The sequence below is a fragment of the Streptomyces physcomitrii genome (assembly GCF_012273655.1).
GTDB lineage: Bacteria > Actinomycetota > Actinomycetes > Streptomycetales > Streptomycetaceae > Streptomyces > Streptomyces physcomitrii.
This window is the reverse complement of record NZ_JAAWWP010000001.1, coordinates 57,400-114,605: the sequence shown is the minus strand read 5'-3', so window position 1 is coordinate 114,605 and position 57,206 is coordinate 57,400. Positions and strand designations below refer to the sequence as shown.

Annotated in this window: 43 protein-coding genes, 1 tRNA gene and 3 pseudogenes; 10 read left to right on the top strand and 37 right to left on the bottom strand. The window is 73.5% G+C overall.

Annotation, left to right across the window (positions count from 1 at the left end; all coding sequences use genetic code 11):
• Positions 1 to 447 precede the first annotated feature (447 nt).
• A complete protein-coding gene (locus HFV08_RS00485) occupies positions 448 to 1,086 on the bottom strand; it encodes a DUF2017 domain-containing protein (protein WP_040249166.1) in 639 nt (212 codons plus the stop codon).
• 18 nt (positions 1,087 to 1,104) lie between these two features.
• Positions 1,105 to 1,395, bottom strand: a complete 291-nt coding sequence (gene clpS / locus HFV08_RS00480) for an ATP-dependent Clp protease adapter ClpS (protein ID WP_040249169.1) — start codon at positions 1,393 to 1,395, stop codon at positions 1,105 to 1,107.
• 180 nt (positions 1,396 to 1,575) lie between these two features.
• Here clpS and HFV08_RS00475 point away from each other — a divergent pair, with 180 nt between their 5' ends.
• Both HFV08_RS00475 and HFV08_RS00470 read left to right on the top strand, forming a co-directional pair.
• Positions 1,576 to 2,949, top strand: coding sequence for a nicotinate phosphoribosyltransferase (locus tag HFV08_RS00475; RefSeq protein WP_281373098.1), 1,374 nt, complete (start codon positions 1,576 to 1,578; stop codon positions 2,947 to 2,949).
• Between the two features lie 367 nt (positions 2,950 to 3,316).
• A complete protein-coding gene (locus HFV08_RS00470) occupies positions 3,317 to 3,901 on the top strand; it encodes an isochorismatase family protein (RefSeq protein WP_040249172.1) in 585 nt (194 codons plus the stop codon).
• Positions 3,902 to 4,011: 110 nt separating this feature from the next.
• Here HFV08_RS00470 and HFV08_RS00465 read toward each other — a convergent pair.
• Both HFV08_RS00465 and HFV08_RS00460 read right to left on the bottom strand, forming a co-directional pair.
• Positions 4,012 to 4,344, bottom strand: a pseudogene (locus tag HFV08_RS00465) (hypothetical protein); the annotation flags it as partial.
• Positions 4,345 to 4,730: 386 nt separating this feature from the next.
• Entirely contained in the window at positions 4,731 to 7,160 is a 2,430-nt protein-coding gene (locus HFV08_RS00460; protein WP_168534704.1) for an immune inhibitor A domain-containing protein, read from the bottom strand.
• A gap of 585 nt (positions 7,161 to 7,745) precedes the next feature.
• Between HFV08_RS00460 and HFV08_RS00455 the strand changes: the two genes are divergently transcribed.
• Entirely contained in the window at positions 7,746 to 8,021 is a 276-nt protein-coding gene (locus tag HFV08_RS00455) for a hypothetical protein (protein ID WP_168534703.1), read from the top strand.
• Positions 8,022 to 8,035: 14 nt separating this feature from the next.
• Here the strand turns inward: HFV08_RS00455 and HFV08_RS00450 are convergent, their stop codons facing one another.
• The gene (locus tag HFV08_RS00450; protein WP_168534702.1) at positions 8,036 to 8,794 is read right to left on the bottom strand and encodes an RDD family protein; all 759 of its coding nucleotides are present in this window, start codon (positions 8,792 to 8,794) and stop codon (positions 8,036 to 8,038) included.
• Between the two features lie 153 nt (positions 8,795 to 8,947).
• Positions 8,948 to 10,627 carry an RDD family protein gene (locus HFV08_RS00445; protein ID WP_168534701.1) on the bottom strand — a complete coding sequence of 560 codons (1,680 nt, stop codon included), beginning with the start codon at positions 10,625 to 10,627 and terminating at the stop codon, positions 8,948 to 8,950.
• A gap of 296 nt (positions 10,628 to 10,923) precedes the next feature.
• On the opposite strand from HFV08_RS00445, the gene HFV08_RS00440 reads away from it, so the two are divergent.
• Positions 10,924 to 11,406, top strand: coding sequence for an SsgA family sporulation/cell division regulator (locus HFV08_RS00440; protein WP_040249186.1), 483 nt, complete (start codon positions 10,924 to 10,926; stop codon positions 11,404 to 11,406).
• A 90-nt stretch (positions 11,407 to 11,496) separates the two neighbouring features.
• Here the strand turns inward: HFV08_RS00440 and HFV08_RS00435 are convergent, their stop codons facing one another.
• Entirely contained in the window at positions 11,497 to 12,867 is a 1,371-nt protein-coding gene (locus HFV08_RS00435; RefSeq protein WP_168534700.1) for an FAD-binding oxidoreductase, read from the bottom strand.
• A gap of 164 nt (positions 12,868 to 13,031) precedes the next feature.
• Positions 13,032 to 14,183, bottom strand: a complete 1,152-nt coding sequence (gene hppD / locus HFV08_RS00430; RefSeq protein WP_168534699.1) for a 4-hydroxyphenylpyruvate dioxygenase — start codon at positions 14,181 to 14,183, stop codon at positions 13,032 to 13,034.
• Positions 14,184 to 14,342: 159 nt separating this feature from the next.
• Between hppD and HFV08_RS00425 the strand changes: the two genes are divergently transcribed.
• The gene (locus tag HFV08_RS00425) at positions 14,343 to 14,813 is read left to right on the top strand and encodes an Lrp/AsnC family transcriptional regulator (protein ID WP_168534698.1); all 471 of its coding nucleotides are present in this window, start codon (positions 14,343 to 14,345) and stop codon (positions 14,811 to 14,813) included.
• A 125-nt stretch (positions 14,814 to 14,938) separates the two neighbouring features.
• On the opposite strand, the gene HFV08_RS00420 is transcribed toward HFV08_RS00425, so the two are convergent.
• The 4 genes from HFV08_RS00420 to HFV08_RS00405 form a co-directional block, all read right to left on the bottom strand.
• On the bottom strand, positions 14,939 to 15,727 hold the full coding sequence (locus HFV08_RS00420) for a S16 family serine protease (RefSeq protein WP_168534697.1): 789 nt from the start codon (positions 15,725 to 15,727) through the stop codon (positions 14,939 to 14,941).
• Between the two features lie 91 nt (positions 15,728 to 15,818).
• On the bottom strand, positions 15,819 to 16,460 hold the full coding sequence (locus tag HFV08_RS00415; protein WP_040249198.1) for an IclR family transcriptional regulator: 642 nt from the start codon (positions 16,458 to 16,460) through the stop codon (positions 15,819 to 15,821).
• 366 nt (positions 16,461 to 16,826) lie between these two features.
• Complete coding sequence (locus HFV08_RS00410) at positions 16,827 to 18,623, bottom strand: DEAD/DEAH box helicase (protein ID WP_168534696.1); 1,797 nt, start codon at positions 18,621 to 18,623, stop codon at positions 16,827 to 16,829.
• Positions 18,624 to 18,865: 242 nt separating this feature from the next.
• Positions 18,866 to 20,473, bottom strand: a complete 1,608-nt coding sequence (locus HFV08_RS00405; RefSeq protein WP_168534695.1) for an MFS transporter — start codon at positions 20,471 to 20,473, stop codon at positions 18,866 to 18,868.
• A 436-nt stretch (positions 20,474 to 20,909) separates the two neighbouring features.
• Here HFV08_RS00405 and HFV08_RS00400 point away from each other — a divergent pair.
• Positions 20,910 to 20,981: transfer RNA gene (locus HFV08_RS00400), tRNA-Cys, on the top strand.
• 783 nt (positions 20,982 to 21,764) lie between these two features.
• Here the strand turns inward: HFV08_RS00400 and HFV08_RS32245 are convergent.
• Both HFV08_RS32245 and HFV08_RS00390 read right to left on the bottom strand, forming a co-directional pair.
• Positions 21,765 to 22,019 carry an SDR family NAD(P)-dependent oxidoreductase gene (locus HFV08_RS32245; RefSeq protein WP_312885240.1) on the bottom strand — a complete coding sequence of 85 codons (255 nt, stop codon included), beginning with the start codon at positions 22,017 to 22,019 and terminating at the stop codon, positions 21,765 to 21,767.
• Positions 22,020 to 22,470: 451 nt separating this feature from the next.
• The gene (locus tag HFV08_RS00390) at positions 22,471 to 23,028 is read right to left on the bottom strand and encodes a TetR/AcrR family transcriptional regulator (protein WP_168534694.1); all 558 of its coding nucleotides are present in this window, start codon (positions 23,026 to 23,028) and stop codon (positions 22,471 to 22,473) included.
• Between the two features lie 378 nt (positions 23,029 to 23,406).
• On the opposite strand from HFV08_RS00390, the gene HFV08_RS00385 reads away from it, so the two are divergent.
• Positions 23,407 to 24,189 carry an ArsR/SmtB family transcription factor gene (locus HFV08_RS00385; RefSeq protein WP_246341414.1) on the top strand — a complete coding sequence of 261 codons (783 nt, stop codon included), beginning with the start codon at positions 23,407 to 23,409 and terminating at the stop codon, positions 24,187 to 24,189.
• Between the two features lie 88 nt (positions 24,190 to 24,277).
• Here the strand turns inward: HFV08_RS00385 and HFV08_RS00380 are convergent, their stop codons facing one another.
• The 4 genes and pseudogenes from HFV08_RS00380 to HFV08_RS31250 form a co-directional block, all read right to left on the bottom strand.
• Entirely contained in the window at positions 24,278 to 24,814 is a 537-nt protein-coding gene (locus HFV08_RS00380) for a peptidase inhibitor family I36 protein (protein ID WP_168534693.1), read from the bottom strand.
• Positions 24,815 to 25,219: 405 nt separating this feature from the next.
• On the bottom strand, positions 25,220 to 26,248 hold the full coding sequence (locus tag HFV08_RS00375; RefSeq protein ID WP_168534692.1) for a YdcF family protein: 1,029 nt from the start codon (positions 26,246 to 26,248) through the stop codon (positions 25,220 to 25,222).
• Positions 26,173 to 26,358 carry a hypothetical protein gene (locus tag HFV08_RS00370; protein WP_376770548.1) on the bottom strand — a complete coding sequence of 62 codons (186 nt, stop codon included), beginning with the start codon at positions 26,356 to 26,358 and terminating at the stop codon, positions 26,173 to 26,175. The genes HFV08_RS00375 and HFV08_RS00370 overlap by 76 nt, the downstream gene beginning before the upstream one ends.
• 161 nt (positions 26,359 to 26,519) lie before the next feature.
• Positions 26,520 to 26,771: pseudogene (locus HFV08_RS31250) on the bottom strand (pentapeptide repeat-containing protein); the annotation flags it as partial.
• Between the two features lie 19 nt (positions 26,772 to 26,790).
• Here HFV08_RS31250 and HFV08_RS00365 point away from each other — a divergent pair.
• Both HFV08_RS00365 and HFV08_RS00360 read left to right on the top strand, forming a co-directional pair.
• Positions 26,791 to 27,630: an oxidoreductase gene (locus HFV08_RS00365; protein ID WP_168534691.1), complete on the top strand. Its 840-nt coding sequence runs from the start codon at positions 26,791 to 26,793 to the stop codon at positions 27,628 to 27,630.
• Positions 27,631 to 27,972: 342 nt separating this feature from the next.
• A complete protein-coding gene (locus tag HFV08_RS00360; RefSeq protein WP_168534690.1) occupies positions 27,973 to 28,743 on the top strand; it encodes a hypothetical protein in 771 nt (256 codons plus the stop codon).
• A 52-nt stretch (positions 28,744 to 28,795) separates the two neighbouring features.
• On the opposite strand, the gene HFV08_RS00355 is transcribed toward HFV08_RS00360, so the two are convergent.
• The 8 genes and pseudogenes from HFV08_RS00355 to HFV08_RS00320 form a co-directional block, all read right to left on the bottom strand.
• A complete protein-coding gene (locus tag HFV08_RS00355) occupies positions 28,796 to 29,344 on the bottom strand; it encodes a ferritin-like domain-containing protein (protein ID WP_168535586.1) in 549 nt (182 codons plus the stop codon).
• A 182-nt stretch (positions 29,345 to 29,526) separates the two neighbouring features.
• Positions 29,527 to 30,348, bottom strand: coding sequence for an SUKH-4 family immunity protein (locus HFV08_RS31245; protein WP_246341413.1), 822 nt, complete (start codon positions 30,346 to 30,348; stop codon positions 29,527 to 29,529).
• Positions 30,349 to 30,525: 177 nt separating this feature from the next.
• A complete protein-coding gene (locus HFV08_RS00345) occupies positions 30,526 to 31,113 on the bottom strand; it encodes an AAA family ATPase (RefSeq protein ID WP_312885238.1) in 588 nt (195 codons plus the stop codon).
• 2 nt (positions 31,114 to 31,115) lie between these two features.
• Entirely contained in the window at positions 31,116 to 33,422 is a 2,307-nt protein-coding gene (locus HFV08_RS00340) for a xanthine dehydrogenase family protein molybdopterin-binding subunit (protein WP_168534689.1), read from the bottom strand.
• Positions 33,419 to 34,492: pseudogene (locus HFV08_RS32625) on the bottom strand ((2Fe-2S)-binding protein); the annotation flags it as partial. The gene HFV08_RS00340 and the pseudogene HFV08_RS32625, both read right to left, overlap by 4 nt.
• A gap of 2,972 nt (positions 34,493 to 37,464) precedes the next feature.
• Positions 37,465 to 38,358 (bottom strand): FAD binding domain-containing protein, encoded by an 894-nt coding sequence (locus tag HFV08_RS00330; RefSeq protein WP_168534688.1) that lies wholly within the window; start codon positions 38,356 to 38,358, stop codon positions 37,465 to 37,467.
• Positions 38,359 to 39,035: 677 nt separating this feature from the next.
• Positions 39,036 to 39,332 carry a DUF3039 domain-containing protein gene (locus HFV08_RS00325; protein WP_078844882.1) on the bottom strand — a complete coding sequence of 99 codons (297 nt, stop codon included), beginning with the start codon at positions 39,330 to 39,332 and terminating at the stop codon, positions 39,036 to 39,038.
• Between the two features lie 77 nt (positions 39,333 to 39,409).
• On the bottom strand, positions 39,410 to 39,982 hold the full coding sequence (locus HFV08_RS00320; RefSeq protein WP_168534687.1) for a YqgE/AlgH family protein: 573 nt from the start codon (positions 39,980 to 39,982) through the stop codon (positions 39,410 to 39,412).
• 241 nt (positions 39,983 to 40,223) lie between these two features.
• On the opposite strand from HFV08_RS00320, the gene murA reads away from it, so the two are divergent.
• On the top strand, positions 40,224 to 41,570 hold the full coding sequence (gene murA, locus HFV08_RS00315; RefSeq protein ID WP_040249232.1) for a UDP-N-acetylglucosamine 1-carboxyvinyltransferase: 1,347 nt from the start codon (positions 40,224 to 40,226) through the stop codon (positions 41,568 to 41,570).
• A 180-nt stretch (positions 41,571 to 41,750) separates the two neighbouring features.
• On the opposite strand, the gene HFV08_RS00310 is transcribed toward murA, so the two are convergent.
• From HFV08_RS00310 to HFV08_RS00255, 11 genes are all read right to left on the bottom strand, one after another.
• Positions 41,751 to 42,032 (bottom strand): HU family DNA-binding protein, encoded by a 282-nt coding sequence (locus HFV08_RS00310; RefSeq protein ID WP_040249235.1) that lies wholly within the window; start codon positions 42,030 to 42,032, stop codon positions 41,751 to 41,753.
• Positions 42,033 to 42,454: 422 nt separating this feature from the next.
• Entirely contained in the window at positions 42,455 to 43,885 is a 1,431-nt protein-coding gene (locus HFV08_RS00305; protein WP_168534686.1) for an NAD-dependent malic enzyme, read from the bottom strand.
• Positions 43,886 to 44,470: 585 nt separating this feature from the next.
• Entirely contained in the window at positions 44,471 to 46,798 is a 2,328-nt protein-coding gene (locus tag HFV08_RS00300) for a HelD family protein (RefSeq protein WP_312885325.1), read from the bottom strand.
• A 182-nt stretch (positions 46,799 to 46,980) separates the two neighbouring features.
• Positions 46,981 to 48,222 carry a zf-HC2 domain-containing protein gene (locus HFV08_RS32675; RefSeq protein ID WP_281373248.1) on the bottom strand — a complete coding sequence of 414 codons (1,242 nt, stop codon included), beginning with the start codon at positions 48,220 to 48,222 and terminating at the stop codon, positions 46,981 to 46,983.
• Between the two features lie 17 nt (positions 48,223 to 48,239).
• Complete coding sequence (locus tag HFV08_RS00285) at positions 48,240 to 48,803, bottom strand: sigma-70 family RNA polymerase sigma factor (protein WP_168534684.1); 564 nt, start codon at positions 48,801 to 48,803, stop codon at positions 48,240 to 48,242.
• 205 nt (positions 48,804 to 49,008) lie between these two features.
• Positions 49,009 to 49,608: a CGNR zinc finger domain-containing protein gene (locus HFV08_RS00280; RefSeq protein WP_168534683.1), complete on the bottom strand. Its 600-nt coding sequence runs from the start codon at positions 49,606 to 49,608 to the stop codon at positions 49,009 to 49,011.
• 133 nt (positions 49,609 to 49,741) lie between these two features.
• Positions 49,742 to 50,881, bottom strand: coding sequence for a uroporphyrinogen-III synthase (locus HFV08_RS00275; protein WP_168534682.1), 1,140 nt, complete (start codon positions 50,879 to 50,881; stop codon positions 49,742 to 49,744).
• 155 nt (positions 50,882 to 51,036) lie between these two features.
• The gene (locus HFV08_RS00270) at positions 51,037 to 52,425 is read right to left on the bottom strand and encodes a nitrate/nitrite transporter (protein WP_168534681.1); all 1,389 of its coding nucleotides are present in this window, start codon (positions 52,423 to 52,425) and stop codon (positions 51,037 to 51,039) included.
• Between the two features lie 114 nt (positions 52,426 to 52,539).
• A complete protein-coding gene (locus tag HFV08_RS00265; protein ID WP_168534680.1) occupies positions 52,540 to 53,970 on the bottom strand; it encodes an acyltransferase family protein in 1,431 nt (476 codons plus the stop codon).
• A complete protein-coding gene (locus tag HFV08_RS00260) occupies positions 53,967 to 56,141 on the bottom strand; it encodes a bifunctional polysaccharide deacetylase/glycosyltransferase family 2 protein (protein ID WP_168534679.1) in 2,175 nt (724 codons plus the stop codon). Before HFV08_RS00260 ends, HFV08_RS00265 begins: the two co-directional genes overlap by 4 nt.
• On the bottom strand, positions 56,138 to 56,839 hold the full coding sequence (locus tag HFV08_RS00255; protein WP_168534678.1) for a hypothetical protein: 702 nt from the start codon (positions 56,837 to 56,839) through the stop codon (positions 56,138 to 56,140). The genes HFV08_RS00260 and HFV08_RS00255 overlap by 4 nt, the downstream gene beginning before the upstream one ends.
• Between the last annotated feature and the right edge of the window lie 367 nt (positions 56,840 to 57,206).

Below are 57,206 nucleotides of genomic sequence, written 5' to 3'. Positions count from 1 at the left end.
CGAGCGCCTTTCTCCATGGCCGACCCGGGCCGATTCAAGGCCGCGGATCGGGTCCCGATCCCCCCGGATGCTGATGGAGTGCCTGCCGGGCGGTCGGCCCGGCGGGTGCGCCCCGGCGGTGACATGGGTGGCGTCCCGCCGGTGGTCGTGAAGATGTATCACGGCGTCCGGAGCGCCCGGAGCGGACACTTGTGGCACACCCCACAGGAAGAACCGGACAGAACTCGCATGCCACGGCGAAAGCCGCAGCGGGGGTGACGGGATCGTTATACGGAGTTGAGCGTCCGTTGAGCGAACGCCCGAGGAGGTGGCCCGCGGGGTCCGCCGCCCGCCGCGTACCGGCGCCGGGGACGTGAGCCCGGACACCGCGACGGCCGCCACGAGGGCGGCCGCGGGAGGCTGGGGCGCGGGAGGGCCGAGGCGCCGGAGGGCCGAGGCGCGGGGCGGTCAGGGCATCAGGGTGCCGACCAGGGTCTCCTGGAGTCCGCCGAGCCAGAGGTAGGCCATCACCATCGGCTTGCGCGGATCGCTGTCCGGGAGCCGGTAGAGGAGGTCGGTGTCCTCCTCGTCGGCGACGTCGAGGCGGGCGCCGATCGCGAGCCGCAGGTCGTTGAGGGAGCTGAGCCACTGCCGGGACTGCTCCGGGCTGAGTTCGAGCAGGGCCTCGGCCTCCTCGGCGCCGCCCTCGCGCTCCAGGCTCAGCGAGTCGAGGCTGCGGATCACCGCGAGCGCGTCCTCCCGCTTGCGGGCCCGCAGGTCGTTCTCGGTGAAGCGCCGGAACTCCGCGGAGTAGGCGCGCTGCTGCTCCTCGGCGGCCGGGTCGCCGCCCGCGCCCTCGGCCGCGCCGTCGGGTCCGCCGTAGGCGTCCGGGAAGAGGCGCCGGAGCACCGGGTCGGAGGGCGGTTCGCTCGGGCCCTCGGCGAACAGCTCGTCGAGCGGGTCGGCGGAGCCGGAGTCCTCACCGCCGGGCCCGGGGCCGACCAGCTCCAGGAGCTGGACGGAGAGCGAGCGGATGATCGAGATCTCGACCTCGTCGAGGGCGACGGCGGCGCCGCCCCCCGGGATCGCTTCGAAATGACCTGCCATGGACTTGAGTGACCCCGTCTACTTTCTGTCCTGCTGGAGGGTGGCCCACAGACCGTATCCGTGCAGTGCCTGCACGTCGCGCTCCATCTCCTCGCGGCTCCCGCTGGAGACCACGGCGCGGCCCTTGTGGTGCACGTCCAGCATGAGCTTGGTGGCCTTGTCCTTGGAGTAGCCGAAGTACGTCTGGAACACGTACGTCACGTAGCTCATCAGGTTGACCGGGTCGTTGTGCACGATCGTGACCCAGGGCAGGTCCGGCTCGGGCACGGCGAAAGTCTCCTCCGCCGCTTCGGTGCGTTCGGTTTCCATGGGAGCGGGAGCGGTCACACGGCCATGCTGCCACCTGAGGTGGCGTGGCGCACAAACGGACCCGAGAAATCGTCAGACTGACGAGATGGGGGTAGCATCCGGTCTGTCGAACGAAACCGGGCCCGTCCCGGTGACCCGGCAGGTGCCGGACGCCCGTGCGCATCGCGAGGAGAAGCAGACATGCACTCGGTGGATCAGGGGCTGGGAGCTGAGGAAGGGCGCGCGTCGGGCGCCCGCGGCGGCGGGCGGCGGGTGGGGGTCCCCTCCACGGCGCTCTTCACCGACCAGTACGAACTCACCATGCTGCAAGCCGCCCTCAAGTCCGGTACGGCACACCGCCGTTCGGTCTTCGAGGCGTTCACCCGGCGGCTGCCCGAGGGCCGCCGCTACGGGGTCCTCGCCGGGACCGGACGGGTCCTGGACGCGGTGGAGAACTTCCGCTTCGACGAGGACCAGCTCGCCTTCCTGCGCGAGAAGAAGATCGTGGACGGCGCCACCCTGGACTGGCTCGCCGCCTACCGCTTCGACGGCGACATCTGGGGCTACCCGGAGGGCGAGGTCTACTTCCCCGGCTCCCCCGTGCTGCGCGTGGAGGGCTCCTTCGCCGAGTGCGTGGTCCTGGAGACGGTGATCCTGTCGATCCTCAACCACGACTCGGCGATCGCCGCCGCGGCCTCCCGGATGTCCTCGGCCGCGGGCAGCCGCCCGCTGATCGAGATGGGCGCCCGCCGCACCCACGAGCTGGCCGCGGTCGCCGCCTCCCGCGCCGCCTACATCGGCGGCTTCACCAGCACCTCGGACCTGGCCGCGGGCTTCCGCTACGACATCCCCACGGTCGGCACCTCCGCGCACGCGTTCACGCTGCTGCACGACACCGAGCGGGACGCCTTCCGCGCCCAGGTCGACTCGCTGGGCCAGGGCACCACCCTGCTCGTGGACACCTACGACGTCGCCGAGGCGGTCCGCGCGGCCGTGGAGATCGCGGGGCCCGAGCTGGGCGCCGTCCGCATCGACTCCGGTGACCTGCTCCTGGTCGCCCACCGGGTGCGCCAGCAGCTGGACGAGCTGGGCGCCCGGAACACCCGCATCGTGGTCACCAGCGACCTGGACGAGTACGCCATCGCCTCGCTGGCCGCGGCCCCGGTGGACGCCTACGGGGTCGGCACCCAGCTGGTCACCGGCTCGGGGCACCCGACGTGCTCGATGGTCTACAAGCTGGTGGCCCGCGCCGAGTCCGCCGACCCGGCCGCCCCGCTGGTGCCGGTGGCGAAGAGGTCCACCGGCGGCAAGACCTCGATCGGCGGCCGCAAATGGGCCGCCCGCCGCCTGGACGCGCAGGGCGTCGCCGAGGCCGAGGTGATCGGCACCGGGAGCCTGCCCACCGAGTTGGCAGGGCGGGAACTCCTGGTCGAGCTGGTCAAGGGCGGCGAGGTGCTGGCCCGCGAGACCCTGGACACCGTGCGCGAGCGGCACGCGGCGGCCCGCGCCTCGCTGCCGCTCTCGGCCACCCAGCTCTCCCGCGGTGAGCCGGTGCTGCCCACCGAGTACCTCTGAGGCCGGGCGTGCTCCTGGGGACCCGGCGGGCGCCGGGGGCGCGGCGGGCCTCCGGGACCCGCTGTGCCTCCGGGACCCGGCGTACGTCAGGGATCCGGCGTACCTCCGGGGCCCGGCGTACCTCCGGGGCCAGGTGTGCGGCCGGGGCCCGGGACGCCCGGACCAGGACGTATCCGGGCGTCCCGGGGCGGGTCAGGGGCCCGGCGGGCGGGCATGAACACCGGGTGAGGGGGAATGCACACGCAGCACGAGCCGCTCGCGCATCCGACAGCCGGACACACCCTCCCGCTCCGCCCCCGCAGTCTCTACGCTCGGGTTCACCGGCCCCACCATTCGAAGAAGCCCGTACTGCCGAAGGACACCGACCATGCGCCGCGCCCTGATTGTCGTAGACGTGCAGAACGACTTCTGTGAAGGAGGCTCCCTCGCGGTCGCGGGCGGCGCCGACGTCGCCGCGGCGATCACCGAGCTGATCGGCCAGGCCCCGGCGGGCTACCGGCACGTGGTCGCCACCCGGGACAACCACATCGCGCCGGGCGACCACTTCTCGGACCGGCCCGACTTCCGGCGCAGCTGGCCCGCGCACTGCGTGGCCGGGACCGAGGGCGTCGGCTTCCACCCGAACTTCGCGCCCGCGGTGGCCTCCGGCGGCATCGACGCGGTCTTCGACAAGGGCGCCTACTCGGCCGCCTACAGCGGCTTCGAGGGCGCCGACGAGAACGGCACCCCGCTCGCCGAGTGGCTGCGGGCCCGCGAGATCACCGAGGTCGACGTGGTGGGCATCGCCACCGACCACTGCGTACGGGCGACCGCGCTCGACGCGGCCCGGGAGGGCTTCCGCACCCAGGTGCTGCTCGACCTGACCGCCGGGGTCGCCGAGGAGAGCACCGAGCAGGCGCTTCAGGAGATGCGCGAGGCGGGCGTGGAGCTGTCCGGGAAGCCGGTGGTCTGAGGCCAGGACGGGGGCAGCGCGCCGGGCTTCCTGCCGCCCGGGGCGGGGCCCGCCGGGGCCAGGTCCGCGGCGCGCAGTCCGTTCGCGGCCTCGGCGCCGGGCCAGTACCGGGGCGCGGGCAGCAGCGCCCGGATCGGGTGCCAGAGCTCGGCCGCACCGCCGGTGCTCGCCCGCCATATCAGCCCGTCGGGGTGGTGCAGCACCGCCGTGATCTCGTCCTCGGTGGGCGGTTCGGCGTTGCCGCTGAGGAAGACCGCGCGCAGCCCGAGGTTGCGCAGCCGGGTCAGGGCGCGGGCCCGGTTCACGGCGTGCACCAGGACGCGTACGGTGCCGTCCGCGCCGGTCCGGACGGCTCCGGAGGCGGGGCGGCCTGCCGGCCTGGGCAGGGTCAGCGCCACGACCATCCGCCCGTCGGGCAGCTTGCAGAAACCTCCTGCGGCCATGCCTGTCACACCCCCGTGAGACGTCTGTCGGTGGGAAACCTTGTCGGACGCAGCTAAGCACGACCCACGGCCGGCCACCAAGGGCCGCTCTTCGATCATGCGCTGACCTGCGAGAACACCGGCGGACTCGCGATCTTGCCGGAAGATCACCGTTCCGGGGCGGGATTTTCCTTGATCTTTCCGGGATTCCTCCGGCAGGGCGGACGCCGGTGATCCCGGCGGAAGGCCCCGCCCGGGCTCGGGCGCCCGTACCCGCACCCGGCGGCTCGGGCGCCCGTACACGCACGCGGCCTCCACGACCCGCGACGGGTCGTGGAGGCCGGGTCACCTGCGGTCCCGGGAGCGTCAACAGCCTCCCGCGGACCGTGTGGCCGTCGTGCTCGCGGTCACTTCTTCTTGGCCGGGCCGACCATCACGTCGACCGTGGAGCCGTCCTTGGCACCGCCGACCACGCTGATCTTCGTGTTGGTGTCCGGCACCTGCACGCTGGCGGTCGGGTTGGCCTTGTCCCAGTAGACCCCGGTGGAGTCGTTGAAGACCGGAACGCCCTTCTGGGCCTTGATCTTCAGCGGCACGCTGGCGTCGTGCAGGGTCAGCGCGTCCGTACGGGCCAGGGTGAACGAGGAGTCGAAGGTCTGGATCTTGTTCCCGACGACCTTGCCGTTCTTCCACTTGAGCGCCTTCGGGTGGGCGTCCACCGGAAGGATCAGGCCGCTGCCCGGGTGGGCGCTGGTGTTGTTGTCCTTCTGGGAGGTGTCCCACAGCCAGACCATCAGGCCGTTCTGGTACGGGTAGTGCTCCACCCAGTCCGGCTTCTTGTCACGGAAGCCGAAGTTGTACGGGCCGACCTTGAGGGTCTTGTCGTACGAGACGTACTGGCGGTTCTCGGCGAGGTAGTACTGCTCGTAGTCCTTGGTGTAGGACTCGCCGATGCGCGAGAAGCCCTTGCTGGTCCAGCCGTTGTCGTCGGCCTCGGCGTTGTCGCTGAACAGCGCCTCGCCATCGGCGTTGAGGACGATCTCGTCGGCGGTGAAGCCCTTGCCGCCCGCGCCGCCGTCGGTCTGGTAGCGGAAGCGGAGGTCGATCTTCTTGCCCGCGTAGGCGTCCAGCGGGAAGACCAGCTTCTGGTACTTCTTCGAGGCGTCGGTCAGGGCCGGGCGGTCCGCGCCGTCCTTCGGGAGGGCCTTGCCGTCGGCGGTGCCGTCCAGCGGGGTGTACTGCTTGCCGCCGTCGGTGGAGACCTCGGTGTAGAGGTAGTCGTACCCCTTCTCGATGTCCCACCAGCCGTTCAGGGTGAGTTCGGCCTTCTTCTTGCCGGTGAGGTCGACGCTGCGGGTCAGGGTGTTCTTGAGGTTGTCACCCTGGTCGCTCCACCACTGCTTGCTGCCCTCGGTGGGCTTGACCACCGTGGTGGTGACCTTCTTCTTCGGCAGGTCCACCACCAGCGCCTGCGGGTGCTTGGTGTTGTACTCCGAGACACCCAGCTCGTGCGCGGAGACGGTGGCCGCCTTGCCCTTGGCGTAGTTCAGCCAGCCCAGCTGCAGCTTGTCCCAGGCGGTCATGTCACCGGGCAGGTCGCCGATGGCGTCCTTGCCGGTGCCGAGCCAGGAGCCGGCCGACATCAGCGACCAGTAGCCGACCGAGTTGTCGCCGCCGCCGGAGGTGTCGTAGAGGTCCGGCAGACCGAGGTCGTGGCCGTACTCGTGGGCGAAGACGCCGAGTCCGCCGTTCTCCGGCTGCATCGTGTAGTCGCCGACCCAGATGCCGGTGTCGCCGATCTGGGTGCCGCCCGCCTTGTTGTCGCCGGGACCGGTGTGCCCGGCCTCGTCGCCGTAGGCGTACCAGCGGTGGGCCCACAGGGCGTGCTCGCCCTGGACGCCGCCGCCCGCGGACTCGTCCTCACCGGCGTGCACGATCTGGAAGTGGTCGATGTAGCCGTCGGGCTCGTTGAAGTTGCCGTCGCTGTCGAAGTCGTAGCGGTCCCAGGCGTCGTACTTGGCCAGGTCCGCCTTGATGTCGGCGTCGGACTTGCCCTGCTCCTTCTGGTCCGCGACCCAGGCGGTCACGCCGTCCTTGACGGTGTCCCAGACGTTGGGGCAGTTGGTGTCGCCGCAGTAGTTGGAGCCGTAACGGCCCTCGTTGTACGGGACCTTGACCCAGTCGGAGACCTCGCCCTCGACCGAGTAGCGGCCCGAGGAGGTCTTCTCGTAGTAGGTCTTCAGGGACTCCTTCTTCTTGCCCTTGGAGTCCTTGCCCTCGCCGAAGTACAGGTCCTGGAAGTGCTTCTGGTCGAAGTCCTTCTGCCAGGCGGTGCTGTTGTCCTTCTTGCGGTCGGGCTCGGCTATCTCGTTGTGCGCGGGGCCGGGGTCGCCGCCGTACTTCTCCACCGGGGGCTCCGGGCCGTCGCCGTCCGGGTCGAAGGTGGACTCCTTGTCGACCTTGTCGCCGAACTCGACCAGGATGGTGAAGATCTTGTCGGTCTTCTCGCGGCCCAGCTCGACGTACTTCTTGTCGTCGAGCTTGACGACCTGCGAGCCGCCGCGCTTGACGACCTTCCGGTCACCGGAGAGGACCTGCTCCAGGGCGGCCTTGCGCTGCGCCTCGGCCTTCTTGGTGAACGGCCCGGCGAGGTTGTGCTCGTGGGCGCCGTGGCCGTCCTTGTCCTGCGCGGCACCGGGGGCCGGGTCGTGCCGGTGCACTTCCTGGCCGTGGACCTCGCCGGCCTCGGCCGAGGTGGCGGCCGCGAAGCCGGCGGTGGCCGCCGCGAGCGCGACCGCGACCGCGGTGGCTCTGACGGTGTGTTTCCTGCTGATCACTTGAGGGTTCCTCCCCACGCGCCCGGCTGCGCGGCATCGGGGGGTCCAGGGTCAACGGACTACCGCGCGCGGTGATACGCGTCATAAGTGAGCGACATTCGACAGCAGTTTCGACGGAAAAAACAGATCTTGACTTGAACAGGCCAAGTGCACTATGCAGTCCCGAACCTCCGCTATACGGACAACTCCGTTCCTCTTCGGCCAGTTCACCGCCGGACCCGGCCCCGCCCGGCGCCCGATCCGCCTCCCGGCCGCCGGTCCGGTCCACCGGAACCCGTCCCGCCGTTCTCCTTCTCCGTACGGATCCGGCCTCCCGCGGACCTCCTCTCCCGGCATGCCGTCGGGCCCTGGGCGACCCCCAACGGGCGCGTCCCGCCGTCCACTTGGCGATACGGGTGAATCCGTGCGCCCCCCGTGCACCGCCGCCCGGGCGGCCGGAGGGCTTACCCGGCGGGGCGGCCGGGCATGCCCCAGCGAGAACGCCCCTCGGCCGCGGCCACCCGGACGAGTACCGCGCGCCACGGCCGGATCCGAGGGGGCCGCCGCTCCCGCATCCCCGAAGTGATCCCGAGGACGGACACCGCCATGGCCCGACCGAGTGCCGTGCAGATCCTGACCGGCTCCGCCACCGTCATCGCCGCGAACCTCGCGCTGCTGCTCGCGGGCGTGAGTGCGCCACCCGCCCTCGCCGGAGCCGCGGTCGGCTCGCTGCTGCTCGGCCTGTTCGTCGCGGTACGGCTGGCCGGACCGCGCCCCGCGCACCCGGCGGGGCGCCCGCGGCGGCAGGCCCCGGCCGAGCGGCCCTCGCCCGGGCGCCGGGCGCGGAGCACCGAGCGGGTACGGGAACCGGCCGGGCCCTGAGCCGGACCGCCCGCTCAGGCGGTGCTCACCACGACGGTCTTGGCCGCCTTGTCGTGCAGGCCCTGCTTGTAGGGCTTGTCGAAGAAGCTCCAGCCGCCGCAGATGATCGTCCACACACAGGCGCAGCAGAAGGCGAACGGCAGCCAGAGCACCGCGGCGCGCACCAGCGAGGTCTGCACCGAGGGCGTCGCCCCGTTGTCGAGGTTGGCCACCCGCTGCTTCATCAGCCGCTTGCCGAGGGTCTGCCCGGTCCTGGCGGTCAGGATGGTGTCGTAGCCGATGTAGAGGACCGCGGCGAGCAGCGACTGGCCGAAGGACTTGCCGTACTCGACCTTGTCCGGGTCGACCTCCCAGGCGCCGAAGCTGAAGATCCAGGAGAGCAGCGCGGTCACCGCGCCCACCAGGATCATGTCGATCAGCCGGGCGAGGACCCGCTTGCCGGAGTCGGCGAGCGGCGGCATCCCGGCGAGCGGATCGCCTCCGCCGTAGGGCCCGCCGGTCCCGCCGCCACCGCCGTAGGGGTCCCCTCCCCCGCCGCCGTAGGGACCGCCCCCACCGCCGCCGTATCCCCCGTCGTACGGGCCGCCGCCACCGGAGGGCGGCGGGCTGCCGTAGGGGGAACCGCCGCCGCTGCCGCCCGAGGGGGGCGGTGTGCTGAACGGGGTCCCGCCCTGGGGCGCGTCGTAGGGCGAACCGCCGCCGGAGGGCGGCTTCCTGAACGGGTCGTCTTCCGGCGGGCGGCCGGAGCCGGGGGGCGGCGGGTCAGTGCTCATGGCCCGAGTCGAACCTGAACGCCCGGCGGGCGCATCCGGCGCTCGGCCGTCCGGGCTACCGGCGGGGTGAGCCGGAGTACGCGACGACCGCCGCGGGCCGCCGGACCCGGCGGTGGACGGTGCCGGGACTCGTGGCCGGACTCGTGGCCGGACTCAGCCCGCCACGAAGGTGCGCGCCGCCTTGTCGTGCCAGCACTGCCGCCAGGGCCGGTCGAAGAGGCACCAGACCACGCCGACCACGCCGATCAGCAGCAGCCCGGGCACGGTGAACACCAGCCAGCGGCGCACCGCGGAGCCGAAGCCGGGCGGCTGGTGGGCCTCGATGTCGCGTACGTCGAGTCCGCAGAGCCGCTTGCCGAGGGTGCGGCCCCACTTGGCGGTCGGCAGCACCTCGAAGAGGAGACCGGCGAGCAGCAGCGCACCGAGGACGAGGGCGAGGCTGACCGAGGTGGTGCCGTCGAGCAGCCAGACGGTGACGGTCTCGCCGGAGAGCTTCGCCTCGTCGATCTTGTCGTCGATGTGGTCGGCGGCCCGGCTCCCGAGCGGCACCGCGACCAGCGCGGTCAGCCCGCCCACCACCACAGTGTCGATCAGCCGCGCCGCGAACCGCTTGCCGATCGCCGCCGGGCGCCCCGAGGCCTGCTCCTGGGCGGCGGCGAGGAAGGGGTCCTCGACCGGCGGCTTCCAGGGCACGACCGGGGGTTCCGCACCGCCGGGTCCGGCCACCCGGCCGGGGGCGGACGGCGCACCGGGGCCGCCCGCTCCACCAGGTCCGCCCGGTCCGCCGTGCCCCGCGGGACCCGGCTGCTGCGGCCAGCCCGAGGGCGCGGCGCCCGGGGTGCTCCCCGGGGCGGCCGGGTGCGGGAAGGCGGCGGGGGCGGCGCCCCAGTGCGGGGCGGTCGGGGTGCCCGGGCTCTCCTGGGCCGGGGGCCGCGGCATCCGGATCGCCATGGTGCCCTCGCCCGGGCGCTCGGCACGGCCCTCGCGGGCGGCGGCGCCGTCCCGGCCGGGGGTGCCCTCGCGGCCGGGGGTGCCCTGGTGGGCGGCGCCCCGGTCTTGGTGCGGGGCGCCGCCGCCCGTACCGGTGTCCTGCCCGGGGGCGGCGGGGGCCTGCCCCGGGGTGCCCCAGGCCTGACCGGCCGCCGGGGCCGAGCCGCCCCCGGCGGAGCCCGGTGCCCCGGCACCGCGGCCGGGGGTCTCGGGGCGCCGGAAGACCACGGTGCCCTCGACGGGCTTGCCCTGGCCGGAGGGTCCCGGCAGGGCGGGCCTGCGGGCGCCGGGGCCGAGGGCGCGCATGGTGACGGTGCCGTCGGCGGGGACGTCGCCGTCCTCGGCCGGGGCGGCGCCCGCGGGCGCGTCGTCGCGGGGCGCGGCGGGGCCGGGGACGCCGGGGCGTACCGCGCGCATGGTGACCGTGCCGTCCGGGCGCTCCTCGTCCCGGCCCGGCAGCGGCTGCCCGGTACCCGGGCTCCGGTCCTCGCTGGAGCCGGGGGCGCCGAACTGCCCGCCGGGCGGGGGCGACTGGGGGCCGGACGGTCCGGATCCCCAGCCGCCGGGGGCGCTCTGCTGCGGGAGGGCGGAGGTGGCGGGGCCGTTCTGCTGGCGTCCGGCGCTCGCGGGGTCCTCGTCGAAGAAGAGGGGGCCGGTCTCCTGCGCGGCGGGGTGGACGCCGGGGGGCGGGGGCAGCGGGGTGCCGTCGGTGGGCGCCGGGCGGCTCGTGCCGGGGACCCAGGAGACGCCGTCCCAGTACCGGACGTAGCCGGGAATGGACGGGTCCGGGTAGTAGCCCTCGCGGGGGCGGTCTTCGCCGGAGGCCGGGGTAGGGGCGCTCATGTCCGTCGTCCCGTATCTGCTCGGGGGTCTGCGTGAGGGTCCACATCTATCAGACCCGCGCGCGGCGGTGGGTCCCTGTGCGCGCGATGCCCTCTTTCCGGGCAACGGCCGTGTCCCCGGCGGCGGTTCGGGGCCCGCGCCCGGCCCCGCGGAGCGGCCCGCCCGGGTCGCCCCGGCGCCCGCCCGCGAACTTGCGAGAAAAAAAGTCAGGAACTCGCGTAATGCTCGTCCACCTGCGGTGTCTCTTCTGACGCGGGCTGCCGAACGGCGCCCTGCCGAGGAAAGGAAAGCACCCCATGCACACCGTGGTGGAACGAGAACTGGAGCTGTATCTGGTGCTGTCACCAGAGCGCAGCATCCCGGTGCCGGCCAGGTTCACCTACCGCAGCGACGACCCCTACGCCGTCCACATCACCTTCCACATCGGCTCGGAGAGCCCGGTGCACTGGACCTTCGCGAGAGAACTCCTGGTGGAAGGGGTGTTCCGGCCCTGCGGCCAGGGCGATGTCCGGGTGTGGCCGACGAAGTCACAGGGCCGCAGCGTGGTCCTGATGGCGCTCAGCTCCCCCGACGGCGACGCGCTCCTGGAAGCTCCGGCCGCCATCGTCTCCGCCTGGCTGGAGCGCACGCTCAGGGTGGTCCCGCCGGGCTCTGAGGCCGAGCGGCTCCGCATCGACGACGGCCTCGCCGAGCTGCTCGCCCCCACTGTGGCCGACGACCTGTGGCTGGGCCGCCCCCAGCTGGGATCGCCGTACGACGAGCCCCAGGACGGGGAGTGAGCCGCTGCACGGCGAGCGTTCACGGCAGGCGCGGCGAGCACGGCGGAGCCGGTACGGGCCCCTGGCAGTGGGCGGTCCACGGCTCCGCCGTCAGAAGAGCTTTCCGGGGTTGAGGAGGTTCAGCGGGTCGAAGGCCTGCTTGACGGCCCGCTGCATCTCCAGCCCCACCGGGCCCAGCTCCCGCGCCAGCCACTCCTTCTTCAGTACGCCGACACCGTGCTCCCCGGTGATGGTGCCGCCGAGTTCGAGGCCGAGGGCCATGATCTCGTCGAAGGACTCGCGGGCCCGCCGGGACTCCTCGGGGTCGGCCGCGTCGAAGCAGACGGTGGGGTGGGTGTTGCCGTCCCCGGCGTGCGCGACCACGCCGATGGTCAGCGCGTGCTTGCCCGCGATGGCCTCGACGCCCTCCATCAGGTCGCCGAGCCGGGAGCGCGGCACGCAGACGTCGTCGATCATCGTGGTGCCCTTGACCTGTTCCAGGGCGGTCAGCGAGAGGCGGCGCGCCTGGAGCAGCAGCTCCGACTCGGCCTGGTCCTCGGCCGGGACCACCTGGCTCGCCCCGCCCGCCTCGCACAGGGCGCCGACGGCGGCGAGGTCGGCCGCCGGGTCCGCGGTGTCGAAGGCGGCGATCAGCAGCGCCTCGGTGGACTCCGGGAGGCCCATCTGCGCGAAGGAGTTGACGGCCCGCACGGTCGTACGGTCCATGAGTTCGAGCATCGAGGGCACATGGCCGCCGCTCATGATCTCGCAGACGGCGGCGCCGGCGGCCCGTACCGAGTCGAACTCGGCGGCGAGGACCAGCTGCGGCGGCGGCGCGGGCCGCAGCGCGAGCACCGCCTTGACCACGATGCCGAGGCTGCCCTCGGAGCCGACGAAGAGCCGGGTCAGGTCGTATCCGGCGACGCCCTTGGCGGTGCGCCGACCGGTGCTCATCAGGCGCCCGTCGGCGAGGACGACCTCCAGGCCGAGCACGTACTCGGCGGTGACCCCGTACTTGACGCAGCACAGGCCGCCGGAGGCGGTGCCGATGTTGCCGCCGATGGTGCACATCTCCCAGCTGGAGGGGTCCGGCGGGTAGAAGAGGCCCTCGGCGAGGACGGCCTTGGAGAGGTCGGCGTTGATGACGCCCGGTTCCACGACCGCGATCCGGTCGACCGGGTTGACCTCCAGGATGCGGTCCATCTTCACCAGCGAGAGCGCGATGCAGTCCGCGCTGGTGTTGGCCGCCCCGGACAGGCCGCTGCGCGCGCCCTGCGGGACCACCGGCACCCGCAGCTCGGTGGCGGTGCGCATCACGTGCTGCACCTCTTCGGCGGTGCGCGGCAGGACCACCACGGCGGGTGGCTCCGCCGGGCAGAAGCTCGCCATGTCGTTCGCGTAGGAGGCCGTGATCGCGGGGTCGGTGACGACGGCCCCGTCGGGAAGTCCGGCACGGAGGCGGTCGACGAGAGTGCTGCTCATGATCACACCTTCGCACCCGGCACCGCCGCTGTGAAGCCATCGGCACGCCCCGCCTCGTACGGGGCGGAAACACCCCCTGCCCCGTACCGCCGCCCGGCACCGCCGCCCGCGGCGGACGGGCGGCCGGGCCGGGCGCCGGTCGTTCGGAGGGTGCCGCGCTCTGCTCAGAGGTTGCCGCGCTTCTCCTGCTCGCGCTCGATCGCCTCGAAGAGCGCCTTGAAGTTGCCCTTGCCGAAGCCCATCGAGCCGTGCCGCTCGATCATCTCGAAGAAGACGGTCGGGCGGTCCTGGACCGGCTTGGTGAAGATCTGCAGCAGGTAGCCGTCCTCGTCCCGGTCGACCAGGATCTTCAGCTCGCGCAGCGTCTCCACCGGCACCCGGGTCTCCCCGGCCCACTCGCCGAGGGTGTCGTAGTACGAGTCCGGGGTGTCGAGGAACTGCACACCGGCGGCGCGCATGGCCCGCACCGAGGAGACGATGTCGTTGGTGGCGAGCGCGATGTGCTGGACGCCGGCGCCGCCGTAGAACTCCAGGTACTCGTCGATCTGCGACTTCTTCTTGGCGATCGCGGGCTCGTTGATCGGGAACTTCACCTTGAGGGTGCCGTCCGCGACCACCTTGGACATCAGCGCGCTGTACTCGGTCGCGATGTCGTCGCCCACGAACTCCTTCATGTTCGTGAAGCCCATGACCTCGTTGTAGAAGCCGACCCACTCGTTCATCCGGCCGAGCTCGACGTTGCCCACGCAGTGGTCGATGGCCTGGAAGGTGCGCTTGGCCGGGCCCTCGACGATCGGCGCGGCGCTGACGAAGCCGGGCAGGTAGGGCCCGTCGTAGTCGCCGCGCTCGACCAGGGTGTGCCGGGTCTTGCCGTACGTCGCGATGGCGGCGAGCACCACGGTGCCGTGCTCGTCCTTGACCTCGTAGGGCTCGGTGAGGCCGGTGGCGCCGTGCTCGACGGCGTAGGCGTAGGCGGCGCGGGCGTCCGGCACCTGGATGGCGAGGTCGACCACGCCGTCCCCGTGCTCGGCCACGTGCGAGGCGAGGAACTCGCCCCACTCCGAGGAGGGTTTGACGACCGAGGTGAGGACGAACCGGGCCGAGCCGTTCTCCAGTACGTAACTCGCCGTCTCCCGGCTGCCGTTCTCGGGGCCGGAGTAGGCCACGAGCTTCATGCCGAAGGCGGTGGAGTAGTAGTGGGCGGCCTGCTTGGCGTTGCCGACGGCGAAGACGACCGCGTCCATGCCCTTCACCGGGAAGGGGTCAGCTCCGCCGGCGGTCGTGGGGGTGGGGTTGAGGTGCGCAGAAGTAGCCATGCCCGCAGGTTCCCGCCGTTCCACAAGGTGCGCAATAGTTTGCGTATCCACTGGGCAACCTGACCAGTGGCCCACCCGATCCGCCGGTCGATCTGTACAGGATGACCAGCGTCAGGGCGTGGCCGGACCAGACCGTATCTCCCTCGCATCGGAGGCCCCATGGCGATCGACCGGCTGGACGGCAGGCTGCTCGTCCTGCTCGCGCGCGAACCCCGGATAGGCGTTCTGGAGGCCTCCCGGCGCCTCGGTGTGGCCCGCGGCACCGTGCAGGCGCGGCTCGACCGGCTCCAGTCCAGCGGGGTGATCCGCGGCTTCGGGCCCGAGGTGGACCCGGCCGCGCTCGGCTATCCGGTGACCGCCTTCGCCACCCTGGAGATCAGCCAGGGCCAGGGCCCGGACGTACGGGCGCATCTGTCCTCGGTGCCCGAGGTCCTCGAACTGCACACCACCACCGGCAGCGGCGACATGCTCTGCCGCCTGGTCGCCCGCTCCAACGCGGACCTGCAGCGCGTCATCGACCGGGTGGTCGGCTTCCCCGGCATCGTCCGCGCCTCGACGGCGATCGTGATGGAGAACCCGGTGCCGCTGCGGATCATCCCGCTGGTGGAGCAGGCCGCGGCGGACGTCTGAGCGGGGCGGTGCGGCGGGTACGGGCGGGGCGGTGCGGCGGGTACGGGAGGGGGCGGACCGGGGGCGCGCGGCCTCAGCAGCCGGGCGGCGCGCACGGCTTCAGCAGCCGGGCAGCGCGCGCGGCCTCAGCAGCTCGGGACCTTCCGGCCCTGCTCCAGGGCGCGCAGCGACTTCACGGTGCCCTTGAGGTCGGTCACCGGGATGAGCCGGAGGCCCTCGGGGAGCTCCGCCTTCGCCTGGGAGCACTCGTCCTCGGGGACCAGGAAGACACTGGCCCCGTCCCGCCTGGCGGCCTGCGTCTTGAGCTCCACCCCGCCGACGGCGCCGACCCTGCCGTCCGCGTCGATGGTCCCCGTACCGGCGATGGTGCGCCCGCCGGTCAGGCCGCCGCCCGCGCCGTCGCCGTCCAGCTTGTCCACGATGCCGAGGGCGAAGAGGAGACCGGCGCTCGGGCCGCCGACGTCGGCCAGCTTCAGCCGCACGTCGAGGTCCTCGTCCGCGCGCCCGAGGTAGGAGAGCGCGGCCGCGGTGGCGCTGTCCTGGGACTCGGTCATGTCGTCGAGGTTGTGCCGCTCGATCTCCTCGGTGGTGTCGCCGCTCGGGTAGACCGAGTCGCGCGGCATCACCGCGCGGTCGGTGCGGAACCAGTTGTCGAGGACGTCGCCGAAGTCCACCTGGGCGTCCGGCCCGGTGGCCACGATCGTCGTCATCAGCAGCCTGCCCTCGGCCTTGCGGCTGGGCGCCCCCTTGATGGTGATCACCGGCTCGCCCTTGTTCCGGCCGAGCACGTCCGCGGTGGTGCCGGGCTGCGCCACGGCGAAGGGCAGCGGGGCGAGCAGGGCGGTCGCGAGCAGCGCCACGGCGGGCAGCGCGCAGACGGCCAGGGCCTTGGGGCGGGAGAGACGGGAGAGCACGGGATCAATCTAACGCGCGGGCCGGAGGCCTCGGCCACGGGTTCCGGGGCAGCGGTCCGGGGCGGCCGAGGGCCCGCCGCCCGGACCCGGTTCAGCGCAGCGCGTCCGCCACCTCGCGGGCGGCCTCCATCACCCGGGCCCCTATCCGCTCCGGTACGGACTCCGCCAGCATGACCACGCCGACGCTGCCCTCGACCCCGGTGACACCGACCAGCGGGGCCGCCGCTCCCGAGGCCCCGGCCTCCAACTCCCCGTGGGTGAGGGTGTATCCGGGGTCGGAGGGCAGGGCCTGGCGGGCGGCGAGTATGGCCCGGCCCGCGGCGCCGCGGTCCAGCGGGTGGCGGAAGCCGGTGCGGTAGGCGACGTGGTAGTCGGTCCAGGTCGGCTCGACGACGGCCACCGCGAGCGCCTCCGTGCCGTCGACCAGGGTCAGATGGGCGGTCGCGCCGATGTCCTCGGCCAGGGCGCGCAGCGCGGGCAGCGCGGCCTCCCGTACCAGCGGGTGGACCTGGCGGCCGAGCCGCAGCACGCCGAGGCCGACCCGGGCCCGGCCGCCGAGGTCGCGGCGGACCAGGGCGTGCTGCTCCAGGGTGGCGAGCAGGCGGTAGACCACCGTGCGGTTCACCTCGAGCCGGTGGGACAGCTCGGTGACGGTGAGCCCGTGATCGGTGTCGGCGAGCAGTTTGAGGACACGCAGTCCCCGGTCGAGCGTCTGGGAGGTCTCCGCGGTCACGACGCCCACTCCTTCGTAGGTGAGGGTCGACGGCCCCTGCGAGATTGACGTGCCTGTCCCAGGACGACGCGCGTGAGAGGCCGCCGGTGAGTGAGTGGGCGGTGCGATCCGGCCACTCGGAACCGGCTGCGCTCCGCGGCGGCGCTGCCACGGGGCGTATGCGTAGCGGGACAGTAGCGAGCGGAGTTCGTTGAGCGGAAGACTCCGTCCAGAATCCGGGCAGTCCCCGCATCCCTTTCGTCCCGTTACGCCGGTTCCGTACCGGGGGCAAGATCATGGCGGGCCGCACTCCTCCGCCCAGCGGACACCGGAGTGCGCTCAGCGCGGCCGGGCACCGGGCGCCCGGCACGGCCGATCCGGGTGCGCTCAGCGCATCCGGGTGGCCCACTCCCGCACCTTGTCGATGCGCTGGCGCAGCTGCCCGGCGGTGGCCTCGGCGCTCGGCGGTCCGCCGCAGACCCGGCGCAGCTCGGTGTGGATCACGCCGTGCGGCTTGCCGCTCTGGTGGACGTAGGCGCCGACCAGGGTGTTGAGCTGCTTGCGCAGTTCGAGCATCTCCTTGTGGGAGACCACCGGGCGCCGCTCGGCGGGCAGTTCGAGGAGGTCGGCCTCCTCGTCCGGCTTCCTGCGGCTGTGCGCGATCTGCCGCGCCTGCCGCTTCTGCAGCAGCAGCTGGACCTGGTCGGGTTCGAGCAGCCCCGGTATGCCGAGGTAGTCCTGCTCCTCCTCGCTGCCCGGGTGCGCCTGCATCCCGAACTCGGCGCCGTCGTAGAGGACCCGGTCGAAGACGGCGTCGGACTCCAGCGCCTCGAAGGGCAGCGTCTCCTCCTCGCCCGTGTCCTCGTCCTGCTCCCGGTTCGCCTCCTCCATCTCCTTCTCGGATTCGGCGTACGGGTCCTCCTCGCCCTCCTTCTTCGGCTTGTCCAGGACGTGGTCGCGCTCGACCTCCATCTCGCCCGCGAAGCCGAGCAGGTCCGGGATGGTGGGCAGGAAGACGGAGGCGGTCTCGCCCCGCCTGCGGGACCGTACGAAACGGCCCACCGCCTGGGCGAAGAAGAGCGGCGTGGAGATGGTGGTCGCGTACACCCCGACCGCGAGCCGCGGCACGTCCACCCCCTCGGACACCATGCGCACCGCGACCATCCAGCGCGCGTCCGGGTCCGCGGAGTCGCTGAACTCGTCGATCCGCTTCGAGGCCCCGGTGTCGTCGGAGAGCACCAGGGTGGGCTTCGTACCGGTGATCTCGCGCAGCAGCTTGGCGTAGGCGCGCGCCGAGTCCTGGTCGGAGGCGATCACCAGGCCGCCCGCGTCCGGGATGCCCTTGCGCACCTCGCCGAGCCGGAGGTCCGCCGCGCGCAGCACATTGGGCATCCAGTCGCCGCGCGGGTCGAGCGCGGTGCGCCAGGCCTGCGAGACGGCGTCCTTGGTCATCGGCTCGCCGAGCCGGGCCGCGATCTCGTCGCCCGCCTTGGTCCGCCAGCGCATGTTGCCGCTGTAGGAGAGGAAGATGACCGGCCGCACCACGCCGTCGCCGAGCGCGCTGCCGTATCCGTACGTGTAGTCGGCGGCGGAGCGCCGGATGCCGTCGTTGCCCTCCTCGTAGACCACGAAGGGGATCGGGTTGGTGTCCGAGCGGAAGGGCGTACCGGTCAGGGCAAGCCTGCGGGTGGCCGGCTCGAAGGCCTCCAGGCAGGCCTCGCCCCAGGACTTGGAGTCGCCGGCGTGGTGGATCTCGTCCAGGATCACCAGCGTCTTGCGCTGCTCGACGCGGTTGCGGTGCAGCATCGGCCGTACGCCGACACCCGCGTAGGTGACCGCGATGCCCTGGTACTCCTTGCTGAGCGGGCCCGCGCTGTACTCCGGGTCGAGCTTGATCCCGATCCGCGCGGCGGCCTCCGCCCACTGCTTCTTCAGGTGCTCGGTCGGCGCGACCACGGTCACCTGCTGGACCACGTGGTGGTGCAGCAGCCAGGAGGCCAGGGTGAGCGCGAAGGTCGTCTTGCCGGCGCCGGGCGTCGCCACCGCGAGGAAGTCCCGCGGCTGCTCCCCGAGATAGCGGTCCATCGCCGACTGCTGCCAGGCCCGGAGCTTGCCCGCCGTACCCCAGGGGGCGCGGCCGGGGAAGGCGGGCGACAGGTGCGAGGAATGCGTCGTGGTAGTCACGGTCTCCGGCAGTGGTTCGGCGGCCAGGGTCGTCTCTCCCGCGAACGGGACCGGGCCACCCTACCGGGGGCACCCGGGGCCCGGCTCCGGGAACACGGACGGGGCGGGCGGGTGCGACTCAGCTCACGTAGGGGCGGGCGGGCAACTGCCGGTCGCGGGGCGCCACTTCGGCGCCACCGGACGGACGCCCCCTTCCGCCGCGCCGCCGCAGTGTCCCCGTACGGAACCCCGTGGCGGCCCGCTCACCCGGCCGCCGCACTCCCGGTACCGGGCCCGCCCGCGGACTCGGCCACCCGCAGCCGCCCCGCGATCCACGCGCCCGCCAGCGCCACCACGGCCATCGGTACGAAGACCACCAGGAAGGCCCCGGGGTGGGAGGCGCTCGCGGCGGAGGTGACCTCGTGGGTGCCGCCGACCGCGCCGCCGCCGAGGGCCGCGAAGGCGGCGCCGCCCGCGGCGAGCAGGACGACGTTGGACAGGCCGTCGGAGATCTGCAGGGCGGCCGAATTGCTGCCCGCCTCCCGGGGAGTGGACAGCCTCAGCAGCAGCACACTGGTGGAGGAGATCACCAGGCCCATCCCGAAGCAGCCGAAGCCCCAGGCCACCGCGATGATCCAGACCGGCACCGCGTCCAGGAGCACGGTCGGCGCGGTCGCGATCGCCGCCGCCACGAGCAGCATCCCGAAGGCGATCAGCCGCTCCCGGTACGGCTCCACCCGCGGCCGGGACTGGACGAAGCTGCCGAGTGCCCAGGTGCCGCCGCCCAGCGCGAGGGAGACCCCGGCCATGGTCGGCGAGAGCCCGCGCTGGGTGACCAGCATCAGCGGGATGAAGGACTCCGCGGCGATGAAGGAGCCCGCCGCCACCCCGCGCAGCAGCACCACCGAGGGCAGCCCGCGCGCCGCCCGGTAGGTGCCGCGCGGCAGCAGCCCCCGTACCGCGGGCACCAGGAGCACGGCCCCGGCAGCCCCGGGCAGCACCGACCACCAGCTGAGATCCTGCGCCGCGTACTGCACGAGCCCCGCGCCCAGCGAGATCCCGAAGGCCAGCCGCAGCCGCCGGGCGGCCCGGCCCGGCTCCGCGGGCGCGCCCTCCCCGTGGTGCTCCGGCGGCCCCGAGGCGCGGCGGCGGATCTGCGGCAGCGCGAGCGCCATCGGCAGCAGCACGAGCACCGGGATGCCGAGGAACACCCAGCGCCAGCCCAGCCGTTCGGTCACGGTGCCCGCGGCGAGGGGGCCGACCACCGAGGGGACGACCCAGCTCGCCGCGAAGGCCGCCATGATCGAGGGCCGCAGCCGCTCCGGGTAGGCCCGCCCGACCAGGACGTACAGGGCGACGATCACCAGACCGCCGCCGAGCCCCTGCACCGCGCGGCCCACGATGAACACCCACATCGACCCGGCGGTACCCGAGAGCAGCAGCCCCGCGCCGAAGGCGGAGATCCCGGTGGCCAGCGGCCCGAGCGGCCCCTGCCGGTCCGCCCACTGCCCCGAGAGCACCATCCCGAGCAGGCTCGTCGTGAAGTACCCGGAGAAGGCGAAGGCGTAGAGCGAGACCCCGTCCAGCTCCCGGGCGGCCACCGGCATCGCGGTCCCCACCGCGGTCGCCTCGAAGGCGATGAGCAGCACGACGGAGACGATGCCGATGCTGAGCGCCCGGTAGGCACGGCTGAGGACTCCGGCTCGGGGGTCCTGCTCCCCGGATCCGCCCGGCGGCTCCTCCGTCTCCGTACCGCTGCCCGGGTCGCGGACCCCGTCGAAGGGGGGCGCGGTGCGGTCGGCGGTGCGCGGGGTCCTCGTCTGTTCCGGGGTGGGGGCGACATCGGCGTCGCGCGGTTCCAGGGCGGCCATGTCCGCCAGCGTAAGGGGCGTACAACCGGCTGACCCCTGTCGGAGGGTGGGAGAACGGTCGGCCTTTCGCCCTACACCGCGGGGCGGAGCGTACGGCTCCGGTGGGACCGCCCGGCGAGGAGCACATGGCTCCGGCGCACACCGGGCGCCCCGGGTTCGTGGATGCCGGGCGCCGGGTGTCCGTGGGCGCCGGGCGGCTCGGGGCCGTGAGCGCCGGGCGGCGGGTGTCTGTGGATGGCGGGCTCCTTGGGTCCGTGGGCGCCGGGCGCCGGATGTCCGTGAGCGCCGGGCGCCCCGGGTCCGTGAACGCGGTATGGCGTTCGTATTGCAGTCGGTCCGAAGCCCTTGAGCTCCCCGCCGACCGCTGCCTACCGTCGAGGCATCGCCTTCGCCGGGCGCCGCACCCTCGGGTCCGCGGCGGCCGAGCGGGGCGGATGGCCGTGTGCCCGAGTGGTTCAGGGGCTCGCCTGCAAAGCGAGTTACGTGGGTTCGATTCCCGCCACGGCCTCAACTGCCTTGACCAGGCACGCCGGAAGGGCGGCACCCCGTAGGCGGTGCCGCCCTTCCGACCGTCCGTCTCAGGTGCCGTTCCGTTGCCGTCTCAGTCGGCCGGAACGAGAGCGCCGGCCGCACCGTCCTCGCCCTCATCCGGCCGGCCGGTCCGTCCCGGGCTTCCGGATCGGCCCGTCCGCCTGCCTCGCGATGTCCGTCCGCACGGCGTCCACCCTGCGCTGGGCATCGGAGGGACATGACAACCCGCCACTCAACGGCCGCCATCCCCCCCCCACCCGGTGCCGCGTCCGGTGCCGCGAGGGCACACCGCCGAGCTGCCTCAGTGCGGTTTCGGAGCGTGCTCCCGTGCTGCGCGCGTACGCCCTCCCGCGGGCCCATGCGGCGTGGAAGCATGCCTGGCGTTACCTGGCCTTTCGGTAGGGGGTACGGAGTGGCATCTCAGTCCAGGTGCGGCGCGCGCACCAAAGCCGGCTCAGCGTGCCGGAACCTTGCGGTGATCGGTACTTCTCGTTGCGCCAAGCATCAAGGCCCCTGGTCGGCCTATGGAGTTGCGCAACGCAAGGAGAGGGAAGCCAAGGCGAAGAAAAGCAGGATCCGCAAGAAGCGGTAGGCGCGACCACGAGACCCTCGAAGCGGACCAACCGGCCGAGCAAGCTGCGCGGGTACGGTTCGATTCCCGCCACGGCCGCTCGTACGGGTGTGTCCGGTGGGCGGAGGGTTCCGCTCGCCGGGCGCACCCGTTTCCTGGCCCGCCGGACGCGGGAAGGCCCGAGCGGGTTCAGGAGTCCAGGCGCAGGGCCGCCAACGGGAAGCTCACCCCGGTCAGTTGCTCGGACATGTGCCACAGGCGCCGGGCGGCGCGGGTGTCCTGGGCCGCCTTGCTGCGGCCCGCGGGGGCCGGGTGGCCGCGGAACTCCTGGAAGCCGGAGGGGCCCGTGCAGCTCGCGCCGGGCGGCGGCTGGGTGGCCGCGCAGAGGGTCGGCAGCGCGCCCGTCTCGTCCCGCTGGGCGAGCAGCCGGTTGCCGACCGCCATGACCGCCTCCTCCATCCTGCTGGCGGTGTGGCCCCGGAGGTTGGTGGCGGACCAGCCGGGGTGGCCGCGTGCGCGGTGACGGGCGAGCCGGCGGTCTCCAGACGGCACTGGAGTTCGGGGGTGAAGAGCAGGTTCGCGAGCTTGGACCTGCCGTAGGTGCGCCACCTCTCGTACCCGAGCAGCTTGATCAGGGCGAAGGGGCCGAGGTGGTTCGTACCGACTGCATCTCGAAGCCGTCGGCGGCCCGCGGCGCGGAGGCCGCCCGGACGATGCCCGGGCAGGTGGAGGTGCGGCGGGTGGACCTCGCCCGGTGTCGCGCACCGCGAGCACCACCCGGGCTCCGGCGCGGGCCGCCTCCGGGGCGGTGACGTCGCCGTGGCGCTGTTGGCCCGGGTCACGACAACGGTGCGGCCCGTCGGGGCGGACAAGTTCGGCGAAGAGCCCGCCGGAATCAGGCAGCGGTGTCGAGCAAGGCCTGTGCCGCCCGGCGAGCGTGGAGCGCGGCGTCGGTGTCGCCGGTGAATGTGGCTATGGCCATCGCCCCGTCGAACAGCACCGCCAACTGCGCCCCGACCGCGTCCACGTCCCGTATGCCGGTCTTCGCCACCAGTTCGGTCAGCAGCTCACGCAGGGCTTGCTTGTGCGTCCGCACCGCAGTGACGACGATCGGTGCCGCGGCACCCGCTTCCCCGAACGCGCCGGCGAACACGCAGCCGTGGAAGCCCGGTTGGCGAAACCAGTCGTCCAGGAAGTCGAAGGGGCCGAGGGCCTTGGCCACCGGATCCTCGATCGCGTCGATCCGCTGTCTGATCGCCGCGCGAGCCGTCAGATCGCGGCGGGTGAGGCAGGCCGCCAGCAGCACGTCCTTGGACGGGAAGATCTCATAGAGCCGCTTCAGCGGCACCCTCGCCGTATCCCGGACGCGCCGCATCGTCACCACGTGGACGCCATGGGTGTAGAACAACTCATCGGCGACCGCGACCACATGATCGCGCACAGGGTCAGACATGGTCTGCCTCTCTCGTCCGAGACTCGTGTCCTGAGAGCGACTTCAGTATCTGCCTCACCCTCGCGCCGCCTTGAGAACCGCGGTTCTCGCCATTACGGTCCCAGTGTAGGGCAGTCACGCTCCGGCTCGTCAGACGGTCCGGGGCACGTGTACAGCACAGAAACGCCGTGGCGGACATCGGGGGAAGCCGTGCTGCGTATCCACTTCAGCGCCGGAGACTTGGCCCGCACCAGGATCGCCGAGCAACCGGACCCATTATGGGAAACCGTCCTGAGCCTGCACCAACTCCGCGAGAAGAGGCGGGAACCGGTACTCGACGGCTGGCGGCGCCGCAGGTGCGCTCGCGATGCCCGTGCCCTGCAGATACTGTCGCCGCTGATGCCGTCGCGTGGCTACTTCCCGGACTTCCTCACTCCCGCTGAGGCCTCGGGCGGGCTGGAGTGCGGGATCGACGCGGTGCTCGCCACTCCGCGCCGTCGACTGCGCACCGAACTCGGGCTGCTGTCGGCCCGCAACCCGCTGCCCCACTGGGCCCGGCAACTGGCCGACGGCGAAGCGAGCACCCTCCACCTCCTGGGCCGGGTCCTGCGCGAGTACCACGCCTCCGTTCTCGAGCCCGCCTGGCGGGACATCGCCTCCCGCATCGAGGGCGACCGGCGGCACCGGACCGAAACCCAGTGCCGCCTCGGCACCGAAGAGATGCTGCGTACCTTCGCGCCCGTGCTGCGCTGGCAGTCCCCGGTCCTGTCCGCCGACTACCCCGTCGAACGGGACGTGCACCTGCAGGGACGCGGACTGCTGCTCGTGCCCTCGTACTTCTGCCGCCACACGCCGGTGGCCCTCCTGGACGAGGCCCTGTGGCCGGTCCTGGTCTATCCGCTCGGCCACCAGGTGGGGGAGCCGGACCTGGAGAACGACGCCGGTGCTTCACTCGCCGACCTGGTGGGATCCAGCCGTGCCGCCGTCCTGGAGGTCGTCGGGGAGGGCAGCCGCGGGAACACTGGTCAACTCGCCCGGCGCGTGGGACTGCTGCTGTCCTCGACCAGTCAGCACCTCGCTGTGCTGCGTCATTCGGGACTGGTGGTCAGCACACGCGAAGGCAACAGTGTGCTGCATGAGGTGACGCCGCTCGGCGCCGCCCTGCTGCGCCGCCGCCTGTGACCGGCCCGGGCCGAACAACTTCGAGAACGCGCCGGTGCGCCACCGCGCGCTGATCGCACGGTGGCGCACCGGAGGGTCTTACAACCCCTCAGCCATAGATGCTGGAGGCGTCGTCGTTGTGGCCCAGTGTCGAAACCTTGGTGCCCTCGGAGTACCTCTGCTGCCAGCCTCCGCCGGCCTTCTTGTCCGCCAGATAGGCGTTGTCCGAACCCACCCAGTCGTTCTGGCGGTTCCACAGTGAGGTCGCCTTGTTGTCGAAGCTGTAGTTGGACAGGTTGTGCCAGTATTCGTCGCTGAACTTCAGCATCCGGCCCTTGTAGCCGGCGTCCTCCCAGAGGCATACCCAGCCCTTGGGGCAGCTGGCTCGTTCATCGCGAACGCTCTTGCCGATAGTCGTGTCGAGGTCGATGCACTTGGTCTCTCCGTTGGACACCGCGCATTCATCAGCGCCCTGCCAGTCCTTGCTGAGATCGATGGTCCGGCCGTCCAGTTCGGCCATCGAAGCGCGGGAATCCCTCGCGGAGAAGGGCCCCGGGACATCGGCTGAGGCGGGCTCCGCCCCTGCAGCCAGCACGGCCAGCACAGTGGTCGCCATTGCGGAGGTGAGCTTGAGAGCGAGTCGCATTCAGATCTCCCCGTGTGTGTTCCGTTGGCCGCGGAAGCGGCCGGGACTCATACGAATCTAGGGAGAAGCCAACAAGTCGGGAGGGTGTTTCAACGAGTAGTGAAACTGCGATCTCTCGCTTTCGTGACAGTGGTGGTGAGAGGCCAATTATATGGGTGTGTTGTTGCTGGCCAGTGGCTTTTTCGGGGTGTGGGGTCACTGTCACGAGGGCCGAAGATCGGGGTGGTGAGTGCTACCGGGGAGGACCATGTCCTATGGGGGACGGACTTGTCGGACTGGCTGGGGCGGGGTACAGGGAGTCGGATGTTCGGACGGGTTATGGGAGAGCGCGGAGCCACTTCGGGCCGGGGCACGGCGGTTGGCGGGGTGGCCGCCAGGGTGGTGCTGTCGGTAGCGCCTCGGCCTCTATGTGACGGCCCCCGGCGAGGGCCATCCCAGCCACCAGATGAAAAGGCCGCTCAGCACGACGAGCAGGAAGAGTGCGGCGTTCGTGCGGCGGTAGGCGACGAGGAGGGCCACGAACTCGCGGATCATGGCGCTCGGCCAGAAGTACGCGGCTGTCGGGGCGCCGATCACGTGGCCCCGGACGCCGGTGCGGCGGGCGGTGATCGCGGCGCGGAAGACGTGGTAGTTGTTCGTGACGATGACGCACCGGTAGTCCGGTTTCGCCCGCTCCATCAGGGCTTTGCTGAATGTCAGGTTCTCGTCCGTGGTCGTCGAGCGGTCCTCGCGTGCGATCAGGTCGGCGGGGAACCCCTGGGTGACCAGGTAGTCGGCCATCGCGTGGGACTCCGGCAGCTTCTCGTCGGGTCCTTGGCCTCCCGAGGTGAGCAGGACCGGGCGCCGGCCCTTCCGGGACAGCCTGGCGTGTTCCTTCCGGGCCCGGTCGAGGCGCCCGGCCAGCAGCGGGGGCACGGTGGTTCCGCCGATCAGCCCCGAGCCGAGGACCACCACGTAGTCCGCCCGGCGCCGGATACGCAGACGGCCGTACAGGCCGCCGTAGACGAGGAAGCAGAGGAACAGGAAGGCGACGTAGCCGGCGAGCGCCACCGCTGTCGCCGCTCCCACCAGGAGCGTGTGCGTGTGCAGCACCAGCGCGGTGATCAGCAGCGCGAGCAGGGCGACCAGGGCGATGCCCGCTGCCAGGGACAGCAGGTTCGCCGGGCTCCTGCCCTCCTTGCGCACCATGGTGATCCCGTTGGTGATGAGGAACCACGCCAGGGTGACGACACCCACGCCCGCGAGGGTCAGCAGCACGACGACCAGGTCGTGGCCGAACTGGGCTCGCTCGGAGGCGACTTGCAGGAGGAGCGCGATCACCGCGAAGACGGTGGACAGGCCCAGCAGGACCGCGTTGCTCACTCGGCGGCGGTCTCGCACCACACCGACACAGAACAGGAAAAGGCAGACGAACGACGGTACAAAGGCCACCATGCGCTGATCCTACGAGGCATGGCGCGATCTCGGCCGAGCGGGTGAGGGGTCGCCCAGACCACCCGGAAGCTCCCGCGCAGATCGGCGCCGCGCAGGTCCGCCCCCCGCAGGTCTGCCTTGCGGAAGTCGATCTGCCCAAGGATGTTCCCTGGACAGGCGGGCCGAAAGTCCGCCTCTCCCAGGACCGCCCCCGGAAGTTGGCGCCGTCCAGCGAGGACTCCCGCAGATAGGCTCCGCTCGGGTAAGCCCGTCGGAGGTCCGCGCCGAGCAAGGAGGTGTCGGACAACCGAGCCTCGGAAAGCGACGCGCCTTTCAGGTGTGCTCCGCTGAGGTCGGTTTCCGACAGGTCCGCGTCTGCCAGGTGGGCACCCTCAAGGCGGGCTCCAGGACCTCGCCCGGCCGGTCTGCAGCGGAGCCGCGAACCCGTGGACCCGCACGGCCGCCGCCCCGCTGCCCCGCTGCCCTGCTGCCCTGCTGACCCACCGACCCGCTGCACGGTTCTCCCACCGACCCATCTCCCCATCGACCCCGACGAGGTACCCATGTCCGCCAAGTCCGCTGTCCTGATCACCGGTTGCTCCTCCGGCATCGGGGAGTCCACCGCCCGGGCGTTCCTCGCCGCGGGCCATCCCGTCTACGCCACCGCCCGGCGGCCCGAGACCCTCGACGCGCTGGAGAAGGCGGGCGCGCGGGTCCTCGCGCTCGACGTCACCGAGGAGCGGTCGATGGCCGCGGCCGTGGCCGAAGTCGAGGCCGAGCACGGCGCGGTGGGCGTCCTCGTCAACAACGCCGGGTACGGCGAATACGGCCCGGTGGAGGAAGTTCCGCTGGAGCGCGTCCGGCGGCAGTTCGAGACCAATGTCTTCGGTGCCGTGCGGATGGCCCAGCTGGTGCTGCCCGGCATGCGCCGCGAGGGCGGCGGCAGCATCGTCACCATCGGTTCCATGGGCGGGCGCTTCACCTTCCCGGCCGGTGGCTTCTACCACGCCTCCAAGTACGCCCTGGAGTCCCTCACCGACGCTCTGCGCTTCGAGACGGCGCCCTTCGGCGTCCGGGTCAGCCTCATCGAACCCGGCCTGATCCGCACCGGCTTCGGCGGCACCGCCGCCGGCACGCTCGCCTCCGACCCCGGCCGCGCGACCGGCCCCTACGCCGCCCTGAACAAGGCCGCGGACAAGGCCATGACCGAGGGGTACGCCAACAGGACGCTGACGGCGGGGCCCGAGGCCGTCGCCCGCGCGGTGGTGAAGGCGGCCACCTCGGCCCGGCCCCGCCACCGCTACGTCATCACCCCTGCCGCCAGGGCGCTCATCCACCTGCGCCGCCTGGCAGGCAGCCGCGTCTTCGACGCCCTGCTGCGCCGCCAGTTCGCGACGGGCTGAGCGGCAACGGTCGCCGGGCACCGGTCACCGGAGGTCCGCCGGAGCGGGCCGTGCCCGGGGCCGTCACAAAGCCGAGGTCGGCACCCTTGAGCGGGCCGTCGTTCTGTCATGCGCATTCGACTCTTCCGTACGCATCCCGCCCCTCCTGCACATGCCCGGCTTTCTTGACCATGTGCCTCTGCGCGGAAAACCGCCGCATACCGCGCCAATGGAACGCCTACGCTGCTGCTCTGGCAGGACCGGCAATCGGCGCCTCCGGGGCGGCGGTTGCCCCTCCGCGGCGCTTCGGATTCGGTCCCGCGCGCGGATCTGATGAAGAGTCTGATGAAGAGGTGGTACGACATGGCTGGGCGCTATCTGGAGACGACCGCGATCGTGCGGATCACCCATGACCTCCTCCACTACCCGTCCGAGGTGTTCACCTTCGAGACGGGTCGGACCGAGCTGGAGGGTGAGGAGATCAGACGGGAACTGATCCGTATCGCCTCCCTGGACGACGAGGCGGAATTCCCGGAGAGCTACCAGGTATCCGGTCGGGAGAGCGAGACGAACTGGGGCGCCTCGGGCTCACTCGCCGAATACACCATCGACATCTCCGCGAACATCGTCGCCACGCTCGGGGCCGCGGGGATCAGCCTGCTGGTGCACCGGGCCTTCACCCGTATCCGAGGGGCATCCGGGCACCGCCATGACCCGCTCACCCCGGAGCAGGCCCGCGACCTGCTCGCGGAGCACCTTCTGCGCCACTACGGGGTCGCACGGGAACAGTTGACCGAGCAGGAGTCGGAACTCGCCTTGGCAGACGGACTGTTCACCTACCGCTTCCTCGCACCGGACGGAACCGAATACGGCGGCAGCGTGAGCGGCGACGACCCGCTGCGGGTCACCCGGGTCTGGCGCAGGTCCGAGGTTCCCGCCCTCCGCCCGGAGTACCGGGAGGCCTTCAGCGAAGGGGAGTCCGAGGCGGCCGAAGAGCTCGAAGAGCGTGAGGCAGCGGGAAGCGCCGGGGCGGAACAGGCTCCCGCTGTCAGTGGCGGTCAGGAAGGGAACAGTCCGGGCGGCGGCCCGGCGGGAAGCCTCCCGGACCGGGCCGCCCCCGAGAACGCGTCCTGACTCCCGCTCACCACGGGAGCACAGGCGCGCCCGCCCGCTGATCGTCACGGCGTCACAGGGCCGAGGTCTCCTTCGGAATGCGCTCCAGCAGCCCGCGCAGGTCGTCGGCGTGCTCCTCCTCCTGGGCGAGGAGGTCCTCGAAGACCCGGCGGGTGGTGGGGTCGTCCTCGCCGAGCCACTGGGCGATCTCGGTGTACGAGGCGACGGCGACCCGCTCCGCGATCAGGTCCTCCTTGATCATGTCGACGAGTCCGGCGCTGGCGTCGTACTGGGCGTGGGAACGGGAGGTGAGGGTGTCCGGGTTGAAGTCCGGTTCGCCGCCGAGCTGGCAGATCCGCTCGGCGAGGCGGTCGGCGTGCTCCTGCTCCTCCTTGGCGTGCTCCAGGAACTCGGCCGCCACCGGCTCGGAGTAGAGGCCGGAGGCGGTGTAGTAGTGGCGCTTGTAGCGGAGCGTGCAGACGATCTCGGTGGCGAGCGCCTCGTTGAGAACGCTGAGCACCCGTTCGATGTCGGCGCCGTAGGCGTCCGTGACCGGGCCCTTCTCGATCTCCTGGCGGGCGCGTTCGCGGATGGTCTTGATGTCGGTGAGGAATTCGGCCACGACGTTCTCCGTCTTCGTGGAAGGGGCCGGGGCGCCGCTCTCGACAGCGCGACGGCCGACCGTGCGGGGGAATCGCTTCATGCTGCACGCTCTGGTGCCCCGGATTTCGCCACCGAATCGCCACGGGGGCGGGAAGCACGCCAAAGGGGGTGCGGGCCGCGGGATTCCGCCCGGGCTGATGCTCAGGCCACCGCCGTAGCACTCTCCAACTGACGCAGCCACAGCGCGAAGGCCAGCGTGGAGACGTCCGCGTGCAGGGGTGTCAGCGCCCCCGTGTCCGGCCGCCAGGCGAGCAGGGCGCCGGTGCCGCCGTCGACGACGAGGTGTACGCCGCGCTCGTTCCCCGGGTCGGGGGACGAGCCGAGGCCGCGGTTGCCGGTGCCCCGGGCGCCGGGGCCGTGGGTGGCCAGGCGGCCGAGCCGGACCAGGGCGTCCGCCTGCGCGGGGAGGGCCGGGGAGGCGTACTCCTCGAAGTCCGGTTCGGCGTGGAACTGGGTCAGCGTGGGCAGCGGCAGCTCGGTGTCGAGGTGGAAGGGGTGGACGTCCTCGGGCAGGCCGAGGTCGCGCAGGAAGCGGCGGGTGGGCGCGTGCCGCAGGGCGGCGGGGAAGTCGACGTCCTCGAAGCGCATCACGCGCCCCGGCCCGAACTCCTCGGCGAGCAGCCGCTCCGGCAGGTCGAGTATGAGCCCCGCCCCGGAGGCGGACAGCCAGCCGCGCGCCCGGGTACGCGCGAACGCCCGGGTCAGGCAGGGCAGGAAGTCCTCCGAGGGCGCGGAACCGCCGATCCGGTCGCCGGCAGCCCCCGCGCCCGTCCCGCCGATGGCAGGCCCGGCGCCCGTCCCGTCAGCGGCAGACCCGGCACCTGTCCCGTCGGCGGCACGCGCGGCGCCGATCCCGCCGGTGGCAGGCCCCGCACCGATCCCCTCGCCGGCAGCCCCCGTACCCGTCGACGTGGCGCGCGTGCTCCGGGCCGGCTGTGTCGCGGCTGTCTCGCTCGTGCTCATCGTGCCCCCAGGACCGTGCTTCGGGATCCGGCCACCGAGCGGCCCGCTCCCATTGCCTGCACCGTACGAGCCCCCACTGACAATCCGCGCCGACCTGCGGCGATGCCCGCGCCGCCCGGTGGGCTCGCCCGACGGCCCGTACCGCTCACGTCCTGATCCCGCGCGGGGCCGGGCCGCTCACCGCACCCGCGCCCGCCCCAGCCCCGCCAGCACCGCGTCCACCGTCTCCGGGACCGTCGACTCCGAGGTGTCCAGCCAGAGTCCGAGCCGCGGGGTGGTCTCCCGCAGGCCGCGGTCGAGGGAGGCGACGGTCCAGGAGGTGTCCCCGGTGCCGTAGCCGGACTTGGCGCGTCCTGCCTCGCGGGCGGCCACCGCCTCGGGGCTCGGGGCGAGGACGACGACGTACAGCGGGCGGGTGCGGAACAGGTCGACGTAGGCGGTGAGGTGGGGGCCGAGGACGACGTCCTGGACGACGGCGGTGAAACCGGCGGCCGCGTAGGCGTCGGCGGTCGCCGCGGAGAGGCGGTGGCGCAGGCGGAGTTGGGCCTCGGCCTCGGGGCCCGCGCCGGGGGCGTACTCCTCGCGGCCGGAGACCACCATGCGGCGGAAGACGTCACCGCGGATGTGCGCGGCGCGGGGCAGCCGGGCGGCCAGCGCCTCGGCGACGGTCGACTTCCCGGCGGCCATGATGCCGGTCAGGACGAGGACGCCCTCGCAGGTCCCCGGAGCCGCCGCGCCACCGGAGGCCGGTCCGTCCGCCGCCACCCTCAGGAGGCCCCGGCGACCACCGCCGCCTGCGGCCGGATCGGCAGGCGGTTGACCGGGCGGCCGGTGGCGGTGCGGACGGCGGAGGCGATGGCGGCGGGGGCGGTGACCACCGGGACCGCGCTGACCGCCTTGGCGCCGAAGGGGGCGACGACATCGCGCTCCTCGACGAGCTTGACGATGCGGATCTCGGGGGCGTCCAGGGCGGTCGGCAGGGCGTAGCCGGTGAGGTCGGGGTGGCGGACGAGGCCGCGGGGGGTGCGCAGGTTCTCGGTGAGGGCCGCGCCGACGCCCTGGGTGACGCCCGCCTCGATACGGGCCATCAGCTGGGCGGGGTTGAGGATGCGGCCGACGTCCTGGGCGACGGCGAGTTCGACGACCCGTACCGAGCCGAGTTCGATGTCGACGTCCACCACCGCGCGGATCGCGCAGAAGGTGAGGCCGACGAAGGCGTCGCCCTGGCCGGACTCGTCGAGCGGCTCGGTGGGGTGCGGGCGGCACTGGGCGGTGGCCCAGAGTTCCTTGCCGTCCAGGGCCTCGGTGACGGTGGTGGAGAGCACGCCGTCGTAGGAGGTGATGCGGCCGTCGTTGATCTGCAGGAGTTCGGTGGACATGCCGAACTTGTGGGCCAGCGGCTGGAGGAGCTGGGTGCGGACCATCTTGGCGGCGCGTTCGACGGCGCCGCCGGAGACCCAGGTGTGGCGGCCGCGGCAGCCGGGGCCCGCGGGCGGCTGGTCGGTGTCGACCGGCGCCACGTGCACCTCGTCGACGCCGAGGACCTCCTGCACGATCTGCCGGGCGAGGGTGGCGAAGCCCTGGCCGGTCTCGACGGCCGCGCAGAGGACGGTGGCCACCCCGTCCTGGACCTTGACGGTGGCGGTGGAGACCTCGTCGGTGCCCTCGGCGCCGAGCATGTGGACCATGCCGAGTCCGTAGCCGACACCGCGGCGGACCGCGCCCGGCTCGCCCGCGCCCTCGGGGCCGCCGGGCAGCAGCCACTCGGTCTCGGGGCTGTCCTTGGGCAGCGGCGGCAGCGGGATCTCCCGTACCGCGGTGAGGAGTTCGGCGACCGGGGCGGGGCAGGTGACGGTCTGGCCGGTGGGCAGTTCGTCGCCGGTGGCGAGGACGTTGCGCATCCGCAGTTCGGCGGGGTCCAGGCCGAGCTTCCTGGCGAGCTTGTCCATCTGGGCCTCGTAGGCGGCGCAGACCTGGAGCGCGCCCTCGCCGCGCACATGCCCGGAGGGCGGGTTGTTGGTGCGCACCGCCCAGCCCTCGATGAAGGCGTGCGGGACGACATAGGGGCCGCAGGCGAAGGAGACGGCGGCGGCGAGCGCGTCCGAGGAGGTGTCGGCGTAGGCGCCGGAGTCGAGGAGGATCTGCGCCTCGACCTTGACCAGCTTGCCCTCGGCGTCGGCGTGGTGGCGGTAGCGCAGCAGCGTCGGATGCCGGTGGGCGTGGCCGAGGAAGGACTCCTCGCGGGTGGCGGTCAGCTTGACCGGGCAGCCGGTGCGCAGGGCGAGCAGGCCGAGCGGTAGCTGGAAGCCGGGGTCCTCGCGGTCGGCGGTCGCGCCGGGCACCCCGGTGACGACGACCTTGACCAGGTCCTCGTCGAGTCCGTAGCAGGCGGCGGCGAGCCGGCGGTCGCGGTGCGGGTCGGTGGAGGCGGTGTACAGCTCCACACCGCCGTCCGGCCGGGGCACCGCGAGGCCCGCCTCGGCGCCGATGGGCGCCGGGTCCTGGCGGCCGATCCGGTACAGGCCCTCGACCACGGTCTCGCCCGCCGCGTCCGGGTCGCCGTGGCGCAGCGGGATGTGCCGGATGACGTTGCCGTCGGGGTGCAGCGGCTCGGCGGCGAAGGTCTTCTCCGGGTCGGTGACCGGCTCGCCCACCTCGTACTCGACGGTGATCGCGGCCGCCGCCATCCGCGCGGTGTCCGGGTGGTCGGCGGCGACCGCGGCGATCGGCTCGCCGTGGTGGCGGACCTCGCCGGAGGCGAACACCGGCCGGTCGCCGCTGCGTCCGTAGGTGCCCCGCCCCGGTACGTCCTCATGCGTGATCACCGCGCGCACACCCGGCATCTCGCGGGCGTGCGCGGTGTCGATGGAGACGATCCGCGCGCGCGGATGCGGCGAACGCAGCACCGCCGCCCACAGCAGCCCCTCGGCCCACAGATCGGAGGCGTACGGGAAGGTGCCCTCGCTCTTGGCACGCGCCTCGGCGGAGGGGACCGGCGCGCCGAGCCCGTGCGGGGCGGCGCCCGCCTCGGGCAGCACGACGGCGATCGGCGCCGCGGGGGAATCCTTGCTCACGCCGTGCCTCCGCCGTTCTCCTCGCCGTATGCCCCGCGCCCGGACGGGCCCCCGTCGTACGTACGGTGCACCGGGTCGCCGTACGCGTCGAAGTGGGCCGAGACGTCACCGTACGGTTCCTGCGGGGCGCCGCCGTACGGGGCGCCGTCGCCGTAGGGGTCCTCCGTGCCGTCGGCGTACGGGTCCTGCGCGTCCTCGCCGTAGCCGCCGGGCGCCCGGCCGTCCTCGCCGTAGGGCTCCTGGGCGGAGGCGTCGGCGTAACCCTGGTGCGCCGAGGAGTGGATGCCGCCCCCGCCGGGTCCGGCCTGGTGCGGGATGCGCGGCTCGGCCTCGGCGGACTCGTCCTGCGCCCCGGACTGCCGCGCCGCCGCGCTGCCGCGTTCGGCGACCACCTCGCGTACCGCTTCGAGCACGCCCCGGTAGCCGGAGCAGCGGCAGAGGTTGCCGCAGAGCGCCTGGCGGGTCTCCAGCTCGCCGGGGGCGGGATTGCGCTGGAGCAGGTCGTGCACGGTCATCGCCATGCCGGGTACGCAGAAGCCGCACTGCACGGCACCGCACTTGGTCAACGCGCGCTGCACATCGGAGGGTTCGCCGTTCTCGCCGAGGCCCTCGACGGTGCGCACCTCGCTGCCCGCCGTGGTGGCCGCGGGCACCAGGCAGGAGGCGACGAGCCGCCCGTCCACCAGGACGTTGCAGGCCCCGCACTCCCCCTGCGAGCAGCCGTCCTTGGCCCCCGCGAGACCGAGCCGCTCGCGCAGCACGTAGAGCAGGGACTCGCCGATCCAGGCACCGGTCACCGGCCGGTCGGACCCGTTGACCCGCAGCACATACGAGCCGAGCGGATGCTCCTCCCGCGGCACTGCGGGCGCCACCGGCGCGGGCGCGGGCTCCCCGGCCCGCGCGGAGGGCACGGCTCCTGGCGGGAGGTCGGAGGGACGGGCGGCGGGGGGCGGGGCGTCGGAGGGGTCGGACGGCTGGGGGTGGGTGGGTTCCGCGTCAGGGGGCTGTACGTCGGTGGGCCGGCCGTCCGTGGGGTGGGCGCCGGGGGCGGGGGTGCCCTCGGCGGGGTCGGGGGTGCCCTCGGCGGGGGTGTGCTCGGCGGAGGGGCCGGTGCCGGGGGTGTCCGGGGTGGCGGTGGTCTCGGCCGGGGTGGGGCCGGGGATGCCGGGTGCCGCGGAGGTGCCGGGGGTGGACGCGGGGTCCGGACCGGCGGGAGCGGCGGCGGGGTGGTGGGCTTCGCCCGGGGTCGCCTCGGCCTCGGCTCCCGCTCCCGCTCCGGCTCCGGCTCCGGCTCCGGCTCCGGCTCCGGCTCCGGTCTGAGGGGCTGGGGCGGGGCGGGCGGTGTCAACGTCGTTGTGTTCGGGGGTGGTTGCCCGGGCCCCGCCGGTCGGGTCGGCCGGGGCGCGGGTGGTCCCGGGCCTGCCGGTCAGCGGGCGTCGGGGGCGGGGCTCGGCGGTACGGGACTCGGGAGTCCGGGCTTCGGGGATCCGGGCCTCGGGGGTCCCGGGATCGGCCGTCCCGGCGTCGGGGGAACCGGACTCGGGGATCCCGGAGTCGGCGCTCCCCGGAACTGCGGTCCCAGGAGCGGAAGTCCCGGCAGCGCGGGCTCCGGGAGCGCGGGTTCCGGGAGCGGTGATCCCCGACTCCTCAGTCCCCGGATCAGCGGTCCCCGGCTGCTCGATCCCGGGATCAGCGATCCCAGGCTCCTCGATCCCAGGAGCGGCAGTCCCAGCCTCAGCGGTCCCAGGACGAAGGGTCCCAGGGCGCGGGGTCCCGGCACCAGAGATCCCAGGATCAGCCGTCCCGGGTGCGCGCCTCCCGGCCTCGGGAGTGCCGGGCTCCGCCGGGTACTCCGGCCCCCTGGCCTGCCCCGGGTCCGGGTCCGTGCCCGTGTCCGCGTTCGCCGTACCGTCGCCGCTGCCCGCACCCCGGGCGTCCGTACCCGCGGTGCCCGCGCCGGTCGCCTCCCGGCCCGCCGTCTGTCCGGCTGCCCGGCGCGGCAGTTGTCCACGCCGGTCGCCCTGGGCACCCTGAGCATCCCGGGCACCCTGATCGGCCGGTTCGCCGCCGGCGCCGAAGGCACCCTCTTCCACGAAGTCCAGTCCGCCGACCGCCACCACGGGGCCGACGCCGCTGCCGAGGCGCCTGCGCGCGGGGGCGGGTGCCGCCGGCTCGTGAGCCGCGTCCGGGGCCGCGCCGCGCGGAGCGGCGGGACCACGACCGGAGGCCTCGGGGCTCCCGGCGCCGGGACCCTGCAGAGCGTGCCCCTGAGGCGTGCCGAGATCCCCCGGCGTACCAGGCGTGCCCGGCATGTCCGGGCCGCCCGGAGCCCGGCCCGGTCCTGCCGGTGCCTGACCTGCCCCGGCCGGGATCTCGCCGGTCCCCGCCGGGATCTCGCCTGTACCCGCCGCGTTCCCGCCCGGTCCCGCCGGTCCTTCGCCTCCCCGCTGCGGCCGCCCCCCGGCGCGCCCGCCCGGCCCGGCGCCGGGGCCGCCGAGGTGTCCGGGAGCCCCGGCCACCGCTCCCCCCGCGCCCGGACCCGCGTCCGTACCGGCAGTCGGTCCGGCCTCCGGGCCCGGAGCCCCGGAACGCCGCAGCGCCGCGAGCCCCCCGCCGAAACCGGCGCCGGCGCCGCGGTACTCCTCGCCCTCGCCCGGGCCGGAGTCCTCGTCCGGCTCGGGGTCCGTGCCGTCGTCCTCGGTGACCGGCCCGTCCGAGTACAGGTCGCCGGTCTCGAACTGCCCGGTGGCGGCGAAGCCTTCGGGGCCCGCGTACGGGCCGCCCGGGTGTCCCGGGCCGCGCCCGGCGTAGCCCTCGGGGTCCTCCCCCGCCGGGCCGTCCGGTGCCGCGAATCCGGGGTCCGCGGCGTCCTCGTAGCCGTCCAGGGCTCCGGCGCGGTAGTCGGCGGAGGCCGCGTAGTCCGCGTAACCGCGGTGGTCCTGGTGGTCGTCCCGGCGGTCCTGCCGGTCCTGGGAGCCCTGGTGCTCCTCGGCGGCGTCCGGGGATCCGGCCGCCGCGCCACCCTGCCAGGAAGTGCCCGCGGCGGCACCGGCCGCCCAGGGGGCGACGGCCCCGCCGGGCAGGGTGGCCGGGAGGGTGCCCTCCCACTGGGCGGCGAGGCTGGAGGTGGTGAACTCGCCCGAGTCGTCCGGCAGATCGCCCTCGGCGACCGGAATGGACCACTCGCCGGTGACATCGCTGTGCGGCTGCCCGTCGCCGTGCGGCTGCGGCACGGACGGGTCCTGGTACTGCTGCTCCCCGTACCGCGGGTCCTGGTACTGCGGGTCCTGGTACTGCGGGTCCTGGTACTGGGGATCCCCGAACCGCGGGTCCGGGTAGCGGGCGTCCCCGTACGGCGAATCCCCGGACTGCGGGTCCCCGTAAGCCTGATCCGCGTACCCCTGATCCCCGGACTGCGGATCCTGGTACTGCGGGTCCCGGTACTGCCCGTCCGCGAACCGCTGCTCCTGGAACCGCTGCTCCGGGAACTGCTGCTCCTGGGCGTACGGGTCCTGCGGATACGCCTCCGGGTACGCGCCCTGATAAGGGTCCTGGGCCGCGGGGTCCGGGTGGCCGCCGCGGTGGTCGGTGCCGTCCGCGAAGGTCCACTGGCCGGTGGCCGCGGGCTCGTAGACGAACTGGCCCTGCTGGGTGTGGAGCGGGTCCGGGGTGCCGTGCGGCGGGGTGGCGTGGCCGTGGGCGTCGCCGGGCTCCGGCCAGTGCACGGCCTCCGGCGGGGCCGACTGCGCCTGCGGGGGCCGGGGCCGGCCCTGCTCCCCGGCGGGCGGCCCGGGCGTCAGATGCGGCAGGGTCCAGGTGCCGGTGGCCGCGGGGTCGGTGGTGCCGCCGGCGGTCGGGGTGATCGTTATCTGCGGGGGGACGTAGCCGTGGCCGGGGGCGGCCAGCGGGCTGTCGCCGCTTCCCGCGTACTGGTCGAAGTTGTCCGGCAGCTGGACGAAGGCGGTGGCGCCGTCGTCGTACTCGCCCTGGGGCAGCGGCTCCCAGCCCCGGGGGGCGCCCTCGCCGCCCCGCTGTTCGTCGGTCACGACAGTGCCCTCCCCAGCGCTCGTCGGGCCAGCGCGGCGACGGTGCGCCGCAGGTGCAGTACGGCGGGCGGATGCTCGCTCACGGTGCCGTCCGGGGCGGGCTCGGGGTCCGGGATGCAGGCGGCGGCGACGTACTCGCCGAAGCCGCGCAGCGCCTCGGGGACCAGGGCGCGGCCGTTCTCCCAGTCGATCAGCGAGGCCACCCACTGCTCGGCCTCCAGGGGCCGCAGCGGCATCGGCGCCACCGCGCCGACCGCGCAGCGCACGCTCCGGCGCGCGGGGTCGAGCACGAGCCCCACCGAGGCGGTGGCCCGGCCGGGCCCGGTGCGCCCGGTGGCCTTGAGGAAGACCTGCGGGGCGTGCAGCAGCGGCACCCGGACGAAGCCGATCAGCTCGCCGGGGCCGAGCATCTCCATGCCCGCGAGCAGGTGCGAGACGGGGACCTCGCGGCGGGCGCCGCCGGGGCCCGCGATGATCAACGTGGCTTCCAGGGCGGCCAGTACGGGCAGCGAGTCCCCGGTGGGCGCCGCGCTCGCGATGTTGCCGCCGAGGGTCCCGGCGTTGCGGATCTGCGGGGGCCCGGCGGCGCGCGCGGCGGCGGCGAGGCCGGGGATCAGGGCGGCGAAGTCGGGGCGGCCCATGCGGGCGTGGGTGAGTCCGGCGCCGAGCAGGGCGTGCCCGTCCAGGTACTGCCAGCTGCGGATCTCGCTGATCCGGCCGAGGCCGACGAGCGCCGCGGGGCGCAGCTGCCCCGCGTTCACGGAGGCCATCAGGTCGGTACCGCCGGCCACCGGCACGGCTGCGGGCACGGCGGCGAGCGCCGCCACGGCCTCGTCCAGCGTGGCGGGCAGCTTCACCGGTTGCACTGCCTGCGGTGCCTGCGTCGTCAAAACCGGCTGTCCCTTCCGCGTCTCACCTGGTCCCACCCGTGGCCGTACGGTACGTGCTCACCGGAGGGACGTGGCAACTCTGGCACATCTTCCCCAGGGCCCGGAGCGGGGGTCCGTTAGGAGGCTTTTGCCCTCCTGAACACCCTTGACCGGATATCGCCGTTGCTCCTCGGCCAGTCCCCCGGCCGCCCGTTCCGCTCTCCTCCTCACCGCCTCCCCGGGCACCCCGCGGGCGCCGCCGCCCGGACGCGCGTCCTCGCCCGCCCCCGGCTGCCTCCACGGTGGCAGGCCCGCCGGGCGCGCGTTCCACGTCAGGGGGCGGCTCACACGTACGGGGGCGCCGGGTCGCTCGGACGTTTGAGGCGGGCCGGGGCGCGGTGCGCGCCCACAGCCGAGGGCACGCGACGGCCGGGACCTCCGCCGAGCGCGTGGCCGAGAACCAACTCCCCGAAAGCGCGGGAGACTTGGGATTCCGGGCCCCGGACTCCCCTGCCGGCGGCGGCTTTCGGCCGCCCGACGCGCCGAGACCGCGGCGTGTCCCCCTCGGCGGGGGAGCGCGCCGCGGTCTCGTGGGAACCGGGAAGCGGAGGAAACCCGCGGGCGGGCAGAGCAGTTGACGGACAGGCAGCGGCCGGGCCGCCGGGCGCACCGCGCGAGGCACGCCCGGCCCGGCGGGACTACTTCTTGTCCTTGCCGCCGCCCTTGCCCTTGTCGCCCTCGCCACCGGCGCCCATGGACTCGTAGATCTCCTTGCACATGGGACAGACGGGGTACTTCTTCGGGTCGCGGCCCGGGACCCACACCTTCCCGCAGAGCGCGACGACGGGGGTGCCGTCCATCGCGCTCGCCATGATCTTGTCCTTCTGGACGTAGTGGGCGAAGCGCTCGTGATCGCCGTCGCCGTGCGACACCTGCGGTGTCGGCTCGACCAGAGTTCCGGTTCCTGCCCCGCGCTCGGGCTCGAGAGTGCTCATAAGTTTCCAGTTTACTGAAGCCGCGCGGACGCGGGTCGCGGACCGTCCCGCCGCCTCGGCGCGGGGGACGGCGGGGGTCAGTTCATGGACGGGTCGTCCGGGTAGGTCGCCACCATGGCGAGCTGGCCGCGCTGGCGGCGCAGCACCTCGCGCCACAGCCGCTCCGGCACCGGGCAGGAGACATCGCCGGGTTCCGATTCGACGACGTACCAGGCGCCCTCGGTCAGTTCGTCCTCCAGCTGGCCCGGGCCCCAGCCCGCGTACCCGGCGAAGATCCGCAGCGAGCTGAGTTCCGGGGCGAGCAGCTCCGGCGGGGCCTCCAGGTCGACGAGGCCGATCGCCCCGTGCACCCGGCGCCAGCCGAGGATTCCGCTTTCCCCGGCGTTCTCGCCCGGTACGACGCCGACGCCCAGGGCGGCGTCCAGCGAGACGGGGCCGCCCTGGAAGACGACCGCGGGCTCGCCGGTGAGCCCGCCCCAGCCGGTGAGGACGGTCTCCACGTCCACGGGCGTCGGGCGGTTCAGGACCACGCCGAGCGAGCCCTCCTCGTCGTGGTCGAGGAGGAGCACCACCGCGCGGTCGAAATTCGGGTCCGTCAGGGCGGGGCTGGCCACGAGCAGCCGCCCTGTGAGAGAGGACACCTCGGTCATGCCAGACATGATCCCGCATCCGGGCCGCGCGCGGGACGCCCGCGGCGGCGCCCGCCGCCGCCCAGCTCAGCGGGGTGCCGCCGGCTCCCGGCGGCCGCGGCGAGGGACAGCGGCGCGTCCCGGCGCGCACCGCCGCGGAACCCCGGAAGCCCTTCCGCCGTCCACAGGCTTACGGAAGGGGGGCCCGGGGCCATTAGTCTTGGTCCCTTGCCCCTGCCCACCTCACCGGAACGCGAGATACATGACCGTCACCGGCATTGACGACGTACTCCTTGTCCACGGCGGTACCCCGCTGGAGGGCGAGATCCGGGTCCGCGGCGCGAAGAACCTCGTGCCGAAGGCCATGGTCGCGGCGCTGCTCGGCAGCGGCCCCAGCCGTCTGCGCAACGTCCCCGACATCCGGGACGTCCGTGTCGTCCGCGGGCTGCTCCAGCTGCACGGCGTCACGGTCCGCCCCGGCGAGGAGCCCGGCGAACTCGTCCTGGACCCCACGCACGTGGAGAGCGCGAACGTCGCCGACATCGACGCGCACGCCGGGTCCTCCCGCATTCCGATCCTGTTCTGCGGGCCGCTGCTGCACCGGCTCGGGCACGCCTTCATCCCCGGCCTCGGCGGCTGCGACATCGGCGGGCGCCCGATCGACTTCCACTTCGACGTGCTGCGGCAGTTCGGCGCCCGGATCGAGAAGCGCGCCGACGGCCAGTACCTGGAGGCCCCGCAGCGGCTGCGCGGCACCAAGATCGAGCTGCCCTACCCCTCGGTGGGCGCGACCGAGCAGGTGCTGCTCACCGCGGTGCTCGCCGAGGGCGTCACCGAGCTGTCCAACGCGGCCGTGGAGCCGGAGATCGAGGACCTCATCTGCGTACTGCAGAAGATGGGCGCGATCATCGCCATGGACACCGACCGGACCATCCGGATCACCGGTGTCGACTCGCTCGGCGGCTACAACCACCGCGCCCTCCCGGACCGCCTGGAGGCGGCCTCCTGGGCGTCCGCGGCGCTCGCCACCGAGGGCAACATCCTGGTCCGTGGCGCCCAGCAGCGCTCGATGATGACCTTCCTGAACACCTTCCGGAAGGTCGGCGGCGCCTTCGAGATCGACGACGAGGGCATCCGCTTCTGGCACCCGGGCGGCACCCTGAACGCCATCGCCCTGGAGACCGACGTACACCCCGGCTTCCAGACCGACTGGCAGCAGCCGCTGGTGGTCGCGCTCACCCAGGCGACCGGACTGTCCATCATCCACGAGACGGTGTACGAGTCCCGGCTCGGCTTCACCTCGGCGCTGAACCAGATGGGCGCGCACATCCAGCTCTACCGCGAGTGCCTCGGCGGCTCCGACTGCCGCTTCGGCCAGCGCAACTTCCTGCACTCCGCGGTGGTTTCGGGCCCGACCCGGCTCCAGGGCTCCGACCTGGTCATCCCCGACCTGCGCGGCGGCTTCTCGTATCTGATCGCCGCGCTCGCCGCCCAGGGCACCTCCCGGGTGCACGGCATCGACCTCATCAACCGCGGTTACGAGAACTTCATGGACAAGCTCCAGGAGCTCGGCGCCAAGGTCGAACTCCCGGGCAAGGCACTGGGCTGAGGGCACCCGGCGGGTCGGCTGCCCGCCAATGACGGCAGCCGAGCACGACGAAGGGGGCGGCCACCCGGTCCGGGTGGCCGCCCCCTTCGCCATGTCCTGCCGCTCGCGCCGGTCTTGACGTGCGCCGGGCGGCCGGTGGGCCGGGCGCCGTCCCGCCGTGCGGGGTGCGCCCGGACCGACTCACTTGCCCTTGGCGGCTTCCTTGAGCTTGGAGCCCGCGGAGACCTTCACGCTGTAGCCGGCCGGGATGTCGATCGGCTCGCCGGTCTGCGGGTTGCGGGCGGTGCGAGCGGCACGGTGGGTGCGCTCGAAGGTGAGGAAGCCGGGGATGGTGACCTTCTCGTCGCCCTTGGCGACGATCTCGCCCGTAACCTCGGCGAAGGCGGCCAGAACGGCGTCGGCGTCCTTGCGGGTCACCTCGGCGCGGTCGGCCAGCGCGGCCACCAGCTCACTGCGGTTCATTTTTGTACTCCCGTGTTCATCTTGCCGTTGAGGCGTGAGATCGAAGCCGATGCTGCCAGGGCCCTTGTCCGGGGCCGGACCCGGGTCCGTTCCGCCGGACGCCCTCGCGCCCCTGGGGGTCGTCCCCCCAGGACTACGTCCCGGAGGAGCATCCTGCCCCCACCTGCGGCGGTAAAGCCAATCCGGCGCTCGGGCCGGGCTTTGGAAGCCCCACGAAAAACGCCACTGCCTCGCCTTGGTGACGCTCCGTCCGCTCCCGGCAGCGGTCCGCAGGGCGACTGCTCGCTTCCGGGCTTCGCCCGGCCCCCGCCGGCGTTGCCCGGTGGCTGGGAGGCCGGGCATCCCCGGCGGGGGCCGGGCGAGTTCGCTGCGTGCCACCCTAAGGGCGCGCCGGGGCGCTTGGTCCCGCGACGCGCCGTACGTCAGGCCCCCGCGGCGGGGGCGACGGCGCCCACGGCCTTGGCGGCGCTGCGCACCGCGTCGGCCACCGCGCCCGCGACCTTGTCGTTGAAAACGCTCGGAATGATGTAGTTGGGGTTGAGTTCGTCACCCGTGACCACGTCGGCGAGGGCGCTCGCGGCGGCGAGCATCATCTCCGTGTTGACGGTGCGGGACTGCGCGTCGAGCAGTCCGCGGAACACCCCGGGGAACACCAGGACGTTGTTGATCTGGTTCGGGAAGTCGCTGCGGCCGGTGGCCACAACTGCCGCGCTCTGCCGGGCGATTGCCGGGTCGACCTCGGGGTCCGGGTTGGCCAGGGCGAAGACGATGGCGCCGTCCGCCATGGCCGCGACGTCCTCGCCGCCGAGGACGTTGGGCGCCGAGACCCCGATGAAGACGTCCGCGCCGCGCACCGCCTCCTTCAGCGAGCCGCGTACGCCCTCGGGGTTGGTGTTGTCGGCGATCCACCGCAGGGGCGAATCGGGGGCGGCGTCCACCAGGTCCGTGCGCCCCGCGTGCACCACTCCCTCGATGTCCGCGACCACCGCGTGCTTGACGCCCGCGGCGATCAGCAGCTTCAGGATGGCCGTACCAGCCGCGCCCGCACCGGACATGACGACCCGTACGTCGCCGATCGCCTTGCCGACCACGCGCAGCGCGTTGGTCAGCGAGGCGAGCACCACGATGGCGGTGCCGTGCTGGTCGTCGTGGAAGACCGGGATGTCCAGGGCCTCCCGCAGCCGGGCCTCGATCTCGAAGCAGCGCGGGGCGGAGATGTCCTCCAGGTTGATGCCCGCGAAGCCGGGGGCGATGGCCTTGACGATCTCCACGATGGCGTCGGTGTCCTGGGTGTCCAGGCACAGCGGCCAGGCGTCGATGCCCGCGAAGCGCTTGAAGAGGGCGGCCTTGCCCTCCATGACCGGCAGCGCGGCCTTCGGCCCGATGTTGCCGAGGCCGAGCACCGCCGAGCCGTCGGTGACGACCGCGACGGAGTTGCGCTTGATGGTCAGGCGGCGGGCGTCCTCGGGGTTCTGCGCGATGGCCATGCAGACCCGGGCGACGCCGGGCGTGTAGACCATGGACAGGTCGTCGCGGTTGCGGATGGGGTGCTTGGACTGCATCTCGATCTTGCCGCCGAGGTGCATGAGGAAGGTACGGTCCGAGACCTTGCCGAGGGTGACGCCCTCGATGCCGCGCAGCTTGCCGACGATCTCGTCCGCGTGCGCGGTGGAGGAGGCGGCGATCGTGACGTCGATACGGAGCTTCTCGTGACCCGAGGCCGTGACGTCCAGGCCCGACACCGAACCGCCGGAGGACTCCACGGCGGTGGTGAGCTGCGAGACGGCGGTTCCGCTCGCGGGCACCTCGAGACGGACCGTCATCGAGTAGGAGACGCTGGGCGCCGTTGCCATGACCGACTTCCTCTGCTTGTTCTCTGTGCGCGTGTTCGCCCCGCGCGCGGTACGCGTACCGGTTCACCGGGCGCGGGACTGCCGCCGGGCCGACACGGCCCAGGCGGCGTGGACCGATCGTCGCACCTACTGCCGGGTACGTGGTAACGGCCCCTGATTGCGTACGTTCTGTTCCCCACCCGTTCCCCGGGAGGTGCGCGGGCCGGGGTGCGCCGGGCCCGCCGCCGCACACGCAGAAGGTCCGCCCCGCGGCTGCGGAACGGACCTCGTGTGGCGCTCGTACTGTCTTGTGTTCGTGCTGTCTCGTGCTTCGTGCTGTGCGCCCGCGGTCTCCCGCGGGAAGTAGGTGGCACCGGCCCGCCATGCTCGCCTCGCGGCAAGTGGTCGCTCGTAGCGACGAAGGTTGGGCCCGGGGGCTTGGATCGAGCCGGTGCCACATCCACGGTAACAAAGGATCCCCGGAAGGCCATTCCCGTCACGGAAGTTCGTCCGGACGGCCGGATCCGGACGGCCGGGGCGGCCGGATCCGGCCGTCCCGGGCCCGGGTCCGGGCCGCGCGGGGACCCGGATCCGGACGGCCGCGGGTCAGTCGCGCAGCAGGTCCGGCACGCCCTCGGCGTCCGGGAGGTCGCGCGGCGTGGAGACCACGGTGAGCTGCTGGGTGGCGCGGGTCAGGGCGACGTAGAGGACACGCAGCCCGGCGGGGCTCTCGTCGGCGATCTCGGCGGGCGAGAGCACCAGCGTGGCGTCGTACTCCAGGCCCTTGGCCTCCAGGCTGCCGAGCACCACCACGCGCCCGGTGTCCGCCGCCGGGCCGTCCGGCGCGGTGAGCCCGGCGAGGATCCGGCGGACCTCCTCGCGGCGGCGCATCGCGACCACCACACCGACCGTGCCGTCCACCTGGCCGAGCAGCCGGGCGGCCTCCTCGCGCAGCGCCCCGGCGGGCGCGCCGTCCTGCGCCGCCCGGAAGCGCGGGCGCAGACCGGTGGAGCGGACCGCCCGCGGGGCCTCGGCGCCCGGCATGGCCAGGGCGAGGACCCGGGCGGCCAGTTCGGCGACCTCGGAGGGGTTGCGGTAGTTGACGGTGAGGGTGAAGCGGCGGCGCGGGCGGCTGCCGAGCGCCTCGTCGCGCGCCGCGGCGGCCTCCTCCGGGTCGGACCAGCTGGACTGCGCCGGGTCCCCGACCACGGTCCAGGTGGCGTGCCGCCCGCGGCGGCCGACCATCCGCCACTGCATCGGCGTGAGGTCCTGCGCCTCGTCGACGATGACGTGCGCGTACTCGGTGCGCTCCTGGGCCAGCCGCTCCGCGCGCTCGCGCTGGGTCTCCTCGCGGCGCGGCATCAGCTCCTCCAGGCCGGTGAGCTGGTCGAGCGGGTCCAGCTCGCGGCGGGGGCGGGGCCTGACCGGGGTGCCGAGGAGGGCCTGGAGTTCGTCGAGCAGGGCCACGTCGTGCACGCTCAGCTCCTTCCTGGCGAAGGAGCGGGCGGCCCTGCGGACCTCGTTCTGGTTCAGCACCCGGCGCGACCAGCGGGCGAGGCGGCGCTCGTCGGCCATCGCGGCGAGGACGGAGCGCGGGGTCAGCTCGGGCCACCACGCGTCCAGGAAGGACTGGAAGGAGTCCTCGGCGCTGACGTCCTCGTCGAAGCCGGAGCGCAGTTCGGCGGCCAGCTCCGGATCGGTGTGTCTGCTGCCCGCGCCGGACTGCGCCCACAGCGCGTCGAGCAGCAGCCTGCGGGCGCGCGGGCGCAGCAGGTTGACGGGGGCGGTGCCGCCGAGGGCGGAGGCGCGGATCCGGGCGAGGGCCTCGGTGTCGAGCTCAAGGCGGCGCCCGAAGGCCACCACCCGCAGCCGGGCGGGGACCTCGCCGAGCTCCAGGGCGCCGCGGGCCGCCTTGCGCAGCACCTTCAGCATCCGCGCCGAACCCTTGACGCGGGCGGCGGCCGGGGAGTCGTACTCGGTGGCCTGCCCGCCGTCCGGGCCCTCGTAGAGCGAGCCGACCGCGCGGATCGCGACCTGCCCCTCCTCGCCGAGCGAGGGCAGCACGCCCTCGGTGTACGAGACGAGCAGCGGCGTCGGCGAGACGATCAGGATGCCGCCGGAGTAGCGGCGCCGGTCCTGGTAGAGCAGGTACGCGGCCCGGTGCAGGGCCACCGCGGTCTTGCCGGTGCCGGGGCCGCCCTCGACGTAGGTGACGGAGGCGGCGGGGGCGCGGATCACCAGGTCCTGTTCGGCCTGGATGGAGGCGACGATGTCGCGCATGGTGTGGCCGCGGGCCTGGCCGAGGGCGGCCATCAGCGCGCCGTCGCCGATCGCCGCGAGCCGCTCGCCGTCCAGGAAGGCGGTCAGCTCGGGCCGCATCAGATCGTCCTCGACGCCGAGCACCCGGCGGCCCTTGGAGCGGATCACCCGGCGGCGCACCACCCGGCCGGGCTCCACCGGGGTGGACCGGTAGAAGGGGGCCGCGGCGGGGGCGCGCCAGTCGATGACCAGCGGGGCGTAGTCGGCGTCGAGCACGCCGATCCGGCCGATGTGCAGGGTCTCGGCGATGTCCGCGGTGCCGTCCTCGCGCACCGCGCCCTCGGCGGGCTCGACGGCGGTGTACGCGCCGTCCGGGCCCTTCTTGCCGTCCTTGCCCTTGAGCAGGTCGATCCGGCCGAAGAGGAAGTCCTCGAACTCGTTGTTGAGCCGGTTGAGATGGACACCGGCGCGGAAGACCTGCGCGTCGCGCTCGGCGAGCGCCCCCGGGGTGCCGACCTGACCGCGCCGGGCGGCGTCGTTCATCAGGAACTCGGCTTCGTCGATCTTCTCCTCGAGGCGCCGGTAGACCCGGTCCAGGTGCTCCTGTTCGGCGCCGATCTCCCGCTCGCGCAGCGAGTCCGGGGACGGTTCCGACCCCTGGGGCGGCCCCGGCACCCCGCTCTCGGCGCCTTTGGCGGACCCGACCGGATCACCAGTGGAATCGACGGCTTGCTGCGCGGCCACCGGGCCCCCTTCTCCTGACTTGGCAGCCGTCTACCGTACGCGAAAGAGGCGACACGTGTGCACTGTCCCACCCCGGCGACTCGTGCCGGATTCCCGCGGTCACCGGCCCGGGTTCAGGGGTTGCTGACCGTCACCAGGCGCCGCCCCTGGGTGGTCCGCACCTCGAAGTGGTCGATCCCGGCGGGGCGGTAGGAGGCACCGCCCTCGACGTTCAGGCCGCCGTAGGCACCGGATCCGCCCCGCTGGTCCGGTCCGCCCTGCTGGTCCGGCGGGTAGCGGTCGTCCGGGCCGTGGCCGCCGGTGGAGCCGCCCCGGCCCGGCCGGTAGCCGCCCTCGGGGACGGCCCAGGTGGAGACGGTCTCCCGGCTGCCGTCGACGCCGATCGCGTACAGGGAGCAGGTGAGCGGGCCCCGTACGCCGCTCAGCCGCAGCACCGTGTGGGTGCCCCAGGCCCGGGGCTCCATGCCGATCTCGGCGGTCACCCGGGTCTTCGGGTCGGTGGCCCGCAGGGTCTGCCGGTCGGCGGGCACCGCGTCCCCGGGCGCCGCCGCGGGCTCGCGGTCCCGGTCCGCGGCGAGCACCGCGAGCGGCCCGCCGACGAGCAGCAGGGCGGCGGCCGCGGCGAGGGCGAGGGCGCGCCTGCGGCGGCGGACCCGTTCGCGGGCCACATGGTGGAGGAGGCGGGGGAGGAGGGGTGCCTGCGGCGAGGGGTCGGGGGGTGGGGGTACGGGGGTCGGGGAGCCGGGGGGTGCGGCGGGTCCTGGGGTCGGGGAACCCTGGAGCGGGGATCCGGGGATCGCCGGTCCAGGGATCGCCGGTCCGGGGATCGCGGCACCAGGGACCGGGGAACCGAGGAGTGCCGATCCTGGGACCGGGGGTCCAGGGACTGCCGATCCTGGGACAGGGGATCCTGGGATTACCGATCCTGGGACCGCCGATCCGCTGACCGTCGATCCAGGGACCGCTGCTCCCCCACTGGCCCCGTCTACGTCTCCGTCTCCGGCCCCGGCCCCCTCTCCGACTCCGGCTCTGTCTCCCCCCACCCCACCCATGAGGTCCAGCAGCGGCCGCAGCCCCCGGAACTCCACCAGCCGCGCCCCGCAGAGATCGCACCCGGCGAGGTGCGTCTCGAAGTCCCGGGCCTCCTCCTCTTCGAGCAGACCGAGGGCGTAGGCCCCCACCGTCTCGTGGACCGGGTCCTTGCCGTCGACCCGGTCGCTCCCCTCGGGCCGGTCAGGCGGGTCGGTGCGATGAGTCCGGTGAGTCCGGTCGTTTCCGTACACCGGGCCCGTCCCGAAGAGCGGGTGGCCGGCCCCGTCCCGTCCGCCGGTCTCCCGGAAGTCCTCCCCCGTCATCCAGGAGTCCTCACCCGTCATGCCGTCACCCCCCTCTCCTCCAGAGCCAGCCGGAGCGCGCGCAGGGCGTAGAACACCCGCGAGCGCACGGTGCCGCTCGGTATCCCCAGTGTCTCGGCGGCCTCGTTGACCGTACGGCCCAGGAAGTACGTCTCCACCAGGGCGGCGCGGTGGGCGGGCGTGAGGTCCTGGAGGGCGTCGGTGAGGGTCATCAGCCACAGCGCCCGGTCGATCTCGTCCGAGGCGGGGACGCCCTCCAGCGGTGCCGGGTCGACCTCCTGCGGCCGGGCCTGGCGGCTGCGGTGGCCGTCGATCACGATCCGGCGGGCCACCGTGACCAGCCAGGGGCGCAGCGAACTCCCGTGCGCGGCAAGGCGGTCGGCGTTGCGCCAGGCCCGGATCAGGGTCTCCTGCACCACGTCCTCGGCCCGCTGGCGGTCCCCCGCGACGAGCCGCAGGACATAGCTGAGCAGCGGCGCCGCGTGCTCCTCGTACAGCGCGCGCATCAACTCCTCGTCGTGCGGCGCGCCATGACCGGCCGCCGCCAGGCGTTCCCCGGCCACCGCCGCATCCTCCCTCACGCCTGCGCCCACCTCCCCTGCGGACCACCCGGAGCGGTGCCCTTCCAGGGAGTACGTACGGCAGGGCGCACCGTTCAACGGGCCGCGGATTTTCTTGCCCCGGGCGCGCCCGAACCAGCCGCCCCCGAACCGGCCGCGCCCGGGGCACGCCCCACAGCCGACCCGCCCCGCGAGGAGTGCCCGGCGGATCAGAGCCGGCCGCGCCCTAAGCCCGGGCCAGTGCCGCCCGCCGCCGGTGCCGGGCCACCCGTTCCCGGTTGCCGCAGACCTCGCTGGAGCACCAGCGGCGGCGCCTGCCGCGGGAGGTGTCGAGGTAGACCAGGGGGCAATTGTCGCCCTCGCAGCGGCGGAGTCCGGCGCGGGAGCGCGGGTCGGTGAGGAGGTCGACGGCGTCCCGGGCGATGACGGCGAGCAGGGCCGCGCAGCCGGGCTCGGCGTGCAGGGCGCGGATCAGGCTGCCGTCACTGGCGCGTACCGCGCGCGGGGCGGGCGGGGCCTCGCGGGCCAGGGCGTTGACGCGGTCGAGGGCGCCGCGGGCGGGGGCGCCGTCCTCCAGGGCCGCGCGGGTCAGGCGGGCGAGGTGCTCGCGCAGTTCACGGAAGGCGGCGAGCCAGCCGGGGTCGGCGGCGAGCAGCGGGGTACCGCCGGGCACCAGTCCGACCCCGGTGCACCAGGAGCGCAGCCGCAGCACGGTGTCGAGGCGTTCGGCGGGGTGGGCGGTGGCGAGCAGGTCGAGACAGACCCGGCCGGAGTCGAAGCGGAAGGGGTAGGCGGGGGAAGCCGTACCGAGGGGGCTCGCTGCCATGAGCATGTCACCGCCGTTTCGGGGATCCGGTGCCTGCCGTCCCCCTACAGTGCCCGCCCCGGCGGCCGACCGGAACCCCGTCGGCGCCGATTCCCCCGGTATCCGCCCGCCGCCGACACGGGACCCAACTGCCTTACTCCCCCGCGTACTTGGTCTCCGCGTGCGGATCGAGGGCGAGCCGGTAGCCGCGCTTGACGACCGTCTGGATCAGCTTCGGGGTGCCGAGCGAGGTGCGCAGCCGGGCCATCGCGGTCTCCACCGCGTGCTCGTCGGTGCCCGCGCCGGGCAGCGCCTTGAGCAGCTCGCCGCGCGAGACGACCCAGCCGGGGCGGCGGGCGAGCGCGCGCAGCAGGGCCATCCCGGCGGGCGGCACGGTCCGCAGCTCGCCGTCCACCAGGACCGCGTGGCCGCGGATCGCCACCTGGTGACCCGCGATCGGCAACACCCGTGCGCGGGAGGGGAGTTCCTGGCAGAGCACCTGGACGAGCGGGCCGAGCCGGAAGCGTTCGGGGGCCACCGTGTCGATGCCCCGGGACTGGAGCGGAAGGGCGGTGACCGGTCCCACGCAGGCCGCGAGGACGTCGTGGCCGAGGGCGTCGAGCACCTCGGCCAGCCGCCCGCGCTCCTCGGCGCGGGAGAGCAGGGAGGCCGCGGCGGGCGCGCTGGTGAAGGTGAGGGCGTCGACGCCGCGGGCGACCACGGTGTCGAGCAGCCGGTCCACGGGCCCTATGTCCTCCGGCGGCATCCAGCGGTAGACGGGGACGCCGACCACCTCGGCCCCGGCCTCGCGCAGCGACTCGACGAAGCCGGGCAGCGGCTCGCCGTGCAGCTGCACCGCCACCCGGCGCCCCTGGACCCCCTCGTCGAGCAGCCGGTCCAGCACCTCGGCCATCGACTCCGAGCTGGGCGACCAGTGCTCGGTGAGCCCGGCGGCCCGGATCGCGCCCTTCACCTTGGGCCCGCGGGCGAGGAGTTCCACCGTGCCGAGCCGGTCGAGCAGGGCGGTGCCCACGCCCCAGCCCTCGGCGGCCTCGATCCAGCCGCGGAAGCCGATCGCGGTGGTGGCCACCACGATGTCCGGCGCCCTCTCGATCAACCCCTTGGTGGCGTCGAGGAGTTCACCGTCGTCGGCGAGCGGGACGATACGCAGGGCGGGGGCGTGCAGGACCGCCGCGCCGCGCCGTTCGAGCAGGGCGATCAGCTCGTCGGCCCGGCGGGCGGCGGTCACTCCGACCGTGAATCCCGCCAGGGGACCGTGTTCCTTCTCGTGCATGGCTCTCGTCCGCTCGTCCCGTTCGTATGGTGACCGGCCCGCTGTACGGCGCCCGGCCCCCCGTGGTGCCGCTCGCGTCCTCGGGCGGCCGAGCCTGCCAACGGGGCATGACAGGCCCGGTTCCGCCCGATGTCCGCGGTGTTACGCGGACGGGGTCACACCTCGGCGTAACCGAGCTGCTTCTTCGTATCACCGGCCGCCGCCGCGGGCACGGCGGCCGGGGCCGGACGTCGAAGGTATACGGCCCAGGTGAGAAGGAGACAGACGGCGTAGAAGGCGAGGAAGGCCACGAAGGCGCCGGTGCCGGTGCCCGCGGTCTGGAAGGACTGGCGGAAGGCGAGGTTGATGCCGAGTCCGCCGAGCGCGCCGACCGCCCCGATCAGGCCCATCGAGGCCCCGGAGAGCCGCCGCGCCCAGGCCGCGGCCTCCTCGCCGGTGAGCCCCCGGGCGCGCGCCTTGGCCTGGAAGATGCCGGGGATCATCTTGTACGTGGAGCCGTTGCCGAGCCCGGTGAGGACGAACAGGGCGATGAAGGCGGCCGTGAAGAGGGCCAGCGACTCCTCGACCGAGGCGAGCACCACCACACCGGTCGCGGCGGCCATGGCGACGAAGTTGCCGAGGGTGATGCGGGCGCCGCCCCAGCGGTCCGCGAGGAGCCCGCCGACCGGCCGGATCAGCGAGCCGAGCAGCGGTCCGACGAAGGTGATCGAGGCGGCCTGGAGCGGGGTGCGCCCGAACTGGGTCTGGAGCACCAGGCCGAAGGCGAAGCTGTAACCGATGAAGGAACCGAAGGAGCCGATGTAGAGCAGCGACATGATCCAGGTGTGCGGGTCCCGGGCGGCCTCCCGGGCGGCGCCGGTGTCGTTGCGCACCGAGGAGAGGTTGTCCATGTGCCGGGCGGAGAGCACCACGGCCGCCAGGATCAGCGGCAGGTAGATGCCGAGCAGCACCCGCGGTCCGCCGCCGGCGCCGATCACCGTGAGGGCGATCAGCTGCACCACGGGGACGCCGATGTTGCCGCCGCCCGCGTTCAGGCCGAGCGCCCAGCCCTTCTTCCGCAGCGGGAAGAAGGAGTTGATGTTGGTCATCGAGGAGGCGAAGTTGCCGCCGCCGATGCCGGTGAGCATCGCGCAGAGCATGAACGTGGTGTACGAGGTGCCGGGCTCCATCACCCAGAAGGCCGCCAGCGCGGGAAGCAGCAGCAGCGCGGCCGAGAAGACCGTCCAGTTCCGGCCGCCGAACCGGGCCACCGCGAAGGTGTACGGGACCCGGGCGCAGGCGCCGACCAGGGTCGCCATCGACACCAGGAAGAACTTCCCGGCCGGGTCGATCCCGTACTCCGGGCCCATGAAGAGGACCAGGACCGACCACAGGGTCCAGATCGAGAAGCCGATGTGCTCCGAGAGCACCGAGAAGAAGAGGTTGCGGTGGGCGACGCGCTTGCCGCCGGCCTCCCAGAAGCGCTCGTCCTCGGGGTCCCACTCGTCGATCCAGCGGCTGGCCCGCCGCTTCGGTGCGGCGGGGCTCGGGCTCGCGGCAGTCATCTGTTCGCCTCCGGTTTCTCGGCGGGCGCGGCGCGCTCTTGCTGAGGCCCTGAAGCTAGGGAGGCGGGGTTTCCGCGCTGTGCCCCGCGCGGTGACCGGCGGGGAACGTTGCTCTCACCGGCCCGGACCCGGCGCCGTGAGGCCCCGTCCCCCCGGCCCGCGCCGCCGCCCGCCGCGCCGCCCGGCACCGCGTCCGCCGCCCCCGCCGCGCCGCCCCGCACCGCGCCCGGCCCTGCGCTCCGGCCGGTCGGGCCACAGCCGGGGCCGCCGCCGGGCCGCGAGGTCCTCGATCCAGCCGGTGCCGAGGATCGCGAGCGCGAGCAGCGGCCAGATCAGGGTGAGCATCCACAGCGTGTACGTGCGATCCAGCGCGGTGGACAGCCGCTCGTCCATGAAGGGCAGTCCGTAGGCCTGGTCGAGGAGCACGATGGTGCCCATGATCAGCAGGTTGTGCCAGAGGTAGACCGTCACCGCCCGGTTGTTGGCGAGGGTGACCAGACGGTCCCAGCGGGCCAGCCTGCCCGGCAGTTCCCGCCAGGACGGCGCGTACTGGAGCAGGATCACCACGAAGCCGAAGGACCAGGCGGCCTGGGCGAGCGGGATGTCGTTGAGGTCCCAGCCGTCCGGGCCGAGGTGGCCGGAGGCCCACCACAGGCCGAAGGCCATCACCAGGGAGGCCAGCGAGACGGCCAGATAGCGCGGCACCGCCCGGAGCAGCCCCTCGTGGTGCGCGAAGCCGAGCAGCCAGCAGCCGCCGTAGACCGCGAAGTCGCCCACCGCGTTGCCGGTCTCGCCGGGGATCTCGACAAGGGGGGTGGCGAGCAGCGCGGTGAGCGCGAGCGGGGCGAGCAGGGTCGGCCAGGGGAAGCGGCGGAAGGCCCACAGGAGCAGAGGCGAGGCGAGCACGAACCAGAGGTAGGCCCGCAGGTACCAGAGCGGTCCCACCGCCTGGTCGGCCCAGCTGGTCTCCAGCCAGCCGCCCTCGCTGCCGCTCTCCCAGGGGTACGGGGGCGCCCCCAGCGGCACCAGGTAGTTGAGCACCTTGGCCCAGCCCCAGGCGCCCTCCTCCTCACCCGGGTCCCAGCCGCTGGTGAAGAGCATGGCCAGGGCGAGCGCGCTGAAGGCCCACAGCGGCGGCAGCAGTCTGCGCAGCCGCCCGCGGACCACCCCGGCCGCGGGGCGCTTCAGCGAGCGGGCCATCAGCGAGCCCGCGAGCGCGAACATCACGCCCATGGAGGGGAAGACGAGCGAGAGCCAGCCCCAGCCGAGCAGGTGGTAGACGACCACCCGGACCAGGGCGAGGAAGCGCAGCAGGTCGAGATAGCGGTCGCGGGCCGGGGGTGCCTCGGCGGGCGGGTTCGCGGTCGGTTCCGCGGGCGGTTCCTTATGCAGTCCCGTGTGCGGTCCCGCGGGCGCGGCGGAGGCCGGGTACTCCGGTCCACCCGGTCTCCCCGGTCCGCTCTGCGGGCGTACGGCGGCGGGTCCGGGAGCGGGTCCGGCGGCGGTGGCCTCCGCGCGGTCTGCCCCGGGGCGGGTCGTGCTCATCCCACCGGCCTCCGTTCGCGCGGGGCGGGGCGGGGCGTCGGGATCAGGCCCGGGGCCGCGCCGACCGCGCCGGTGCGGCGCAGCTTCTGCCAGCGCAGCCGGCCGCCGGTGAGCGCGGTGATCCAGGACTGGAGCAGGACCACGTACATCAGCTGCCGGTACAGGAGTTGCTGGAGGGGCAGCGAGAGAAGGTGGGTCATGCGTTCCTTGTCGAGCCGGAAGGCGTAGGCGGCGCAGACCAGTTGGACGGCGAGCACCCCGCACCAGGCGAGCACGGTCCTGCCGGTGGGCCCGAAGACGAGCCCGTACAGCAGGAAGACGTCGATGAGCGGGGCGAGCAGCGGCGCGAGGACCATGAACAGGGAGACGAGCGGCAGTCCGATGCGGCCGAAGCGCCCGGAGGGTCCGCGCTCGACGACGGCGCGGCGGTGCTTCCAGATGGCCTGCATGGTGCCGTACGACCAGCGGTAGCGCTGGGACCACAGCTGCTGCACGGTCTCCGGGGCCTCGGTCCAGGCGCGGGCGTTCTCCGCGTAGACCACCCGCCAGCCGTCGCGGTGCAGGGCCATGGTGACGTCGGTGTCCTCGGCGAGGGTGTCGTCGCTCATGCCGCCGACCCGCTCCAGGGCGCCCCGGCGGAAGGCGCCGACCGCGCCGGGGATGGTGGGCATGCAGCGCAGCACGTCGTACATCCGCCGGTCGAGGTTGAAGCCCATCACGTACTCGATGTGCTGCCAGGCGCCGATCAGCGAGTCGCGGTTGCCGACCTTGGCGTTCCCGGCGACGGCGCCGACCCGGGGATCGGCGAAGGGCTGCACCAGTTCGCGGACCGTGGAGGGTTCGAAGACGGTGTCGCCGTCCATCATCACGACCAGCTCGTGGCGGGCGTTGGCGAGCCCGCGGTTGAGGGCCGCGGGCTTGCCGCCGTTGTGCTGGCGGATGACCCGCACCCCGGGCAGCCGCATCTCCTCGACCAGGCGCGCGGTCCCGTCCGTGGAGCCGTCGTCGACGACGATCACCTCGATCGGGTGGTCCCCCGCCATCAGCGAACGGACCGTGTTCTCGATGCACTTGGCCTCGTTGTACGCGGGCACCAGCACCGAGACCGGCGCGGTGACCGGCGGCCCCCAGGAGAAGCCGCGCCGCCGCACCCGGCGGGCGTGCGCCCCGGAGAGCAGCAGCATCAGCGCGAACCGCCCGAGGACCAGCACCCCGATCACCGCGAGGCAGACCACGAGCACACCGGTGACGGAGTCGGAGGCGGTCACCGCCCAGATCCACGCCTTGCCCTTCCACAGGCCGAGCCCGGTGACCGGGGTGTGCGCGCTGGGCGCGCCGAGCGCGTCGGTGAGATTGTCGAACCGGTAGCCGCGGGCCTGGAGTTCGGGCAGGAAGCGGTCGAGCGCGGCCACCGTCTGCGCGCGGTCGCCGCCGGAGTCGTGCATCAGGACCAGGGCGCCCCCGGTGCCCTCGGGGGTGGCCCGGCGGATGATCTCGTCCACGCCGGGCCGCCGCCAGTCCTCGCTGTCGGTGTCGTTGACCACGGTCAGGTAGCCGCGGCTGCCCACGTACCGGGTCACCGGCCAGGACCGGTTGTCCATGGCGTCGGCGAAGGAGGAGTACGGCGGCCGGAAGAGCGAGGTCCTGATGCCCGCCGCGCCCGAGAGCGCCAGCTGGCTCTGCGAGAGCTCCCGGTCGATGCGGTCGGTGGACTGGTAGGAGAGGTCCGGGTGGTTGAAGGTGTGCAGCCCGACCTCGTGGCCCTCGGCGACCATCCGGCGTACGAGTTCGGGGTGGCGCGAGGTCATGGTGCCGGTGACGAAGAAGACGGCGTGCGCGTGGTGTTCGCGCAGCACGTCGAGGACCTTGGGGGTCCACTCGGGGTCCGGGCCGTCGTCGAAGGTGAGCACCAGGCGCCGGTCCGGCACCCGCAGGCTCTGCTCGCCGCCGCCGCGGGTGTCGATGACCGGCCCGCCGTCGAGGATCTTCTGCGGCACCCGGTCGGTGGGCGCGGGCGGGCGCACCCGGTGGTCGGCGAGGATCTCGCTGTGCACATAGCCGCGCAGCATCAGCATCGCGGAGAGCGCCACCAGCAGGACCAGGGGCAGCAGATAGCGCAGGGGGAGCTTGCGCCGGGGCGTCCTCGCCCGGGCGCGGCGGCCTCGGCTCATGGTGCGGGGCTCTCCGCGGGGGTGAGCGGAACCGTCTCACCGGTCGCCGCGGAGGGCGCCGGGGGCGGCGGTTCGGCGGTGGCCGTGCCGGGGCCGGAGGGCTCGGCGGGCCCCACGGGTCCGGCGGGCTGCTCGGGGCCGGAGTCCGGGGTGCCGCCCGTGCGCCCCGGCGTGCTCGCGGCGCCGCCCCGCGCGGGCTCGTCCTGGCCGCCGGCCCGGTCCGCGCGCTCGCGGCCCTCGGCGTCCGGGGTGGCGGAGGGGTCGGCGCCGGGGTCCGCCGAGGTACCGGTGGACGGATCGGTGCCGGGCTCCCCGGCCGGGTCCGCGGCGGGGGCGGTGCTGCCCCCGGGGACGGCCTCCTGCCCCGCGGGCACCTGGGAGGGCTCGACCTTGCCCGCGGGCCTGCCCTCCGGCGGTCCGTCCAGCGGCAGCCAGGGGGCACCGGCGTTGCCGGAGAACAGGGTCACCGCGATGACGGCCGCGTACCCGGCGCAGGCGAGGCCGACCAGCACACCGAGGGTGCGGTAGGTGCGGCCCCGGCGGCCCGTCTCGTCCACGAACACCGGGGTGTCCGGCGCGGGACGCTCCCCGCGGTCCAGGAGTTCGGCCAACTGCCGGCCCGCGCCGTCCAGTTGGACGGTGACCTCGTTGGGGTCATGGGTATGACCGGGTTGGGCGTCTTCACGCCAGATGTTCATGTGCACGCACATCCCCCCACGGGACTCAAGCAAGGTGCGCGAACGCAGAAGCCGGGCACTTCGGCACCGGACCGGGCCCCCACCCGCTCCGCGCGCCCCCCTTACCGCACTGCACCCGGGCCACGAATGTAGCGCACCGGAACCCCACCCGCCTCTTCACGGAACCACCACCCGACGGGGACGGGGCGTCCATGAATGGACACTGGCCGGATCTGGCTCTTGTTTTCCGCCAGGAGCACACGGAAATGCGCAGAGTCGGCCATTTACGGTCGGAACCTGCCCGCACTGCGAGACGAGTCAGGCGGGCTCGGCCAGAACAGAACAATCCGCGGGACCGGCGAAGTCGGTGCACACGGACTCGTGTCCG

What these genes read in the sequence shown, in the direction of transcription:
- HFV08_RS00485 (WP_040249166.1), bottom strand. Translation starts at nt 1,086, where the DNA reads ATGGCAGGTCATTTCGAAGCGATCCCGGGGGGCGGCGCCGCCGTCGCC.
- clpS (WP_040249169.1), bottom strand. Translation starts at nt 1,395, where the DNA reads ATGGAAACCGAACGCACCGAAGCGGCGGAGGAGACTTTCGCCGTGCCC.
- HFV08_RS00475 (WP_281373098.1), top strand. Translation starts at nt 1,576, where the DNA reads ATGCACTCGGTGGATCAGGGGCTGGGAGCTGAGGAAGGGCGCGCGTCG.
- HFV08_RS00470 (WP_040249172.1), top strand. Translation starts at nt 3,317, where the DNA reads ATGCGCCGCGCCCTGATTGTCGTAGACGTGCAGAACGACTTCTGTGAA.
- HFV08_RS00455 (WP_168534703.1), top strand. Translation starts at nt 7,746, where the DNA reads ATGGCCCGACCGAGTGCCGTGCAGATCCTGACCGGCTCCGCCACCGTC.
- HFV08_RS00450 (WP_168534702.1), bottom strand. Translation starts at nt 8,794, where the DNA reads ATGAGCACTGACCCGCCGCCCCCCGGCTCCGGCCGCCCGCCGGAAGAC.
- HFV08_RS00445 (WP_168534701.1), bottom strand. Translation starts at nt 10,627, where the DNA reads ATGAGCGCCCCTACCCCGGCCTCCGGCGAAGACCGCCCCCGCGAGGGC.
- HFV08_RS00440 (WP_040249186.1), top strand. Translation starts at nt 10,924, where the DNA reads ATGCACACCGTGGTGGAACGAGAACTGGAGCTGTATCTGGTGCTGTCA.
- HFV08_RS00435 (WP_168534700.1), bottom strand. Translation starts at nt 12,867, where the DNA reads ATGAGCAGCACTCTCGTCGACCGCCTCCGTGCCGGACTTCCCGACGGG.
- hppD (WP_168534699.1), bottom strand. Translation starts at nt 14,183, where the DNA reads ATGGCTACTTCTGCGCACCTCAACCCCACCCCCACGACCGCCGGCGGA.
- HFV08_RS00425 (WP_168534698.1), top strand. Translation starts at nt 14,343, where the DNA reads ATGGCGATCGACCGGCTGGACGGCAGGCTGCTCGTCCTGCTCGCGCGC.
- HFV08_RS00405 (WP_168534695.1), bottom strand. Translation starts at nt 20,473, where the DNA reads ATGGCCGCCCTGGAACCGCGCGACGCCGATGTCGCCCCCACCCCGGAA.
- HFV08_RS32245 (WP_312885240.1), bottom strand. Translation starts at nt 22,019, where the DNA reads ATGGCGGTCGGCAACCGGCTGCTCGCCCAGCGGGACGAGACGGGCGCG.
- HFV08_RS00390 (WP_168534694.1), bottom strand. Translation starts at nt 23,028, where the DNA reads ATGTCTGACCCTGTGCGCGATCATGTGGTCGCGGTCGCCGATGAGTTG.
- HFV08_RS00385 (WP_246341414.1), top strand. Translation starts at nt 23,407, where the DNA reads ATGCCGTCGCGTGGCTACTTCCCGGACTTCCTCACTCCCGCTGAGGCC.
- HFV08_RS00380 (WP_168534693.1), bottom strand. Translation starts at nt 24,814, where the DNA reads ATGCGACTCGCTCTCAAGCTCACCTCCGCAATGGCGACCACTGTGCTG.
- HFV08_RS00375 (WP_168534692.1), bottom strand. Translation starts at nt 26,248, where the DNA reads ATGGTGGCCTTTGTACCGTCGTTCGTCTGCCTTTTCCTGTTCTGTGTC.
- HFV08_RS00365 (WP_168534691.1), top strand. Translation starts at nt 26,791, where the DNA reads ATGTCCGCCAAGTCCGCTGTCCTGATCACCGGTTGCTCCTCCGGCATC.
- HFV08_RS00360 (WP_168534690.1), top strand. Translation starts at nt 27,973, where the DNA reads ATGGCTGGGCGCTATCTGGAGACGACCGCGATCGTGCGGATCACCCAT.
- HFV08_RS31245 (WP_246341413.1), bottom strand. Translation starts at nt 30,348, where the DNA reads ATGAGCACGAGCGAGACAGCCGCGACACAGCCGGCCCGGAGCACGCGC.
- HFV08_RS00325 (WP_078844882.1), bottom strand. Translation starts at nt 39,332, where the DNA reads ATGAGCACTCTCGAGCCCGAGCGCGGGGCAGGAACCGGAACTCTGGTC.
- HFV08_RS00320 (WP_168534687.1), bottom strand. Translation starts at nt 39,982, where the DNA reads ATGACCGAGGTGTCCTCTCTCACAGGGCGGCTGCTCGTGGCCAGCCCC.
- murA (WP_040249232.1), top strand. Translation starts at nt 40,224, where the DNA reads ATGACCGTCACCGGCATTGACGACGTACTCCTTGTCCACGGCGGTACC.
- HFV08_RS00310 (WP_040249235.1), bottom strand. Translation starts at nt 42,032, where the DNA reads ATGAACCGCAGTGAGCTGGTGGCCGCGCTGGCCGACCGCGCCGAGGTG.
- HFV08_RS00305 (WP_168534686.1), bottom strand. Translation starts at nt 43,885, where the DNA reads ATGGCAACGGCGCCCAGCGTCTCCTACTCGATGACGGTCCGTCTCGAG.
- HFV08_RS32675 (WP_281373248.1), bottom strand. Translation starts at nt 48,222, where the DNA reads ATGACGGGGGAGGACTTCCGGGAGACCGGCGGACGGGACGGGGCCGGC.
- HFV08_RS00280 (WP_168534683.1), bottom strand. Translation starts at nt 49,608, where the DNA reads ATGGCAGCGAGCCCCCTCGGTACGGCTTCCCCCGCCTACCCCTTCCGC.
- HFV08_RS00275 (WP_168534682.1), bottom strand. Translation starts at nt 50,881, where the DNA reads ATGCACGAGAAGGAACACGGTCCCCTGGCGGGATTCACGGTCGGAGTG.
- HFV08_RS00270 (WP_168534681.1), bottom strand. Translation starts at nt 52,425, where the DNA reads ATGACTGCCGCGAGCCCGAGCCCCGCCGCACCGAAGCGGCGGGCCAGC.
- HFV08_RS00265 (WP_168534680.1), bottom strand. Translation starts at nt 53,970, where the DNA reads ATGAGCACGACCCGCCCCGGGGCAGACCGCGCGGAGGCCACCGCCGCC.
- HFV08_RS00260 (WP_168534679.1), bottom strand. Translation starts at nt 56,141, where the DNA reads ATGAGCCGAGGCCGCCGCGCCCGGGCGAGGACGCCCCGGCGCAAGCTC.
- HFV08_RS00255 (WP_168534678.1), bottom strand. Translation starts at nt 56,839, where the DNA reads ATGAACATCTGGCGTGAAGACGCCCAACCCGGTCATACCCATGACCCC.